The sequence below is a fragment of the Chryseobacterium culicis genome (assembly GCF_900108365.1).
In the GTDB taxonomy this organism is placed as follows: Bacteria; Bacteroidota; Bacteroidia; order Flavobacteriales; family Weeksellaceae; genus Chryseobacterium; species Chryseobacterium culicis.
Map to the genome: position 1 here is coordinate 173015 of NZ_FNWQ01000006.1, position 57671 is coordinate 230685.

55 protein-coding genes (2 of these 55 running past the window's edge) are annotated in these 57671 nt (G+C 37.8%); 31 read left to right on the forward strand and 24 right to left on the reverse strand.

Annotated features, from left to right (window positions below):
* Positions 1 to 1918 carry the 5' portion of a bifunctional aconitate hydratase 2/2-methylisocitrate dehydratase gene (locus tag BLW74_RS18975; protein WP_089695030.1) on the reverse strand. The gene continues 866 nt to the left of window position 1, outside the view, so 1918 of the gene's 2784 nt are visible here — the first part of the coding sequence; the start codon lies at positions 1916 to 1918; its stop codon lies beyond the left edge, outside the window.
* 287 nt (positions 1919 to 2205) lie between these two features.
* On the opposite strand from BLW74_RS18975, the gene BLW74_RS18980 reads away from it, so the two are divergent.
* From BLW74_RS18980 to BLW74_RS19015, 8 genes are all read left to right on the forward strand, one after another.
* Positions 2206 to 2976 (forward strand): WG repeat-containing protein, encoded by a 771-nt coding sequence (locus BLW74_RS18980; RefSeq protein WP_228424967.1) that lies wholly within the window; start codon positions 2206 to 2208, stop codon positions 2974 to 2976.
* A gap of 334 nt (positions 2977 to 3310) precedes the next feature.
* A complete protein-coding gene (locus BLW74_RS18985; RefSeq protein ID WP_089695268.1) occupies positions 3311 to 5428 on the forward strand; it encodes a TonB-dependent receptor in 2118 nt (705 codons plus the stop codon).
* A gap of 234 nt (positions 5429 to 5662) precedes the next feature.
* Positions 5663 to 6415, forward strand: coding sequence for a hypothetical protein (locus tag BLW74_RS18990; protein ID WP_089695036.1), 753 nt, complete (start codon positions 5663 to 5665; stop codon positions 6413 to 6415).
* Positions 6403 to 6945, forward strand: a complete 543-nt coding sequence (locus BLW74_RS18995) for an acyl-CoA thioesterase (protein ID WP_089695037.1) — start codon at positions 6403 to 6405, stop codon at positions 6943 to 6945. The genes BLW74_RS18990 and BLW74_RS18995 overlap by 13 nt, the downstream gene beginning before the upstream one ends.
* 152 nt (positions 6946 to 7097) lie before the next feature.
* Entirely contained in the window at positions 7098 to 8027 is a 930-nt protein-coding gene (locus BLW74_RS19000; protein WP_089695271.1) for a 2-hydroxyacid dehydrogenase, read from the forward strand.
* A gap of 201 nt (positions 8028 to 8228) precedes the next feature.
* Positions 8229 to 9491 carry a serine hydrolase domain-containing protein gene (locus BLW74_RS19005; RefSeq protein ID WP_089695039.1) on the forward strand — a complete coding sequence of 421 codons (1263 nt, stop codon included), beginning with the start codon at positions 8229 to 8231 and terminating at the stop codon, positions 9489 to 9491.
* A gap of 25 nt (positions 9492 to 9516) precedes the next feature.
* On the forward strand, positions 9517 to 11331 hold the full coding sequence (locus tag BLW74_RS19010; protein ID WP_089695041.1) for an Ig-like domain-containing domain: 1815 nt from the start codon (positions 9517 to 9519) through the stop codon (positions 11329 to 11331).
* Positions 11332 to 11335: 4 nt separating this feature from the next.
* Complete coding sequence (locus BLW74_RS19015; RefSeq protein ID WP_089695043.1) at positions 11336 to 11794, forward strand: heme-binding domain-containing protein; 459 nt, start codon at positions 11336 to 11338, stop codon at positions 11792 to 11794.
* 92 nt (positions 11795 to 11886) lie between these two features.
* Here the strand turns inward: BLW74_RS19015 and BLW74_RS19020 are convergent, their stop codons facing one another.
* The 5 genes from BLW74_RS19020 to BLW74_RS19040 all read right to left on the reverse strand — a co-directional run bounded on the left by BLW74_RS19020 (position 11887) and on the right by BLW74_RS19040 (position 16154).
* A complete protein-coding gene (locus BLW74_RS19020) occupies positions 11887 to 12399 on the reverse strand; it encodes an NUDIX hydrolase (protein ID WP_089695045.1) in 513 nt (170 codons plus the stop codon).
* Entirely contained in the window at positions 12396 to 13310 is a 915-nt protein-coding gene (gene xerD, locus BLW74_RS19025; protein ID WP_089695047.1) for a site-specific tyrosine recombinase XerD, read from the reverse strand. The genes BLW74_RS19020 and xerD overlap by 4 nt, the downstream gene beginning before the upstream one ends.
* Positions 13311 to 13316: 6 nt before the next feature.
* The gene (locus BLW74_RS19030) at positions 13317 to 13739 is read right to left on the reverse strand and encodes a deoxycytidylate deaminase (protein ID WP_053327481.1); all 423 of its coding nucleotides are present in this window, start codon (positions 13737 to 13739) and stop codon (positions 13317 to 13319) included.
* 54 nt (positions 13740 to 13793) lie between these two features.
* Positions 13794 to 14561 (reverse strand): enoyl-CoA hydratase/isomerase family protein, encoded by a 768-nt coding sequence (locus BLW74_RS19035; RefSeq protein WP_089695049.1) that lies wholly within the window; start codon positions 14559 to 14561, stop codon positions 13794 to 13796.
* A 105-nt stretch (positions 14562 to 14666) separates the two neighbouring features.
* On the reverse strand, positions 14667 to 16154 hold the full coding sequence (locus BLW74_RS19040; protein ID WP_089695273.1) for a catalase: 1488 nt from the start codon (positions 16152 to 16154) through the stop codon (positions 14667 to 14669).
* A gap of 134 nt (positions 16155 to 16288) precedes the next feature.
* Here BLW74_RS19040 and BLW74_RS19045 point away from each other — a divergent pair, with 134 nt between their 5' ends.
* The 9 genes from BLW74_RS19045 (at position 16289) to BLW74_RS19085 (ending at position 23980) form a co-directional block, all read left to right on the forward strand.
* Positions 16289 to 17239, forward strand: coding sequence for a LysR substrate-binding domain-containing protein (locus tag BLW74_RS19045; protein WP_089695050.1), 951 nt, complete (start codon positions 16289 to 16291; stop codon positions 17237 to 17239).
* A gap of 237 nt (positions 17240 to 17476) precedes the next feature.
* Positions 17477 to 18757 carry a methionine adenosyltransferase gene (gene metK, locus BLW74_RS19050; protein ID WP_089695052.1) on the forward strand — a complete coding sequence of 427 codons (1281 nt, stop codon included), beginning with the start codon at positions 17477 to 17479 and terminating at the stop codon, positions 18755 to 18757.
* An 85-nt stretch (positions 18758 to 18842) separates the two neighbouring features.
* Entirely contained in the window at positions 18843 to 19334 is a 492-nt protein-coding gene (locus BLW74_RS19055; protein WP_089695054.1) for a hypothetical protein, read from the forward strand.
* 192 nt (positions 19335 to 19526) lie between these two features.
* On the forward strand, positions 19527 to 20117 hold the full coding sequence (locus BLW74_RS19060) for an RNA polymerase sigma factor (RefSeq protein ID WP_089695056.1): 591 nt from the start codon (positions 19527 to 19529) through the stop codon (positions 20115 to 20117).
* Positions 20118 to 20319: 202 nt separating this feature from the next.
* Complete coding sequence (locus tag BLW74_RS19065; RefSeq protein ID WP_089695058.1) at positions 20320 to 21015, forward strand: YjjG family noncanonical pyrimidine nucleotidase; 696 nt, start codon at positions 20320 to 20322, stop codon at positions 21013 to 21015.
* A 223-nt stretch (positions 21016 to 21238) separates the two neighbouring features.
* A complete protein-coding gene (locus BLW74_RS19070; RefSeq protein WP_089695060.1) occupies positions 21239 to 21688 on the forward strand; it encodes a PepSY-like domain-containing protein in 450 nt (149 codons plus the stop codon).
* A gap of 35 nt (positions 21689 to 21723) precedes the next feature.
* Positions 21724 to 21930, forward strand: coding sequence for a PepSY-like domain-containing protein (locus BLW74_RS19075; RefSeq protein WP_089695062.1), 207 nt, complete (start codon positions 21724 to 21726; stop codon positions 21928 to 21930).
* A 92-nt stretch (positions 21931 to 22022) separates the two neighbouring features.
* Positions 22023 to 22694, forward strand: a complete 672-nt coding sequence (locus BLW74_RS19080) for a response regulator transcription factor (RefSeq protein WP_089695064.1) — start codon at positions 22023 to 22025, stop codon at positions 22692 to 22694.
* Complete coding sequence (locus tag BLW74_RS19085) at positions 22694 to 23980, forward strand: sensor histidine kinase (RefSeq protein WP_089695066.1); 1287 nt, start codon at positions 22694 to 22696, stop codon at positions 23978 to 23980. Before BLW74_RS19080 ends, BLW74_RS19085 begins: the two co-directional genes overlap by 1 nt.
* Positions 23981 to 24047: 67 nt before the next feature.
* Here the strand turns inward: BLW74_RS19085 and trpS are convergent, their stop codons facing one another.
* The 7 genes from trpS to ileS form a co-directional block, all read right to left on the reverse strand.
* On the reverse strand, positions 24048 to 25016 hold the full coding sequence (trpS, locus tag BLW74_RS19090) for a tryptophan--tRNA ligase (protein WP_089695067.1): 969 nt from the start codon (positions 25014 to 25016) through the stop codon (positions 24048 to 24050).
* 294 nt (positions 25017 to 25310) lie between these two features.
* Complete coding sequence (locus tag BLW74_RS19095) at positions 25311 to 25955, reverse strand: SanA/YdcF family protein (protein ID WP_089695069.1); 645 nt, start codon at positions 25953 to 25955, stop codon at positions 25311 to 25313.
* Positions 25956 to 25969: 14 nt separating this feature from the next.
* Positions 25970 to 26608: a lipoprotein signal peptidase gene (locus BLW74_RS19100; RefSeq protein WP_089695070.1), complete on the reverse strand. Its 639-nt coding sequence runs from the start codon at positions 26606 to 26608 to the stop codon at positions 25970 to 25972.
* Positions 26608 to 26802: a DUF2683 family protein gene (locus BLW74_RS19105; protein ID WP_089695072.1), complete on the reverse strand. Its 195-nt coding sequence runs from the start codon at positions 26800 to 26802 to the stop codon at positions 26608 to 26610. Before BLW74_RS19105 ends, BLW74_RS19100 begins: the two co-directional genes overlap by 1 nt.
* Positions 26803 to 26817: 15 nt before the next feature.
* Positions 26818 to 27063: a DUF6576 domain-containing protein gene (locus tag BLW74_RS19110; RefSeq protein ID WP_089695074.1), complete on the reverse strand. Its 246-nt coding sequence runs from the start codon at positions 27061 to 27063 to the stop codon at positions 26818 to 26820.
* A 78-nt stretch (positions 27064 to 27141) separates the two neighbouring features.
* Positions 27142 to 27522: a TraR/DksA family transcriptional regulator gene (locus BLW74_RS19115; protein WP_002983772.1), complete on the reverse strand. Its 381-nt coding sequence runs from the start codon at positions 27520 to 27522 to the stop codon at positions 27142 to 27144.
* Positions 27523 to 27580: 58 nt separating this feature from the next.
* Entirely contained in the window at positions 27581 to 30976 is a 3396-nt protein-coding gene (gene ileS, locus BLW74_RS19120; RefSeq protein WP_089695076.1) for an isoleucine--tRNA ligase, read from the reverse strand.
* Positions 30977 to 31421: 445 nt separating this feature from the next.
* Here ileS and BLW74_RS19125 point away from each other — a divergent pair, with 445 nt between their 5' ends.
* From BLW74_RS19125 to BLW74_RS19135, 3 genes are all read left to right on the forward strand, one after another.
* The gene (locus BLW74_RS19125) at positions 31422 to 33110 is read left to right on the forward strand and encodes a M23 family metallopeptidase (protein ID WP_089695078.1); all 1689 of its coding nucleotides are present in this window, start codon (positions 31422 to 31424) and stop codon (positions 33108 to 33110) included.
* 76 nt (positions 33111 to 33186) lie between these two features.
* On the forward strand, positions 33187 to 34479 hold the full coding sequence (locus BLW74_RS19130) for a flexirubin biosynthesis putative acyl-CoA ligase FlxY (protein WP_089695278.1): 1293 nt from the start codon (positions 33187 to 33189) through the stop codon (positions 34477 to 34479).
* Positions 34480 to 34547: 68 nt separating this feature from the next.
* Complete coding sequence (locus BLW74_RS19135; RefSeq protein WP_089695080.1) at positions 34548 to 35156, forward strand: hypothetical protein; 609 nt, start codon at positions 34548 to 34550, stop codon at positions 35154 to 35156.
* Between the two features lie 31 nt (positions 35157 to 35187).
* Here BLW74_RS19135 and BLW74_RS19140 read toward each other — a convergent pair whose 3' ends face one another.
* Positions 35188 to 36444 (reverse strand): NAD(P)/FAD-dependent oxidoreductase, encoded by a 1257-nt coding sequence (locus BLW74_RS19140; RefSeq protein WP_089695082.1) that lies wholly within the window; start codon positions 36442 to 36444, stop codon positions 35188 to 35190.
* A gap of 98 nt (positions 36445 to 36542) precedes the next feature.
* On the opposite strand from BLW74_RS19140, the gene BLW74_RS19145 reads away from it, so the two are divergent.
* From BLW74_RS19145 to BLW74_RS19190, 10 genes are all read left to right on the forward strand, one after another.
* On the forward strand, positions 36543 to 38063 hold the full coding sequence (locus tag BLW74_RS19145; protein ID WP_185116372.1) for a flexirubin biosynthesis tyrosine ammonia-lyase FlxA: 1521 nt from the start codon (positions 36543 to 36545) through the stop codon (positions 38061 to 38063).
* Between the two features lie 77 nt (positions 38064 to 38140).
* Positions 38141 to 38872, forward strand: a complete 732-nt coding sequence (fabG, locus tag BLW74_RS19150; RefSeq protein WP_089695086.1) for a flexirubin biosynthesis SDR family reductase FlxB — start codon at positions 38141 to 38143, stop codon at positions 38870 to 38872.
* A 1-nt stretch (position 38873) separates the two neighbouring features.
* On the forward strand, positions 38874 to 40094 hold the full coding sequence (locus tag BLW74_RS19155) for a beta-ketoacyl-[acyl-carrier-protein] synthase family protein (protein ID WP_089695089.1): 1221 nt from the start codon (positions 38874 to 38876) through the stop codon (positions 40092 to 40094).
* A 4-nt stretch (positions 40095 to 40098) separates the two neighbouring features.
* Positions 40099 to 40353, forward strand: coding sequence for an acyl carrier protein (locus tag BLW74_RS19160; RefSeq protein WP_034692469.1), 255 nt, complete (start codon positions 40099 to 40101; stop codon positions 40351 to 40353).
* Positions 40354 to 40474: 121 nt separating this feature from the next.
* Positions 40475 to 41359 (forward strand): LpxL/LpxP family acyltransferase, encoded by an 885-nt coding sequence (locus tag BLW74_RS19165; RefSeq protein WP_089695091.1) that lies wholly within the window; start codon positions 40475 to 40477, stop codon positions 41357 to 41359.
* Positions 41360 to 41517: 158 nt separating this feature from the next.
* Positions 41518 to 43059: a phytoene desaturase family protein gene (locus BLW74_RS19170; protein ID WP_089695093.1), complete on the forward strand. Its 1542-nt coding sequence runs from the start codon at positions 41518 to 41520 to the stop codon at positions 43057 to 43059.
* Between the two features lie 79 nt (positions 43060 to 43138).
* Positions 43139 to 44731: a C45 family autoproteolytic acyltransferase/hydrolase gene (locus tag BLW74_RS19175; RefSeq protein WP_228424969.1), complete on the forward strand. Its 1593-nt coding sequence runs from the start codon at positions 43139 to 43141 to the stop codon at positions 44729 to 44731.
* The gene (locus BLW74_RS19180) at positions 44728 to 45093 is read left to right on the forward strand and encodes a hypothetical protein (RefSeq protein ID WP_089695097.1); all 366 of its coding nucleotides are present in this window, start codon (positions 44728 to 44730) and stop codon (positions 45091 to 45093) included. The genes BLW74_RS19175 and BLW74_RS19180 overlap by 4 nt, the downstream gene beginning before the upstream one ends.
* 6 nt (positions 45094 to 45099) lie before the next feature.
* Positions 45100 to 46353: an alpha/beta hydrolase gene (locus BLW74_RS19185; RefSeq protein ID WP_228424971.1), complete on the forward strand. Its 1254-nt coding sequence runs from the start codon at positions 45100 to 45102 to the stop codon at positions 46351 to 46353.
* 137 nt (positions 46354 to 46490) lie between these two features.
* Positions 46491 to 49130, forward strand: a complete 2640-nt coding sequence (locus BLW74_RS19190; protein ID WP_089695103.1) for a T9SS-dependent M36 family metallopeptidase — start codon at positions 46491 to 46493, stop codon at positions 49128 to 49130.
* 50 nt (positions 49131 to 49180) lie between these two features.
* Here BLW74_RS19190 and BLW74_RS19195 read toward each other — a convergent pair whose 3' ends face one another.
* The 10 genes from BLW74_RS19195 to BLW74_RS19240 form a co-directional block, all read right to left on the reverse strand.
* Positions 49181 to 50353 carry a DUF2062 domain-containing protein gene (locus tag BLW74_RS19195; RefSeq protein ID WP_089695108.1) on the reverse strand — a complete coding sequence of 391 codons (1173 nt, stop codon included), beginning with the start codon at positions 50351 to 50353 and terminating at the stop codon, positions 49181 to 49183.
* A 4-nt stretch (positions 50354 to 50357) separates the two neighbouring features.
* Positions 50358 to 50834 carry a hypothetical protein gene (locus BLW74_RS19200; protein WP_089695111.1) on the reverse strand — a complete coding sequence of 159 codons (477 nt, stop codon included), beginning with the start codon at positions 50832 to 50834 and terminating at the stop codon, positions 50358 to 50360.
* Positions 50831 to 51211, reverse strand: a complete 381-nt coding sequence (locus BLW74_RS19205) for an ApeI family dehydratase (RefSeq protein ID WP_089695113.1) — start codon at positions 51209 to 51211, stop codon at positions 50831 to 50833. Before BLW74_RS19205 ends, BLW74_RS19200 begins: the two co-directional genes overlap by 4 nt.
* A gap of 79 nt (positions 51212 to 51290) precedes the next feature.
* The gene (locus tag BLW74_RS19210; protein WP_089695116.1) at positions 51291 to 51926 is read right to left on the reverse strand and encodes a flexirubin biosynthesis protein LolB2; all 636 of its coding nucleotides are present in this window, start codon (positions 51924 to 51926) and stop codon (positions 51291 to 51293) included.
* A complete protein-coding gene (locus BLW74_RS19215; protein ID WP_089695119.1) occupies positions 51892 to 52518 on the reverse strand; it encodes a flexirubin biosynthesis/transport protein LolA2 in 627 nt (208 codons plus the stop codon). The genes BLW74_RS19210 and BLW74_RS19215 overlap by 35 nt, the downstream gene beginning before the upstream one ends.
* Positions 52511 to 53266 (reverse strand): polysaccharide deacetylase family protein, encoded by a 756-nt coding sequence (locus BLW74_RS19220; RefSeq protein ID WP_089695121.1) that lies wholly within the window; start codon positions 53264 to 53266, stop codon positions 52511 to 52513. Before BLW74_RS19220 ends, BLW74_RS19215 begins: the two co-directional genes overlap by 8 nt.
* Positions 53267 to 53419: 153 nt before the next feature.
* Positions 53420 to 54481: a beta-ketoacyl synthase N-terminal-like domain-containing protein gene (locus tag BLW74_RS19225; RefSeq protein WP_089695124.1), complete on the reverse strand. Its 1062-nt coding sequence runs from the start codon at positions 54479 to 54481 to the stop codon at positions 53420 to 53422.
* Positions 54478 to 55677, reverse strand: a complete 1200-nt coding sequence (locus BLW74_RS19230; RefSeq protein ID WP_089695126.1) for a beta-ketoacyl-[acyl-carrier-protein] synthase family protein — start codon at positions 55675 to 55677, stop codon at positions 54478 to 54480. Before BLW74_RS19230 ends, BLW74_RS19225 begins: the two co-directional genes overlap by 4 nt.
* An 83-nt stretch (positions 55678 to 55760) precedes the next feature.
* On the reverse strand, positions 55761 to 56018 hold the full coding sequence (locus tag BLW74_RS19235) for a phosphopantetheine-binding protein (RefSeq protein ID WP_089695129.1): 258 nt from the start codon (positions 56016 to 56018) through the stop codon (positions 55761 to 55763).
* Positions 56019 to 56117: 99 nt separating this feature from the next.
* Complete coding sequence (locus BLW74_RS19240; RefSeq protein WP_089695132.1) at positions 56118 to 56657, reverse strand: 3-oxoacyl-ACP synthase; 540 nt, start codon at positions 56655 to 56657, stop codon at positions 56118 to 56120.
* A 164-nt stretch (positions 56658 to 56821) separates the two neighbouring features.
* Here BLW74_RS19240 and BLW74_RS19245 point away from each other — a divergent pair, with 164 nt between their 5' ends.
* On the forward strand, positions 56822 to 57671 hold the 5' portion of the coding sequence (locus BLW74_RS19245) for a hypothetical protein (RefSeq protein ID WP_089695135.1). 506 nt of this gene lie beyond the right edge of the window; the window shows 850 of its 1356 coding nt (coding positions 1–850); its start codon is at positions 56822 to 56824; its stop codon lies beyond the right edge, outside the window.

Below are 57671 nucleotides of genomic sequence, written 5' to 3' on the forward strand. Positions count from 1 at the left end.
AAATGTTGATAGAAGCTTTTGCCTTCATCTCAGCAGTCCAGTCTGTAAATGTGAATGCCTGGTCAGCAGGAAGTGTTCCGATGTGAACCTCAATGATTCTACCCTGGAATACGTTTTCTCCTCCGAACTGCTTCAGCATCTGAGCCTGCGTAGCATGAACCACATCACGGAAATCCATGTGTTCTTTCATGTTTCCTTTGAAAGTTACTTTCACAGATTCAGGAATTGGCATAGACGCTTCACCAGTAGCTAATGCAAGAGCAACAGTTCCTGAGTCAGCTCCGAAAGCTACTCCTTTAGACATTCTCGTGTGAGAGTCACCTCCAATGATGATCGCCCACTCGTCTACAGTAATATCGTTAAGAACTTTGTGGATAACGTCAGTCATCGCGTGGTATTCACCTTTCGGGTCACGGGCTGTAATCAGACCGAACTCGTTCATGAACTTCATCAGTTTCGGAATATTTGCCTGAGCTTTTTTATCCCAAACTGAAGCGGTATGACATCCTGACTGGTAAGCACCGTCTACAGTAGGGGAGATTACAGTTGCTGCCATAGATTCAAGCTCCTGGGCAGTCATAAGTCCTGTGGTATCCTGTGAACCTACAATGTTCACTTTTACACGAACGTCAGATCCCGCGTGTAAAATTTTTCCCGGAGTAGTTCCAACAGCATTTCTGTTGAATATTTTTTCTACAGCGGTAAGGCCCTGTCCTTCGTGAGAAATTTCTTTCGATGGAGCAAAAACAACAGGAGCTTCAACCCCTAAAAGCTGAGCTGCAAATGTCTGTAGTTTTTTACCAAATACGATAGCATAAGATCCGCCCGCTTTGATGAATTCCATATTTTGTGGAGTGAAAGACTTGGTAAGGTCGATCAGTTCTTGATCTCCGTTATATAATTTCTTTTCTTTTGTATTGATCGTTAAAACAGTTCCTGTAGCCACTGAATACGCTTCTTCAAGAACGATGTCTCCATTTTCGTTACGAACGGGGTTTCCGTTTTCGTCTACTTTCTTCACCCAGTTTTTAAGATCGATACCGATACCTCCGGTTACATCTACTGTGGTAAGGAAAATAGGAGAAATACCGTTGGTACCTCCCACAATCGGAGCAATATTTACGAATGGTACATATGGGCTGGCTTGTTTTCCCGTCCAAAGGGCAACATTGTTTACTCCGGACATTCTTGATGAACCTACCCCCATGGTTCCTTTTTCAGCAATAAGCATTACGCTGGCATCCGGATGCTTGGCCTGTAACGCTTTGATCTCTTCCTGAGCTTCAGGAGTGATCATGCATTTACCGTGAAGCTCACGGTCTGATCTTGAGTGGGCCTGGTTACCTGGAGAAAGTAAATCTGTAGAGATATCTCCTTCACCAGCAATATAGGTAACCACTTTTATTTCTTCAGCTACTTCCGGAAGTTTTGTGAAAAATTCAGCTTTTGCATAGCTTTCCAGAATTTCTTTTGCGATTGCATTTCCGCTTTCGAAAGCTTCTTTAAGACGGTTCGTGTCAGCTTCGTAAAGGAATACCTGTGTTTTAAGAACATTTGCCGCTTCATGAGCAATAGCAGGATCACTACCTAAAGCAAGATCAAGCAGTACTTCAATTGAAGGGCCTCCTTTCATATGAGATAACAATTCGAAGGCAAATGCCGGGGAAATTTCTTCTACTACGGATTCACCTAGAATAATTTCTTTTAAAAATTTTGCTTTTACTCCCGCCGCACTTGTTGTTCCGGGTAGTGTGTTGTAAATGAAAAACTTAAGAGAGTCTTGTCGGTCAGCATTATCTGAATCTTTAATCTGAGCAATAATCTCACTTAGTAATTCAGCCCCGTCAATAGGCTTTGGATGAAGCCCCTGGGTTTTTCTTTCTTCAATCTCTTTGATGTAATCCTTATAAATATTCATAATAGAAGGTCTTTCAACAATAAGGGCAGGTCTGCTTCGGCTTTAGCGGTCTGTATAAAACAGTTAATGACATTTTGAGTTTTCGCATTTTGACGCAACATTAACCGAATAAAGTCAGCATAATCTACACTTTTTTAAAAGTTTTTTTAAAATTATCTAATCATTCAAAATGTTCCCAAAATTACGAAATTTTACTATTTTGTAAGAATTAATTTATTTAGATTCTTTATAAATATGTATTTTATAATATCTATTTTTGGTCGTACTTTTGCAGGCATATGGTGAATATGAAAAATATACTGACTGTTTTATGCATTTTTACTTCGCTTTTCGCTTTTTCGCAGACAAAATCTGTGAAGAAAGTGACGGTGAAGAAAGTTGTGAAAAGCCCTACTAAAAAAGGAATTTCGGCTAATACATCTAATCCTGACCTGGTGGTAATCAATAAGGATATTCCGGTTTTGATTCCCAAAAAGAAAGGAGATGAGTTCGGCTATGTGAACCAGAACGGGAAATTTATTATTCAGCCGGAATACCATATTGCGGTATTTTTTTATGAAGACTGCAACCTTTTGAATTCTCCCAATGAAAAAATCCGAAAATTCGGTACAAAAGACTATGCTACGGTAGAAAAGAATATGATTTCTTACCGTATAGACCGTACCGGGAAGAGAGTGTATCAGTTCAAAGAATCAGATGTTGGAAAATGTAAATTTGAAGAATACAAACAGCAGTTATTTCAGGCGTATATCCTGAATGGTTTTTATGGCATCATAGAAAAGTCAAAATTTGTAAACGCTGCAGATTACAGACAGTTTCAGATCTATCCCCAATATCAGTATCTTTTTATTCTGGAAGGAGATGATGTGGCCAATCCCATGATTGTTGCTTCCAATAATGATAAATTCGGTATCATTGATGTTAACAATAAAATCATTGTGCCGTTCGAATATGCCAATATTAAAAGAAATTTCAGCTGGAAGCTGGGCAAAATGTTTGAAGTGACAAAAGACGGCTCGAATTACTACTACATTGATGCGAACAACAAAACCTACTAGAAATTATAAGTAATGAACTTACGCTGGTAATTTCTTTTTTTGTCTGAGTTTTCGGGTTTCGCATGCCAAATATCCCAATCTCATAGCAAACATATTCTGCATCCCGCAGCCCCAATTCAATTCATATATTTTTTGTAATTTTGCGGCTGAAATAAAGGGGTGCTTTAACAGGCTGAGATTATACCCAATGAACCTGGAACAGGTAATGCTGTTTAGGGAACCATTTAAATAGTTGACAGATGATTAGTGTTAAATGATCATCAGGCATCAGTGATCATTTGTCAATTACCTCATAATCGCCCCTTTTATTCAGTAAATGTCAAATATTTATAGAATGAAAGGATTATTTTTTTTAGGACTTAGCATAGGTGCGGCAGCTTTTATGCAGGCTCAGAATACGGATTCTCTGAAGATCAGAGAGATAGAAGCCGTCAACTTTACCAAAAGACTTCCGGTAGCTAAGGAAATCATCAATGTGCAGAAAGATTTGGACGGGAAAAATCTGGGCCAGGATCTTCCTATTCTTTTAAAAAATCAAACCTCTGTTATCTCCACCTCAGATGCGGGAAACGGGGTAGGATATACTGGTTTTAGAATTCGTGGAGTTTCCGGTTCTGCCATTAATGTGATGATGAACGGTGTTCCATACAATGATTCCGAAAGCCAAGGTACTTTTTTTGTCAATGTTCCGGATCTAACAAGTTCTGCTTCACAGATTGTGATTCAGAGGGGGGTGGGAACTTCCAACAATGGAGTTTCTGCTTTCGGGGCAAGCATCAATGTGCTTTCAAAAGACCCGGAAGAAAAGTTTTATTTTAAAACAGATGACAGCTATGGATCATTTAATACGTATAAATATTCAGCCGAAATAGGTTCCGGTAAGTTTTGGAAAAACCGTCTTTCTGTAATGGGTAGATATACGAATATTCATTCTGACGGATATATCGACAGGGCTTCCTCCAATTTACATTCTTATAATTTCACCGCTTTATTTGAAGAAGGAAATACGAAAATACGTCTGATGGCTTTCGGAGGAAAAGAAAAAACCTATCAGGCATGGAATGGGATTGACCGTAAAACCTGGGAAACTGATCCAAAATTTAATATTTCCGGAGCAATATACGATGCTAACTGGGAGAAAATCATAAGCTTCTATGACAATGAAACGGATAATTACAGACAAAACCATTATCAGTTACTGTGGGAGCAGAAATTCAGTGACCGCTGGAATCTGGAAACTACAGTTCATTATACAAAAGGAAGAGGGTATTACGAAAATTATAAGCAGGGAGATCCCTTTTCAAGATATAATCTGCCGGATATAACAGAAGGCGGACAGATTATAAAATCTTCAGACTTCATCAGGAAAAAATGGCTGAATAACGATTTCTATGGAGTAGTTTCTACATTGTACGGAAAGTTTGAAAACCTGGATCTGAATTTTGGGGCTGTAGCCAATCAGTATTACGGAAGACATTACGGAAATGTGACCGGGGTATTTTTTCCTCAGATTGATGAAAGTGAGTATTACAGAAACCGCTCAGTGAAGAATGAAGTATCCGGTTTTGCAAAAGCTTTACTAAGAGTGGATAATTTTGAATTTTTTGGAGATTTGCAGCTTAGAAAAATCAATTACAATACCAAAATCCTAATGGCAGGTGATGGTGAAGGAGCAGATTTAAGCAAAAACTGGCTGTTCTTTAATCCCAAAGCCGGTGTGAATTACAGAATTGAAGGCGGGAAAGTATTCTTATCATATGCACATGCGCACCGTGAGCCGAACAGAGATGATCTGATGGCCAATAATGAGGTGAAAGCTGAAAAACTTCATGACTTTGAAGCTGGCTTTGAAAAACAATTCGGGATCGTATCATTTACTGCCAATATGTACTATATGTATTACGTGAATCAGCTGGTCTTGAACGGAGAACTTAATAATGTGGGAGCGTTTATCAGAACCAACTCAGGAAAAAGCTACAGAAGAGGTGTGGAAGTTGGCGCTTTGGCAAAAATATCCAGACAGTGGGAGATTTCAGGGAATGTAACCTTAAGCCAGAACAGAAATCAGGACTTCAATATCCAAAACGGGGATGTTCCTCAGAGCCTTGGAAATACCCAGATTTCATTTTCTCCGAACGTTATTTCTAATGTAAGCGTGAAGTTCAGCCCTACCAGGAATTTCCAGTTTGTACTAATGAATCAGTATGTCGGAAAGCAATACCTGGACAATACGGAAGATGCCAATCTGCAGCTTAAGGACTATTTCCTGACGGATTTTAATGCTCAGTACCAGTTTAAAATTGCCAATAATGAAATTGCGTTAAAACTGCTGGTAAATAACCTTTTCAACAAAAAATATGTGAATAATGGTTCTGTTTATGAAGGGCAGCCGTATTATTTTTCGCAGGCCGGAACCAATTTAATGTTTGGAATCAGCTGGAAAATTCAGTAACCCGCAAGGGGTAAAGCCGTCGAAAATAGTTCTTATGAAAGGTAATTTATAAATTGACATTACGCATTTTTAGCAGTTTTACCCTCTTCAAACAATTCATAAGCCTAAAAAAAGAAAGTTTAAATAACAGTATTCCTGTTTTATTACATAATAATCAAAGGCTGCTCCGGCAGTCTTTTTTATATCCGTTAAATATTACAAAAAGTCACGAAAAAGTTATAAATTTGCTGCCAAATGAATATTTCAGCATACATTTTAGAATATTTAAAACAATTTGGAACTGCCACAGTTCCAGGCTTTGGAGTGTTTTCACTGAAAAATTCTAAGGCTATTATCAATTCCGAAAACGGGAGTATCCTGCCTCCGGCAAGTCAGATCGAATTTACGATAGACTACGAGGTGCGGGCAGAAGATCTTACGGTTTTTATTGCGCAACAGAAACAGATGTCTCTGGAAGCTTCAAGAAGTGATCTGAAGATCCAGACTGATTTTTGGAAGAAAAAACTTCAGGCTGAGCAGGTTCTTGAAATTCAAAACCTTGGAACAGTCTTCATAGAAGACGGGCATACCCATTTCAAGGGGAAAAGAATAGAATCCGGACGTCCGGACTTTTACGGATTGGAAGAAATCAGACTTTCAGATATCAACAATGGAGAAAAGGTGAATGCTACAGTAAACCGCGAAAAGGATTTTAAATTCAAAAAAACAATTCTCTGGGTTTTCCTTTTGATTATTCCGGTTCTGGGAATTTTATATCTCACGTTTACCCAGCAGGAACTGCTTTTTGGTAAGAAGTCTTTCAGTAAAGTTTCTGTACAAACTTCTACCCACAGAATCGCAAAAGATACCGTTAAAATGATGGTTCACACTCCTGAAACTGCAGTTTCGGATTCTTTGAAAAAAGATTCACTCGTAAAACCTGCCGGAAAAGCAACACAACCTGTCCCGGCTGCTCCAAACAATACTAAGACTAAATGGCAAAAATAAAAAAAGCGTCAGAATCTCTGACTATTATGACCAATATCGTTCTTCCGAACGAAACCAACTCATTAAGAAACCTTTTCGGTGGTGAACTTTTAGCAAAAATGGACCGTTGCGCGTCTATTTCAGCAGCTAGACACTGCGAAAGAAGAGTCGTAACCGCATCCGTAAACCACGTATCTTTCAATCACCCGATCCCGGAAGGCGGAGTAGTGGTACTGGAGTCCAAAGTTTCCAGAGCATTCTCTACTTCTATGGAAGTGTATGTAGATGTATGGTTGGATGATCCTATCAATCAGAAGAAAGTCCACACGAATGCAGGTATTTATACCTTCGTTGCTGTAGATGAGTTTAACCGTCCTATTCCTATTCCGGAAATGATTCCTGAAACAGATGAAGAAAAAGAAAGATTTGCTGCAGCCTTCCGTAGAAAAGAATTGTCATTAATTCTTTCCGGAAGAATGAAGCCTTTGGAGTCTGTAGAGCTTAAAAAGCTTTTCCAGGAACCGCAGGAGTCTAAGAAAGAAAAGAAATAGTATTTATACTTTAGTAATAACAAATGCTTTTAAACTTTGCTGAGTGCTAACGCCTTTGCGAGCTTAAAAGCATTTATTTTTTCGGAAATTTGCGGTAGAATAAAATTATAATCATTTAGGACTGTGTTCCTATCTCTAAAATTATGAATACAATGAAGATACTTCTTTTAGATAAAAATCATCCTCTTATCACTGAACAGCTTTTGGCTCAGAATTTTATTTTGGAAGAGGATTTTATATCGTCTTATGATGAGGTTTGCAATAAAATTGAGAATTACGACGGAATTATTATCAGAAGCCGGATTCCGTTAGACAAAAACTTTCTGGAAAAAGGTAAAAACCTGAAATTTATTGCAAGGGTAGGTGCAGGGATGGAAAATATTGACATTCCTGTTGCAGAAAAGCTGGGAATTCAGCTGATCAATTCTCCGGAAGGAAACAGAGATTCTGTGGCGGAGCATGTAGTCGGAATGCTGCTGGTGATCATGAACAGACTTTTTATTGCTTCTCAGGAAGTGAAAGACGGGATCTGGAAGCGTGAAGAAAACAGAGGAGATGAGCTCTTAGGAAAAACGGTAGGGCTTATCGGATATGGAAATATGGGAAAAGCTACTGCGAAAAGACTTTCAGGATTCGGCTGCAAGGTGATATTTCATGATATACTTCCGGATCTTTCAGATGAATATGCTACGCAGGTTTCCTTAGAAGAATTAAAACAATCAGCTGAAGTGCTGAGCCTGCACATTCCTTTAACGTCAGAAACTCATTATCTTATTGATGAAACATTCATTGCAGAAATGAAAAACGATTTTTATTTCGTGAATACGGCAAGAGGGAAAAATGTGAAAACTAAAAGTTTAGTGGAAGCCCTGCGGTCAGGAAAAGTGAAGGGTGCCTGCCTGGATGTATTGGAATATGAAAAATCCTCCTTCGAGAATATTGAATCCGAAAATGAAGATTTGAAATACCTTCTTGAATCTGAAAAAACGATTGTCACCCCCCATATTGCAGGATGGACCCATCAGAGTAAAGAAAAACTGGCTCAGTTTATTGTAGATAAAATTGCAGCATCTTATTGCTAAGTTGTAAAGAATAAGGGTAAAGCAGCCAATTGTAAAATGTACTTATTGGCTTCCTTGCCTTTTTCCGATGGTATATTTTACTGAGCTGCACTATTCAAAATTTTGCTTTTCCTCCTATTTGTGTTAAATAATTCATAATATCCGGTTCTTATTTATTATTTATTTTCGAGTTTTATTAAATTGCCGCTCATTTTGAATCTCATGACGACGCGTAATTTTGTACTTATCTTAACTGTTCTTTTATCCACATTTTCCTGTAAAAAAAAGGCTGAAACTAAAGAGGTTTCTGCTGAAAATACCACTCATCTTCCTAACTACGGAAGTGTAGACTTTGGAGATATCTTTACAAAAGGTGACGGACATCTTATAAACAGACAAACCACAGTAAGTTATATAGATCAGTATTATAAGAAAATTTGGGAAGGTGGTAATCTTAGCGGCGGAATTCTGGTCGCCAAAGGAGATGAAATCCTATATGAAAATTACAGGGGATTCGGAAGAGAAGGCAATCAGATGCCGATTGATAAGAATACACCGCTGCATGTAGCTTCAGTTTCAAAAACTTTAACGGCTATGGCAATGATGAAGCTGATTGAAGCCGGAAAGATAAAACTTACTGATCATCTTACTCAGTTTTTTCCCGGATTTCCTTATCCTAACGTTACCGTTCAGACTTTATTGGATCAGAGAAGCGGTCTCCCGAAATACGAATATTTTATCACCAAAATACAACCTGCACCGGCAGAACTTTCCAAGCAGTTTATCACCAATGAGGATGTGTTGAATATGCTTATCAAATACAAACCTGAGCTGGCAAGAGATACGGATACAGGATTTATGTATTGTAATACAAATTTTGCCCTGCTGGCTTTATTGATTGAAAAAGTAACAAAGACCCCTTTTCCTCAGGCAATGAAAGAAATGGTTTTCACGCCGCTGAAAATGAATAATACTTACATCTTCCAGGAAAAAGATATTCCTACAGCGTCACAGTCATTTTATTATGGAGGAAACAAGCTGTATCCTTTAGACAGGCTGGATCTTATTTACGGAGATAAAAATGTGTACACTACCCCAAGAGATTTGTACAATTTCTCAAAAGCAATGTTTTCTAAAAATTTCCTGAAACCCGAATTGATGCAGATGGTTTTCACTCCTTACAGCAATGAAAAGGCAGGAATGAATAATTATGGGCTGGGTTTTAGAATGAAAATATTTGATAACGGAGAAAAACTGACTTACCATAACGGATGGTGGCACGGTACAAACTCCGTATTTGCACACCTTTTAAAATCCAAGGTCACTATTGTTGCCATTGGAAACAAATATTCCAACAAAGTATATACAGCCCTTGCATTATCAGGATTATTCGAAGATTTTCCTTTACAGAAAGATAAGCTTCATACAGTAATGAATGATAATAAGGATAGTTTGAATTCCGGACAGGAAGTTTTTGGAGAATAATGTTTACTTTTGCTTAAACATTTTCATGAAAAGGTTTCTTATATTATGCGTCATCTGTTTTCTTGTACATTCTTGTGCGAGAGTAGGATCTCCTGTAGGAGGGCCTAAAGATACATTGGCCCCAAGGTTTTTAAGCTCAAACATTGATACTACAAGAATTAATGTTAAAAAAGATATTCACGAACTCCGCCTGGATTTTGATGAGTATGTTACACTGAAGGACATCAATAAAAATCTGATCATTTCACCTCCTATTAAGAATATCACAAGGATTCTACCTTCCAACATAGCCAATAAATTTATATTGATTCAATGGAAGGATACCCTGCAGGCGAATACCACCTATAATTTCAACTTCGGAAACTCTATTGTAGATAATAACGAGTCTAATATATTAAGGTATTTCAATTTTGCATTTTCTACAGGAGACAAACTGGATGATCTTTATATCAGTGGTGAAGTAAAAGATGCGCTGGATACTAAAAAGAAAGCCGCAACAACCACAGAAAATAAACTTGTAGTAGGATTGTACCAGGTAAAAGATACAATGGACTACAAGAAAAAACCTTATTATATTACCAAAGTAGATGAAGACGGATATTATGAATTAAACTATCTTACTCCAGGTAAATATAAAATCATTGCGTTTGATGATGAGAACGGGAACTCTATGTACGACCCTGGAAAAGAGAAGGTAGGCTTTCAAAAAGACCCCATCAATCTCGAAAAATCTATTTCAGGGCTGAATTTAAAGGTCTATCCTTCCAGAAAGGCAGTGAAGTATGTAGAGATGAAAGAAATTGCCGGTGGTATCTTGATGACATTTGAAGGGAATCCAGAAGAAGTGAAAGTTCAGTCTTTGAATGAAAAATTAAAAGATATTAAAATTACACACAATCCTAAGTCTGACTCTGTAAGAATCTGGTTTGATGCAGTGAAAGATGATATAGGGCAGACCGCTAATGAAAAGCTTGTGTTCACCCATGATAAAGGTCCAAAAAAAGACAGCGCTTATAGTGTCTCCTTATTCTATAAATACAATAAAAAGAATACGATGGATGTGTTCAGTGATAATGACGGAACTTCAATTGCTCCAAAGGCAGACCTAAAGCTTGCTTCCAATTATATTATTGATAAAATTGATCCTTCAAAATGGACGTTGAGGGCTAAAGGGGACAGCTTAACAACCTTACCGTTTACGGCTAAAATATCGGAAACGAATCCTTACCAGATCCATGTTCAGTCAGACTTTACAATGGGAAAAAGCTATGAGCTTACTGTTCCTAAAGAAACGGTGTCCTCATTCTATGCAAAAAATACGCAGTCGAAACGTTTTGATTTTGATGTAGCTAAAATAGACCAGTTTGGAAGCGTTGAATTCTCTATATCAAATGCTCCGGCTGCCAGCTACTGGATTCAAATGATCGATTCTTCGGATAAAATTGCGTATCAGAAATACCTTACCGGAGACAAAGTAAAGTTTGATATCCTAAAACCGGGCGAGTATATTGTGCGCATTCTGGTAGATAATAATGGAAACAAATATTGGGATGAAGCAGATTTCGCTAATGACGTATTTGCTGAAGATGCCTATATTTTCCACAAAAAAGTGATCGTAAGAGGATTATGGGAAACAAGAGAAGAATGGGATCTGAAAGATACCAGAACCCTTGATAGTCCTAAATCTACAACAGAAACTCCGGCCGCACCGGCTTCAACTTCTGCTCCATCTTCAGTACCTGAAACGCCGGCGTCTGCATCAACTACAACTACTACAGTACAGCCCAAGCTGAAAAAAGAATTTAAATCCGGTAACGCAGTTCTGACACCGGCAAAGTAGAAATATGAAGACGGCTAAAAAAGTGATATTCTGGATATTGGTGGGTTTTGTCCTGATTCAGTTCTTTCCTGTTGACAGAACCAATCAGCCTGTTGATGCTGCAAAGAATTTTGTCAGTGCCCGGAAAACACCCGAAAAGATTACAATACTGCTTAAAAACGCATGCTATGACTGTCATTCCAATGAAACAGTCTATCCCAAGTATGCCTTTATTGCACCTGTTTCCTGGTCTGTAAAAAGCCACGTGAATGAAGGCAGGGAACATATTAACTTTTCTGTCTGGGAAACCTATAATAAAGATCTGAAAGAGAACATGCTTTCAAAATCTATTCAGACCATCCAAAGTAAAACCATGCCAATGCCCGGTTATATTGTATATCACAAAGAAGCCAATCTTTCGGAAGCGGAAAGAGCATTGCTGATCCGGTATTTTGAAGAAATGCTAAAGACTAAAACGTATTAATTTACTCATAAAAAAACTCCCGCAGATTTTACAAACATAGCAGCCATTGCTGACACTGTCTGTAAAATCTGCGGGAGCATATGTTACAAAAATTATTTCTTTAAATAATTCTCGAAAAATCTCTTCTGAGAATCAAAAGCAATATCATCCAGATTTACCTCCTGCAAAGAAATCCAGACTGCCTCTGAAATCTCTGAGATCTCAAGATTTACCTCAAACTTTTCCGAAACACGGTATTCATAAAAAAGATCAATGGTATTATAATCAATCTCTTTGTACTGATAGATGTTCGGAAGGCTGCTAAGATATTTCAGGTTAGAAATATTGATATCAAGCTGAAGCTCTTCAAAAAGTTCTCTTTTACAGGTTTCTTCTGCACTTTCTTTGGGATCCACAAATCCTCCGGCAAGATCGAGCTTTCCTTTTTGGGGATCTCTGTTTCTTCGGGTAAGATAAATTTCGTCGCCGCATCTGATGACAACCGCTACAGCGCCTGCCACATTATTATACAGGGTAAAACCACATTCCGGACAGCTCCATTTTTTTTCGCCATCCCATTGTAAGGACTCTTTGCCGCAGCTTGGGCAATATTTCAATAGTTTCATTGAGTAATATTAATATTTCTCGGGTGATAACTCAAAATAACATCCCTTAATTCTTCAGTTTTCAGATGGGTATAGATTTCCGTTGTTGTAATGCTGGAATGTCCCAGCATTTCCTGAATATAACGCAAATCTGCTCCATTCTGTAACAAATGCGTAGCAAAAGAATGTCTGAAGGTGTGAGGAGATATTTTTTTGTTAACCCCTGCTTTATCTGTAAGTTCTTTAATAATAAGAAATACGATTACTCTGGACATCGAAGTTCCACGGCTGTTCAAAAACAGGGTATCTTCATATTTTTTATTGATTTTACCTTTAGAGCGCACCTCTTTGATATAACTTTCCAGCAAATCAGCAGTATAATCGGCCAAAGGAACAAAACGGGTTTTATTCCCTTTTCCGTGTACCTTAATGTATTGCTCTTTAAAGTTGATATTGGAGATCTTCAGATCAATCAGTTCAGAAACGCGGAGCCCGCATCCATAAAGTACCTCTATGATGCAGTGGTTTCTTTTTCCGAGATCTGTATTGACCTCAATAGCAGCAATAATTTTGTTGATATCAGGCAGGCTTAGGGTATCAGGAAGATATAATCCCAGTTTAGGGCCTTCAAGTAACGCCGCAGGATTGTCTTCACGATATTCATCCTCCATTAGAAATTTGAAAAAAGCTTTAATGGAAGATATCCACCTTGCCTGTGATCTCTCACTGAATTTCTGTTTGGAAAGATTGAAAATGTATTCCTGCAGGTTTTCGTAACCGATAGAATCTGGACCGACATTTGCCAGATCTTCTTCTGCGTAATCTTTTAATTTCTTAATGTCCCGAACATAGGCGTCGAGTGTGTTTTCTGAAAAATTTCGTTCGAAGCGAAGAAATATTTCAAAATCTTTGATCTTTTCATCCCAAGTCATTTGTGCTTATTTTTTTAGTTCACAGTCCGATATTTGTTCTATTTCAATGTTATGGTTTCTCAGGAACGATATTCCATCGTCATCCGAATACTCATTAATGTACACCAGTCTCGCAATTCCTGCCTGCAAAATCAGCTTGCTGCATTCTTTACAGGGAGACAGCGTTAAGTATAACGTTGCTCCTTTTGCAGATTGAGTGGAAGCGGCCAGCTTTAAGATAGCATTGGCTTCCGCATGCAATACGTACCAGTGTGTTTTTCCCTCTTCATCTTCACAGCAGTTTTCGAATCCCGAAGGAGTCCCGTTGTAACCATCTGAAATAATCATCCTATCTTTTACGATAAGAGCTCCCACCTGTTTTCTCTTACAGTAGGAGAGTTTTGCCCATTCCTGAGCCATTTTTAGATAAGCTTTATCAAACTTATTCATACCGCAGCATTGTTTTTTTTCGAAATAATTTGGATTAAAATCTTGTAGAAAGATCTAGAAGTTAGGCTTTCTCTTCTCTAGAAACGCAGTAACTCCTTCTTTCTTATCCTCCATGTCAAAAAGTTCACCGAAATATTTTATTTCAGTTTCAAAACCTTTCTCCGTGTCAGATAAATTCACAGCATTAATAGCCTTTGATATTGCCATTGGTGAGTTGTAGGCAATTGTATTTGCTAATTCTTTCGTTTTGGTTAATAATTCTTCTATAGGGTATACTTCATTTACCAGTCCGATCTCTTTTGCCTTTTGAGCAGGGATCATTTTAGCAGAGAAGATCATTTCGTTGGCAATACCTTTTCCTACAAGCTTAGGAAGCCTTTGAGTTCCTCCGTATCCCGGGATTAATCCAAGAGTAACTTCAGGAAGCCCCAATCTGGCGTTTTCCGATGCGTATCTGATGTGGCATGCCATAGCAAGCTCCAAACCTCCTCCCAGTGCAAAGCCGTTTACCGCTGCAATGACAGGTTTAGACATGTTTTCAATTTTATTGAACAATATATGGTGTCCGTTTCTTGCAAGCTCTTCAGCTTTTTCCTGTCCGAAATCACTGAATTCTTTTATGTCAGCTCCCGCTACGAAAGATTTTTCTCCACTTCCGGTAAGGATAATTACCCTGCATGTCCTGTCGTCATTAAGCTCATCCAGTGCGGTACTGATTTCCTGAATGGTTTTTGCGTTTAATGCATTTAAACTTTCAGGTCTATTTATGGTAATGATAGATAATTTATCTTCTTTTTTTAATAATATGTTCTCGTAACTCATTTTTCCACTTTAAAATATCATCCTTTGCAAATTATGAATTTTTTACAAAAAAAAGGAAAAAATATTATTTTTTTTTCCTTTTTTTTAATTTATCGTTCAATATGATTATTTGGAATGATTCATCATATTTGCATCAATATTGACATTTAGCTGAGAAGCCACTTTCATGCCAAGCTCAATATTGGCTCTGAAAAAATGACAAAGCTGACGGTTGATAATTTCGTCTCTTTTAGGTCCGTCAATCCCTTTCATGCTTCCGACAATATTTTTTACAAGATGATCCCTGTCTTCAGCATTCATTGCTTTTGAATAAAGCAGTCCCGGCTGTGTATAGTGATCGCTGTCATTATCATTTCTGTTGTAGCTTGCTACGTGGGCGCTGTCTAATTCATACTCAAAGCTTTTATAATCAGCATCTGCTTTAATATCATCAAAGCTGTTCGGATGATAATTAGGCTTATCCTGATAATAGCTTGAGTCAGCCATAAATCCGTCTCTCTGGTAGTTGTTCACTGCAAAAGGGCATCTGTTTACTTCCAGCTGATGAGCGTTAACACCCACTCTGTATCGATGGGCATCAGGATAAGAGAAAAGCCTTCCCTGCAGCATTTTGTCCGGCGAGAAGCTGATTCCGTTAATCAGGCTGCTTGGTGAGAAAGCAGACTGTTCCACATGGGCAAAATAGTTGACAGGTACTTCGTTCAGTTCCATTTCTCCTACTTCAATCAAAGGGAAGTCATCATGGAACCATACTTTAGTTACGTCAAAAGGATTCCATCTGAAATCTTTTGCCTGCTCCTCGGTCATTACCTGGATATATAAGGTCCATTTCGGGAAATCTCCTTTTTCAATTGCATTGCAAAGGTCTTCCTGTGCAAAATCCGGGTTTTCTCCGGCCATTTTTACGGCTTCCTCATCCGTGAAGTTTTTTACACCCTGTTTTGTCTTGAAGTGGAACTTTACCCAAACTCTTTCGTTTTTATCATTGATCATAGAGAACGTATGAGACCCGAAGCCATGCATGTGTCTGTAGCCGTATGGAGTTCCTCTGTCTGACATTAATATTAGCACCTGATGGAGCGATTCCGGATTTAAGCTCCAGAAATCCCACATCATGGTGGCACTCTTTAAATTGGTTTTAGGAACTCTTTTTTGAGTATGAATGAAATCCGGGAATTTTTTGGCATCTTTAATAAAGAAGACCGGAGTATTGTTACCTACAAGATCCCAGTTTCCGTCTTCTGTATAAAATTTTAAGGCAAAACCTCTTGGGTCTCTTGCCGTATCTGCACTTCCTTTTTCACCCCCGACTGTAGAAAATCTTGCAAACATTCTGCACGAGTTTCCAACTTTTGAAAACAGTTTCGCTTTCGTGTACTGGCTGATGTCATGCGTTACAGTAAAAGTTCCGTAAGCGCCGCTACCTTTGGCATGCACAATTCTTTCAGGAATTCTTTCCCTAACGAAATGAGCAAGGTTTTCCTGAAGAATAAAGTCCTGCAGCAATACCGGGCCTCTTGGTCCTACCGTCTGTGAATCCTGATGCTCATAATAAGGTGCGCCGTTACTTAACGTTAATTTTTTAGAATCCATATCTATTAATGATTTGTATAAATGTTTTTCTTTTTCTAAATCCAAGTGTAAAGGTAATGATTATCAAATTTACTTGAATTTTTAATTGCTAATAGCAAAAACGTTATATCTTTGTAATAGATAATATTAATCAAATGAACATTCAGCAACTGGAGTATCTTATCGCTGTTGATAAGTATAAACATTTTGGTAAGGCCGCTCAGGCGTGTTTTATTACCCAACCTACGTTAAGTGCCATGATACAGAAATTTGAGGATGAACTGGATGTGAAGGTGTTCGACAGAACTACCCATCCGATTCGTACCACGGATGTAGGTCTTCAGATTATTGATCAGGCTAAGGTGATTATAGAGTCTGTGAATGAGCTGAAAAACAAAGCGAATCTTTTGAATAACATTTTAGGAGGAACCATCAATCTCGGGATTATTCCTACAGTTTCTTCTTTCATCCTGCCCACGGAAATTTTCAAATTCCTTGAAGACAATCCGAAAATTCAGATGAATGTAAAAGAAATGACCACTGATAATATTATTAAAGCTTTAAAAGCTGGTGAACTGGATGCAGGAATTATCTCAACGCCTTATGATACTGCGGACGAGTTTTACCAGGATTTCCTTTTCAACGAAGAGCTGATGATTTACAGTTCCAATACAGAAGCCAACAAAAAGAATTCTTATATCATTCCGGAAGATCTGAATGTAGAAAAAGTATGGCTGCTTGAAGAAGGAAACTGTCTCAGAAATCAGTTTGAAAATATCTGCCATCTGAAAGAAAATACTTTGAAGCCTAAAAATTTAGACTTCCTGGCTTCCAATATCCAGACCTTGGTCCACATGGTGGATAAGGTGGGAGGAATCAGTATTCTGCCTGAATTGGCACTGAGCCAGCTTTCCGAAGAACAGAAGAAAAATGTTTTCAGATTCAAAAAACCGTTCCCTTATCGAGAAATCAGTATTATTTACTATAAACCAACATTCAAGCAAAAAATTATTGATGAATTGTCACATTCAATCAAAAATTCTTTGGAACTTAAATTGAATTATCACGAAAGTCCGAAGGAATTTGTAAGCATTAAGCCTCAATAATGAAAATGCTTTAAAGTGATAGAAATCATCAATTTAAATAAAATTATAATTAATAAACAAAATTTTTGAGTATTACGAAAATAGTACTTAAATTTGCTGACGTTTATCGCGAGGAAAAATTTGACCTGATTGCAACCTCTATAAAAAAATGCTAAAACAGTATTCTTTTTTCTGGGCAATTTCATTCATATTTTTCGCAAAAACTATTTTTTAAATCTTTAAAAACAAAAGAATTATATGTCTTATTTATTTACATCTGAATCAGTTTCAGAAGGACATCCGGATAAAATTGCCGACCAAATCTCCGATGCATTAATCGACCATTTTCTAGCATATGATAAAAACTCAAAAGTAGCATGTGAAACTCTTGTAACAACCGGACAGGTGGTGCTGGCAGGAGAAGTAAAATCTGATGCCTATCTTGATGTACAGACCATTGCCAGAGAAGTAATCAACGGAATTGGGTATACAAAGGGTGAATACATGTTCAATGGAGATTCTTGTGGAGTAATTTCTGCCATCCATGAGCAGTCACCGGATATTAACCAGGGAGTTGACAGAGCGGTAAATGATGAGTCTTTTGAAGCCAGAGCGAATGCACAGGGAGCGGGAGACCAGGGGATGATGTTCGGGTATGCTACCAATGAGACGGCTAATTACATGCCTCTTGCATTGGATCTTGCCCATACCATTCTTAAAGAACTTTCTGCCATCAGAAGAGAAAATAAAGAAATCACTTACCTGCGCCCGGATGCAAAAAGCCAGGTTACCATTGAATACTCTGATGATCACAAACCTATCAGAATTGATTCTATTGTAGTGTCTACCCAGCATGATGATTTCGGAAGTGAAGAAGAGATGCTGAACAAAATTCGTGAGGATATCAAAAATATTCTTGTGCCTAGAGTTGTTGCACTGCAAACTGAAGAAATCAAAGCTTTGTTTAATGATCAGATCAAATATCACATCAATCCTACAGGTAAATTCGTAATTGGAGGGCCTCACGGAGATACAGGTCTGACAGGGAGAAAAATTATTGTAGACACTTACGGTGGTAAAGGCGCTCACGGAGGAGGAGCTTTCTCCGGAAAAGATCCTTCTAAAGTAGACAGAAGTGCTGCCTATGCTACAAGACATATTGCTAAAAATTTAGTAGCTGCAGGAGTAGCTGACGAAGTTTTGGTACAGGTTTCTTATGCAATTGGGGTAGCTGAGCCTTGTGGTTTATATATCAACACCTACGGAACGGCAAAAGTAGATCTTCATGACGGAGAAATTGCGAAAAAAGTGTCTGCGATTTTCGATTTAAGACCTTATGCTATTGAGCAGAACTTACAATTGAGAAATCCTATTTATCAGGAAACAGCTTCTTACGGACATATGGGGAAAGAACACTATGTAGCAGATAAGACATTCAACAAAGGACATAAAAATGAGCTTACATTAAAAGACCTTGAATTCTTTACATGGGAAAAACTGGACAAAGTAGACGAAATTAAAACCGCTTTTGGAATTTAATTTCTCTTTATAGCATAATAAGTGAACTGCTTTATCTCTGGATAAGGCAGTTTTTTTTAATTTTACACCTTAATAATATAGAAAGATGATGAATTTTCGAACTGCAGCTGCTGTCCTGTCTCTGTTTTTGCTAAGTACACTGGCAAAAGCTCAATATACTATGCATAAAATGATCAGCGTAGGGTACACGTACCAGAATCAAAGTTTTGGAGAAATAGGAGGTAAATTGCTTTTCCTAAAAAATGACGATGTGATTTACAGATTGGGAGGATCTGCCTTAATGGGGGTTGCTGATTCCAAATTTGCAATCATGCCGAAGCTGCAGGCAGATGTTCTTCTTAATTTTGAAAAAAATGTAGATTTCTATCACTCCTACTATTTCCTGGCTGGAGTGGAAGGTACTACAAAATATATTGCCCCGAAGATTGGAGTTACTCTATTTGGAATGCTGGATCTCACAGGCGGCTATGCTTTTCCTATCGGAGACACCCGATTAAATGGGAAAGAGATGAAGGGATTGAATATTAATTTTACACTAAATATCCCTACCGTATTCATTCATGATATGTTTAAGTGATTTTTTTTAGATTTTTCTCTATAAAATTTAATAATAGGTTAACAGTTATTAAAAAATTATTATATTTACATCATAATAATTGTACCTGCCTATAGAAGAGACTCTACTCTAGAACTGTTTTGTTTATACAGCAAAGGCCAGAAGAAATATCTGGAGGAATGCCTGTCTGCAAATATTTATATTGAGAGAGTTATGAAATCAAAATCGGATAGTTTACTAATTTCCCTTTATCAGAAAGGAGACGAGGGTGCATTGTCGACCCTCATTCACCGACATCAGAGAGAACTGTTTACATTCATTTTTTACAAAATTAATGATGAAGATTTGGCCAACGATATTTTTCAGGATACCTTCATGAAGATTATTGTGATGCTGAAAGAAGGACGCTATAACGAAGAAGGTAAATTTATTCTTTGGGCAAAAAGAATTTCTCACAATTTAATCATCGATCATTTCAGATCAAAAGCTAAGAATATCAAAGTGTCTGAAACTACTTTTGAAACTGATGAATATTCTATTTTTGATTTGATCCGGGAGCCTTCGGAAAACATTGAAGATCAGCTGGTGACCAATCAGATTCAGGAAGATCTTATGAAGATGCTGCAATTCTTACCACTCAACCAGCAGGAGGTCATTAAACTGAGGTTTTTTGACGGCTTGAGTTTCAAAGAAATCGCAGATCATACAGAAATGAGTATTAATACAACATTAGGAAGAGTACGCTATGCGCTCATCAACCTGAGAAAAATCATGGATGAAAATAATATAATATTAACCAGATAAATAATATTTTGTAAAATTTCACGTTTTAAGGAAAACATACTTCGCTTATGAAAAAAAATGACTCCTTAAAAGTGAAAACTTTGAAACCTAAGAAACAAACAATTGATTTTTTGCTGAATTTTTCCAAAAGCCTTGAAATTGTGAAAAGCAAGAGCAAAAATTATCCTATTACAAAAAATTAAAATTATTAACTTTGTGCTGTATGAAAATGCAGCATGTTTTTTTTGACCTGGATAATACACTCTGGGATCACCGCAAAAATGCCTATCTTACCATCAAAGACCTTTTTGAAAAACAGGAAATCACTTCAAAGTATCATATAGACTTTGAAACGTTTTATTCTGTATATCATGATATCAACGAAGAGTTGTGGGAAAAGATCAGAGACGGAATTATTGGCAAAGAGTATTTGAGAGAACACCGTTTTTATGATTCATTTAAACATTTTGGAGTGGATAATAAAGAGCTTGCTCTTTATTTTGAAGAACACTTCCTTGATAATATTGTGAGTCATAACGAACTGGTAGAAGGAGCTAAGGATGTTTTGGAATATCTGAAAGCTAAGAATTATACATTACACATTATTTCTAACGGATTTCAGGAAGTAACGGAAAGAAAATGTACCCTGTCCGGGATAGCTCCATATTTTACGACCATTACCAGCGCAGATGCGGTAGGAGTGAGAAAACCCAATCCAAGGATCTTTGAATACTCATTAGGGCTTTCGGAGGCCAGAAAGGAAGAAAGTATTCTTATTGGAGATGATTGGATTGCAGATGCGATGGGAGCTACAGATTTCGGAATGGATGCTATTTTCTTTGATGTTTATAAAGAAGAAAAGCATAAGAATGGTGTAAAGGCCATCACCCATCTTCATCAGATTAAGGAATACCTGTAAGATATAAGGTCCAGATATAATCAATAAGCCGCTAAGTTCATCTTAGCGGCTTATTGATTTTGATACTTTCATTAACCTATGCAGACATCTGTCATCATCTGCGCCAATCTGTGGTGAAATTAAATTGCATCCCTGATTTTTTCCACCAAAATCATTTTTCCCAATTCTTTCCCAAATTGATGATGAACTTTGCTTCATAATAATAACAGAAAAATGTAATAGTATGAAAAATGTAAAGAAAATCACAGGAGTATTAATAATCATGTTTTTCTTGATGGGAGGATTCTTTTCGGCTCAGGATAGAGCAATTCATCCGAATCAGTTACCGAAAACAGCTAAGAACTTTCTTTCTGCCCATTTTAAAGGGATCCCCGTAAATTCAGCAATAGAAGACAGAGAGATCTATGGAGTAGACGAGTACAAAGTATATCTGACCAATGGAATGAAAATGGAGTTCGACAGCAGTGGAAACTGGAAGGAAGTAGACGGGAAACATCAGAAAATTCCTTATGGTTTCATCCCAGCATCCGTCAGAAATTACAGCAGTAAAAATTTTCCCAATACTTATATCATCAAGATCGAAAAGAAGAGATGGTCTTACAAAGCAGAGCTTTCCAACGGATTGGAGCTTGAATTCGACAGAAATGGGAATTTCACAAAAATTGATGATTAAAGCTTAACGGAATACAAACACTTAATATTAATACTATGGTCAACTGGAGTTTAATAAACAGTGGCGGAAGAAAAATTTCTTCTGCACAGATTAGAAAGAATATGGTGTCATTTATGACAAGAAATTATCCCGGCAGCGTCATTGATTCTATTGAGAGAAAGTACAATGCTTATAAAATTCAACTGATAAGCGGCTTATGTCTTGTTTTTGATGCAGACGGGCGCCATGTGAAAACAGCCTGATTGTAAAGTAAAGGGGGCAGAAAGCACATTTTCTGCTTTCTTACGTTCATTTTATAATTCCCTATATTTGATAAGAGTTATAATCCGGAAATATGAAGATTTTAATAGTAGAAGATGAACCCGAGCTGAAAGATACGGTACAGAAATTTCTGGAAGCAGAACATTTCATTGTAGAGTATGCAGAAAACTACAGCAGCGGACTGGATAAAATTATTTCTTATGAGTATGACTGTATTCTGCTGGATATTATGCTTCCCGACGGCAACGGGATAGACCTGCTGAAAGAAATAAAAAAAATGCATAAGAAAGATCCGGTGATCATCCTTTCTGCCAAAGATTCTGTAGATGATAAGGTAACAGGGCTGGAAATAGGAGCTGATGATTATCTGGCTAAGCCTTTCCACCTCGCTGAGCTGATGGCGAGAATTAAATCTGTGATCAGAAGAAAAAATCAGGATGGGGAAAATAGCATCTGCTACAAGAATATAAGCATCAATCCAGAAAGCAGAACGGTAAAAGTAGGAGAGCAAGAACTTGTGCTTAACCGTAAGGAGTACGATCTTTTGTATTATTTTGTTATCCATCCGGAAAAAACCTTGCAAAAAACGACACTTGCAGAAGCCATCTGGGGAGATTACATAGATCAGGCAGACAGTCTGGACTTCATTTATTCCCAAATCAAAAACCTTCGGAAAAAATTAAAGGCACTCAATGCAGAAGCCGATTTCCAGGCAGTATACGGAATAGGATATAAATTCATCTGATGAAAGTTTCACTAAAATACTATACCATAAAATACCTGATCATGATCCTGCTGCTGATTATCGCAGTCTGGGCAGGTCTGTTTTATGCCTATATTCTGGATGAAGTACATGATAATGTAGATGACGGATTGAGAAACCGGAAAATACAGATCATCAAGGCCGTTTATCTTAATCCTGAGCTTTTGAATAATAACGATTTTGGATTTAATGAATTTAAGATCAACCCGATCAAAGCTGGAGAATATCAAAATAAAAGCAGGCTTTATAATAAGATGTACTACATGGAATATGATGATAAGGATCAGCCTTACAGAGTTCTTGAGGCAGACTTTATTGATCAGTTCAAAAAACAGCAGCGACTGGTGATCAGAACTTCTACTGTAGAAGAAGATGAATTGATATATGACCTTACAACTGCTTTGATGGTGCTGTATCTCCTTCTGGTCATCAGTATTGTAGTGGTTAACGGATATCTCCTGAATAAAGCGATGAGACCTTTTTACCGTATTCTGGATAAACTGAAGAAATACCAGTTCGGAATTCCTTTCTCGCAGGAAAAGCAAACTTATAAGATCTCTGAATTTGAAGAGCTGAATATCGAAATCAATGAAATGATTGAACGTAATGAGCTCGTTTTTTATCAGCAGAAACAGTTTATTGAAAATGCCTCTCATGAGCTTCAGACCCCTTTGGCGATTGTGATTAATAAAATTGATCTCATGATTCTGAATGATGATCTTGATAAAAAGAATCTGACTTTTCTTACGGACGTGAAGAACGATCTGAGAAGAATGGTGGGGCTGAATAAATCATTACTTATGCTGTCTAAAATTGAGAACAGCCAGTTTAATAAAACATCAGATGTTGATTTTAACGGAATGATTGCTCAATTGGTTCAGAGCTATGAAGATTTCATTGCTTTTAAAAAAATAGAAGTCAATATCATTGAGAAAGGCCGGTTTACAGCAGATTTTAATCAGGATCTCGCAGATATTCTGCTGTCTAACCTTCTTAAAAATGCTGTGAAATATAACCATGAAGAAGGAATCTTACAGATTATCGTTGAAAATAACAGGATTACCTTCCAAAACAGCGGAATAGCTGTCCCGTTAGATAAATCAAGAATTTTTAACCGTTTTTATAAACAGGCGGCCGACCATACTTCCACCGGTTTGGGACTTTCCATTATTAAAACCATTATAAAGCAATATCCCGGCTGGGAGATCAGGTATGCGTTTGAAGGTACAATGCATTACTTCATCTTGACGAAGAACAATGTTCATTAAAGAAATAACTTTACAAAATAGAAAAAGCCTTTCAAATGAAAGGCTTTCTTATATTTAAAACTCCGAATTAAAATCCTAAGCTTGTTCTTACTCTTTTAAGAGTTTCCAGTGCAATTGGTCTTGTTTTCTCGGCTCCCTGCTGAAGTTTTGCTTCCAGCTCATCAAGGTTGTTCATATAATAATTGAACGTTTCTCTTTCTTTCTCAAAGCGTACAAGAATAAGATCCAGCAATTCTTTTTTGGCGTGTCCGTACCCGAAATTTCCGGCAAGATATTTTGCTCTTAACTCTTCAGTCTGTTCAGGTGTAGCAATAAGCTGATAAATCTGGAAAGTTTTATCCGTTTCAGGATCCTTAGGCTCTTCTAAAGATTTTGAATCCGATTCAATACTCATTACCTGTTTTTTCAGTTCCTTTTCAGGTAAGAAAATATTGATGATGTTTCCTCTGGATTTTGACATTTTCTGACCGTCTGTTCCCGGGACATATTTCGTGTCTTCCTGAAGCTCAGATTGTGGAAGAACAAGAATTTCACCCATCTGATTGTTGAACCTTGAAGCTACATCTCTTGCAAATTCGAGGTGCTGAAGCTGATCCTTACCTACAGGAACAATTTCCGCATCATACAGTAAAATATCTGCAGCCATCAAAATAGGGTAAGTAAACAAACCTGCGTTTACATCCTGAAGTCTGTCAGCCTTATCTTTGAATGAATGAGCCAGTGTTAATCTCTGATACGGAAAAAAACATGATAAATGCCAAGAAAGTTCACAGGTTTCAGCGATATCACTTTGTCTGTAAAAATATGTTTTTTCAGTATCTAGTCCACAAGCAAGCCAAGCCGCAGCAATCTCGTAGGTATTTTGTCTTAATGTCTGCGCATCTTTAATCTGGGTAAGTGTGTGAAGATTCGCAATAAATAAAAATGATTCATTTCCTTCCTGCTTGGATAATTCAATAGCAGGAATAATGGCCCCTAATAAGTTTCCAAGATGGGGTGTTCCGGTGGCTTGAATGCCGGTAAGAATTCTTGACATTTGTTTACAATTTATATTTAAAAGTTAATGAATAGCAAATTTACGAGGTTTGCCGGGAATAACGAAAGATAAGAGATAAAAGATTAAAAGAACCAAGAATCAATAGCCAAGATTTAAGAGCTGTTTTTGAAAAATTCAATAGGGGTCGGCTATAATTCTGAGCGGAGCCGAAGAAAGCCCGGCCAGCTTACCATTAAATATCCATTGGCTTTAGCCCAAACCTCTCAACATAAAATAATCAATCAATATCTCCTCAATCATCTGTGAAAATCTGTGCAATCTGTGGTTAAAAAATTAAGGAATCACAATCCTCTCACCTCCAAATTTTGGTTCCACTCCGAAAAGAAGATCCCAATACGCTTTGGCTTTTGCCAGATACTCTCTCAGATTCGTTTTTAGCCCTGCATATTTATTTACATCAGCTGCGTTGTAGCCAAAGGCTTCCATTCCATTTTTTCTGGCCAGAAAAACCGCTCTTTCATTGTGAAATTTCTGTGAGATAATCACCAGTTTTGTCTGGCTGAAGATATCTTTTGCTCTTACCACGGAATCCAGCGTTCTGAATCCGGCATGATCCAGAATAATTTTGTTCTGCGGAACTCCGCTCTCAATCAATGCCTGCTGCATATCTTCAGGCTCATTATAGTCTTTGGTACTGTTATCACCGCTTACGATGATGTATTGTATTTTGCCGCTTTTAAACAAATCTGCTGCAGCTTTAATTCTGTTATAGAAATAAGCATTGGGAGTTCCGTTACTCAATGTTTTTCCGGTTCCAAGTAACAGGCCTGTCTTTGCTTCCGGTACATCATTAATGGTATAGGAAACGAATGGTTCGCTGTCCTTTTTGATGCTGTAATTTGCCCAGGCAATAAAAATAATTCCTGCCACAAGAAGAAGCAGGAAAATTTTAAAAATATTTTTGATTATTTTTTTCATCCGAAATATATCTTTTAAAACTCCAGACCGTTCGGGAAAGCTTTTTTTCTGAATATTAACAAGAATGCGGCGCCTACGGTAATGGCAGAATCGGCAACATTAAAAATATATTTGAAAAATTCAATGTGCTTTCCGCCAATTAAAGGCCAGCTTTCAGGAACATACCAGTCTACAAGCGGAAAGTGAAGCATATCTACCACACATCCTTTCATAAAGGTAGAATATCCGTGTCCGAAAGGAGCAAACTTAGAAATGCCGCCATAGCCAATCCATCTGTCGATACTTGGATCATATACTGTTCCGCTGTCGAAGATCATTCCATAGAACATCCCGTCAATAAGGTTTCCGATAGCACCTGCGAAAATAACAGCCATGGGAATCAGGAGATAGTTGGAAGCTCCTTCTTTCAGCCATTTTCTGAACATGTAGATCATTCCTCCTATCAGGAAAATTCTCAGGATTACCAGAAAATATTTTCCGATAATTCCTCCGAAGTGAAATCCATAGGCCATCCCCGGGTTTTCTACAAAGGTTAGCTTAAACCCTGGTAACACTGTTACACTGTCGTCCAGATTAAAATGGGTTTTGATATAAATTTTTGAAGCCTGGTCAATTAATAACACCAAAAATGTTATCGCTAAGATCTTTTTCATTATTGCCCTTTAGGTTTTGAAGGCTTTGCAGCCGGCTTTACATTTTTATTGTCGCTTGCTTTCTTAACTATTTTCTGCCCGTTATACGAACTTTTAACATGGGCTTTTTCAAATTTAATGCCCATTTCTTTCAGCACACTTTTCAGTGCATTCAGCTCCATAGAATTTTTTGGATGTACTATAATAGATTCCATTTCTTATATTTAATTTTACATTTTGGACAGTTCGTCTAGTCTTTTTCTGTCTTTTTCAGACAGGTCATTCACTCCGTTTTTGCCCATTTTGCTTAAAAGTCTGTCGATCTCTTTCTCCCGGTCACGTTTATCAGAATTAAACTGGTCATCAATTGTGTAATTCTTATGCTGGTCCGGGAAGAATCTGTTTTTGATCCGTTCCCTGTTAAAAAACAGCAGTACAATTGCGATAATAAATCCTAAAACTAATAACTCGCTCATGGGTATACATTACAAATTAGGTTTATAAAGTATCCTTGAATACAATATAAACCCAATATTATTTTTCAAACCTTACGGTTATTTTTGCATATTTTTCGCTTCGATGCTCAGTGTAGCATGAGGAACGGCTAAAAGTCTTTCCTTAGGAATCAGTTTTCCAGTGACTCTGCACACCCCGTATGTTTTATTTTCGATTCTGATCAAAGCATTTTTAAGATCACGCACGAACTTTTCCTGTCTTCCTGCCAAAATAGAGTTCTGCTCCTTGCTCAGCGTTTCAGCTCCTTCCTCAAAAGCTTTGAAAGTAGGAGAAGTATCATCCGTACCATTATTCTGGTCATTGATAAAACTTTCTCTGATAAGCTGAAGATCTTTTTCTGCTTTTTCTATTTTTTCTTTAATAATCGCTTTAAATTCCTGTAAATCAGCATCGCTGTATCTAACTCTTTCGTCTGACATATTCGTTCTCTTTTTTAATAAAATTATGAAATGGAATTTGAAATATAATAACTACATGTTAATTTTTTTCAACATTTATCTTAAAATTAACCTCATCTATTTCGATTTCGTTAAAATTTGAAAGTGAAGATACAATTTCTATTTTATTTGACAAGACTTCAGAAGAAATATATTCTTCATTTTTCTTAATATCATTCAAGAAAGGAGAGCTTTCTTCTAATGTGATTGAAATTCTGTCTGTCAGTTCAAAGTCTTTGTCTTTTCGCAGGTTTTGAATTCTGTTGATGAACTCTCTTGCGATCCCTTCAGATTTTAACTCATCGGTTAACGTCAAATCTAATGCCACAGTTGTTTTTCCATCGGAAGTAACTGTCCATCCCGGGATATCTTTTGTAGAAATTTCCACATCATCAAGGGTAATTTCATATCCCTGAACATCCAGTTTTCCTTCTTTTTCAAGAGTGGAAATCTGTTCTGCAGCGAGATTGCCAATCCCGGCACCTACTACCTTCATGTCTTTTCCTAATTTAGGACCAAGGGCTTTGAAGTTCGGTTTTATCTGTTTTACAATTAAATGTGAAGCTTCTTCAGCATTAATCAGCTGTAATTCTTTCACGTTTACTTCCTGCTTGATAAGATCTGCAACAGCAAGAATCTGTTCTTCTGCTTTAGCATCCAATACAGGAACCAAAACTTTTTGCAGCGGCTGGCGAACTTTTACATTTTCTTTCTTTCTTAAAGAGAAAACCATACTGGTAATGTTCTGAGCCAAATGCGTTTTTTCAACCAAATCCTGATCAATTAAACTTTCATCAGCTACAGGGAAATCTGTAAGGTGTACAGATTCACAGTTTTCTTTACCGGTTACTTTATTTAAGTCCTGATACAACTGATCCATAAAGAATGGAGCAATAGGAGCGGATAGTTTTGCAACTGTCTCAAGACAGGTGTATAGCGTCTGGTAAGCAGAGATCTTGTCGTCAGAATAATCTCCTTTCCAGAAACGTCTTCTGCATAATCTTACATACCAGTTGCTTAAGTTATCATTTACGAAGTTGCTGATTGCTCTGGCTACTCTTGTCGGCTCATAGTCTTCATAGAAAGCTTTCACTTCCTTGATCAGAAGGTTCAGTTCGGAAAGGATCCATCTGTCGATTTCCGGGCGGTTTTCCACTTCTTTTTCAGAATAGTTGAAGCCATCTACATTCGCATATAAAGCAAAGAATGAATAGGTATTATAAAGAGTTCCGAAGAACTTTCTTCTTACTTCGTCGATTCCTTCAATGTCAAACTTCAGATTTTCCCATGGGTTGGCATTGGAGATCATGTACCAGCGGGTAGCATCCGGTCCGTATACAGCAAGGGTTTCGAACGGATCTACAGCATTTCCTAAACGTTTTGACATCTTCTGGCCGTTCTTATCCAGAACAAGACCGTTACTCATTACGTTTTTATAAGCAACTGAATCAAATACGGCAGTTCCGATAGCATGAAGCGTATAGAACCATCCACGCGTCTGGTCTACACCTTCTGCGATGAAATCAGCCGGGAATGCTTTATTGTTGTCTATTAATTCTTTGTTTTCGAAAGGATAATGCAACTGCGCATACGGCATGGAACCAGAATCGAACCAAACGTCGATCAAATCGCTCTCACGTCTCATTGCTTTTCCTGACTCAGAAACCAGTACTACTTTGTCTACTACGTTTTTGTGAAGATCCACAAGCTCATAGTTAGACTCAGACATATTTCCGATGATGAAACCTTTGAACGGGTTTTCAGCCATCAGTCCGGCTGCAATTGATTTTTCGATTTCGTTGTATAATTCTTCTACAGAACCGATGATTTTTTCTTCTTTCAGATCATCTGTTCTCCAGATTGGCAACGGAATACCCCAGTATCTTGAACGGGAAAGATTCCAGTCGTTCACATTTTCCAGCCAGTTGGCAAAACGTCCTTCTCCAGTGGCTTTAGGCTTCCAGTTGATTTCTTTGTTCAGATTAACCAGTCTGTCTTTTACAGCGGTCATCTTCACAAACCATGAATCAAGCGGGTAGTACAATACCGGCTTATCTGTTCTCCAGCAGTGTGGATAAGAGTGGACATATTTTTCTACTTTGAAGGCCTTGTTTTCTGTTTTCAACAGGATCGCAAGTTCTACATCCCAAGACTTCTCAGGAGCTGTTCCTTCATCGTAGTATTCGTTTTTGATATAAGTTCCGGAGAATACCTCAGGCACATTGTCTCCTTTGATGAATCTCCCTTGTAAATCTACCAATGGTACAAGATTGTCATTTTCGTCTTTTACCAACATTGGCGGGATCTCAGGCTGAGCCATTTTAGCAACTCTCGCATCATCCGCACCAAAAGTAGGTGCCGTGTGAACGATACCTGTACCGTCTTCAGTGGTTACGAAATCTCCTAAGATTACTCTGAATGCATTTTCAGGGTTGTCATTAGGCGTAAACCAGGGAACTAATTGCTCATATCTTGTATCAACAAGTTTTTCTCCTGTAAATTCTTTTAGTATTCTGAAAGGAATTACTTTCGTTTCCGGAGTATAGTTGGCAAAATCTTCATCTGTACCTTCTGCGTATTTTTTACCGAAAACTTTAGGTAAAAGAACACTTGATAAGACTACTGTTACAGGTTCAAAGGTATACTGATTGAAGGTTTTCACTACAACATATTCAATATCTCTGCCTACGGTAAGAGCGGTATTGGATGGAAGCGTCCATGGAGTCGTCGTCCATGCAAGGATATGTACATCTCCGTCAACATCATTGAACAATGCTGAAGAGTCCTTCTTTACTTTAAACTGAGCCACCACCGTTGTGTCTGAGACATCACGGTAAGTCCCGGGCTGATTCAGCTCGTGAGAAGAAAGTCCTGTTCCTGCTTTCGGTGAGTAAGGCTGGATGGTGTAACCTTTGTACAACAAGTCTTTGCTATACAATTGTTTCAATAACCACCAAACGGTTTCCATATATTTTGACTTGTACGTGATATACGGATCATCAAGGTCTACCCAATATCCGATTTTCTCTGTAAGATTATTCCATACATCGGTATAACGCATTACTGCTTCACGACACGCTTTGTTATAGTCTTCAATAGAGATTTTTTTGCCAATATCTTCTTTCGTGATTCCTAATTCTTTTTCCACACCCAGTTCCACAGGAAGACCATGCGTATCCCAGCCTGCTTTACGGAAAACCTGCTTTCCGTTTTGTGTCTGGTAACGGCAGAAAATATCTTTCAATGCTCTTGCCATTACGTGGTGAATTCCGGGCATACCGTTTGCTGAAGGCGGACCTTCATAAAAAACAAACTCAGGATTTCCCTGACGAATCTCAACACTCTTATTGAAGGTTTTATTTTGTTTCCAAAATTCCGCTACATTCTCTGCTACGTCAATAAGGTTGAGGTTTTTGTATTCTTTAAATTGGCTCATTGTAAATATCTCAATATCGTTGATTAATTAAGTCTGCAAATTTACTAAAATTTGTCGGTTTATAATATATGTTTTATTTAGGTAATTTCTATTAAAAAGTTCAATTTCAGAAATATAAATGGAGAAAGTGAGAAAAAGTGAATGGTGAATAGTCAATAAGTGAATTTTTCAGAGTGTTTTTTATATAAATTTTAATGCAATTTATTCAATAGGAGCGGGCTTTAGCCCGCTTAATAATAAAAACATATCCAATGGCTTTATCCAAAACCTAATAGTCACGCAAAGCTCACAAAGAACTTATGAATGCGTTAAAATTGTTCGCAAAGGCATTTCACTCAGCAAAGGAAATCTGTGGTTAAGAAAACAAAGGTGATTCAATATCCTAACAAGCGCTCATTGGCCGGAATTTTGTACCTTTAAATAGACGTATAAACCCAAATGCTGTATGAAAATCTTTTATTACCTGATGCTTTTTGTTTGTTTGATCAACACGGGCATTGTAGAAGCTCAAAATAATTATCCCCAGAATTATTTCAGAAATCCTCTCAATATTCCCATGCAGCTGGCAGCCAATTTTGGAGCTGTCCGGACGAATCACTTTCATATGGGATTGGATCTGAGAACCAATAGCCAGGAGAATTTACCGGTTCTTGCAGCAGCAGACGGCTATGTAAGCAGGATAAAAGTGGAACGATACGGATTTGGAAATGCATTGTACATCACGCATCCCAATGGTTACACTACCGTATATGCCCACCTGAACAAATATTTTAATCAACTGGATGAATATGTAAAGGAAAAACAATATAAAGACGAAAAATGGGAACAGGACATTACTTTTCAACCCGGACAGTTTCCTGTACAGAAAGGACAGCAGATTGCTTTGAGTGGAAATACTGGAGGGTCCGCAGGTCCACACCTTCATTTCGAAATAAGAGATACTAAAACAGAAGAATGTCTTAACCCGTTACTTTTTGGTTTTGCCATTCCTGATAATATAGCGCCCATTATCAGCGGTCTCTACTGGTATGATAGACGTTTCAGTACCTATGAACCTGGTGCCAACGGAATTGCAGTAAAAAAAGCCGGAAACGTTTATACTTCTAACCTCGTTCAGGTGAATTCTCAGGAGATAAGTTTTGCCATTAAAGCCGTTGATAAAGCCAATCAAGGGTTTAATCTTGGAATTTATAATGCAGAATTATTGATGGATGGCAAGCTGATTTATAATTTTGAAATTGATAAAATCCACTATGACGACACCCGATATATCAACGGCTGTATAGATTATACCAAATTCATCAGAGATAAAATGGGAATTCAGCACTTAGCAGATTTACCGGGAATGAAACTTCAGAATTACAGTACCCCAAACCTCACAGGGATTATCAGGCTTCAGGATGAAAATATTCATACCATTGAAATTGTCCTGAAAGATGTAAAAGGAAATACAAGCCGTTTAACAACAAAGCTTCAGTTAAACAAAACCTCGGACAAAATATCTTCTGCAGCAAAAACAATAATGCCTAACGAAGCGAAAACCATTACCACAGAAAATGCGGAAATTAATTTCAGCAAAAATGCAGTTTATGATGCTCTCAACTTCAATGCCTTTGAAAAACCTGATGCTGACCCGGATGCTGTTTCAAATACCATTGTTTTACATAGCCCATATATTCCCGTTCAGGATGAATATACTTTAAAGATAAAACCCAATCGAAAATTATCCAATGCTGAAAAAGATAAAGCTGTTATTGTCCTTGATTATGGCAGTGACAATGATGTTGTCAAGGTAAGGTGGAACGCTGACCGGGCAGAAGCGAAATTCAATAGGCTGGGGAAAGCAAAGTTGTTGATAGATAATAGCCTGCCGTCTGTTTCACCGGGCTGGGCAGAAGGAGCAATGGTGACTAACAGTTCTTTAGTCTTAAAAGGAAGCACAACAATTGGAGATATTGTTTCATTCCGGGCTGAGCTGGATAGCAAATGGCTTAGATTTGCCCGTGTGAAAAATAATTTTGTCTATCTTTTTGATGAAAAATGCCCGAAAGGATCAGGTTCTCATACCTTGAAAGTAACCACAGTCAATACAGCAGGGAATACCAACACGCAAACTTTTACATTCCGGAGATAAATAATCTTTAATGTCTCAATCTTTTTAATCTTTTAATTTTAATTAGATAAATTTGCCTTTTAAAAAAATAAAATCATTGGAATTTCATCCGTTAATCGAGAAAGCAGGGATTCAGGAAATCAAAACATTTCAGGAAGAAAAACTTCATGAGCTTTTGAGCTATCTTGATAGTCATTCGCCTTTTTATCAGAAATTGTTCAAAGAAAATAATACCAATATTGCTGATATTCGTACGTTGGAAGATCTTCAAAAGATTCCTACCACCACAAAGAATGATCTTCAGCAGTACAATCATGATTTTTTCTGCATCCCGCCGGATAAAATTGTTGATTACAGCACCACTTCCGGAACATTGGGAGACCCGGTGACCTTTGGATTGTCCGATAGTGATCTTGAAAGACTTGCTTATAACGAAGCCATATCATTTGCCTGTGCAGGGATTCAGAAAGGAGACGTTGTTCAGATGATAACTACCATAGACAAACGTTTTATGGCAGGTCTTGCTTATTTTTTAGGCTTAAGAAAAATGGGGGCAAGCGTGGTGAGAATGGGACCGGGAATTCCTGAACTGCAATGGGATTCTATTTTCAGATACAAACCCAAATATCTGATTACTGTGCCGTCTTTTCTGCTTAAAATGATTGATTATGCCGAAAAACACGGATTGGATTATAAAAATTCAAGCGTTTATGGCGCAGTGTGTATCGGGGAAAGCATCAAAAATCAGGATTTTACAGATAATATTCTTTCCCAGAAAATCAAGGAAAAGTGGGATATAAAACTCTTTTCAACGTATGCTTCTACCGAAATGAGTACCGCTTTTACAGAATGTGAGTTCCAAATTGGAGGCCATCATCACCCGGAACTTATCATTACAGAAATTTTAGATGATGAAGGAAATCCGGTAAAAGAAGGCGAAAGCGGTGAACTGACTATTACGACCTTGGGAGTAGAAGCTATTCCTTTGTTGAGGTTTAAAACAGGAGACCTTGTAAAAGCCCATTATGAAGCATGCCAATGCGGAAGAAATACGATGCGGTTAGGACCTGTAGTAGGAAGAAAACAGCAAATGATCAAATATAAGGGCACAACATTATATCCTCCTGCCATGAATGATATTTTGAATGATTTTAACAACATTTTATGTTATCAAATCGTTATTCAGGCTAATGAAATCGGTCTGGACGAAATTATCATTAAACTAAGTACTGAAGCAGAACGCGAAGGGTTTGTCAATGAAGTAAGAGACCACTTCCGTGCAAAATTGAGAGTAAGTCCCAAAATCGAAATAGTTGACTTTGATATTCTGTCCAAAACCGTTTTTAATCCAAACAGCAGAAAACCCATTACATTTATTGATTTGAGATAAAATTAAATCTGAAGCAAGAAGGATGGCCGCCTTTTTATATATCTTTGGTGACTTAAATATAAATATACATGATGAAAAAATTATTATTGTTGCTTTCTATATCTATTGCAACTACAACTTTTGCCCAAAATAAAATTAATTTTGAGCAAGGAAATTTTGACTTTTTAAAAGATCAAACTGAGGTAAATGTTCGGCTGGTTTTTGATAATGCAGTTTATCAGGAGAAAAATTTTACAGAAGCTCAGTATCTTGAAAATAGAAAAACAGATATTACAGCTAAAAAAAACGAAGCTGTTTGGAAGAACTGGATTTATCAGTGGGGAAGATTTAAAAGCTCTGAATATTTAGATTATTTCCTTAAAGGAATCAATGGGAAATCAAAAAAAGTAACTTTTAAAAAAGATGCACAGACAAAATATACTTTAATTGTTGATGCTAAATGGATCTATGCAGGCTGGTATGGTGGAATGATTGGCTCTCAGGAAGGGAAGCTGACTGCAGATCTTAAGTTTGTAGAAACTGATAACCCTGCGAAAATCGTAATGAAACTGCAGGCAGATAAAATAGGAGGTAAACAAATGAATAAACAGTTTGCATGGGAATACGGCAGAATAGCTGCGGCTTACGAAGTTACAGGTAAAAAATTAGGAAGTGAAATAAAAAAATCTTTAAAATAACAAAAACGGTCTGAATTTTCAGACCGTTTTTTTATGCTTGGTTTTGCTGTTCCTGTTTTTCTAACTTGATCAGGTTGGCAAGATTTTTAACCACCGTATCATGCTTTTTCACAAAAGGATTGTCTTTATTCCAGACATAGCCTGCTAAAACCGCACAGATCTTTTTCTTTACATCCGGGTTTTCCGGTTGGTGGAAGAACAGTTCCTGAAGATTTCCGGTATACCATTCTTTTACATAGGTCGTGAAAACATCTACTCCATACAAGATATAATCAGAATATTCGGTCTGCCAGTCGATTTTTTCACCGTTTAATTGTCTTAAAGCCAGTTTTGCGGCCAGCATTCCGGATTCTGTGGCAAAAGCCATACCCGAAGAAAATACAGGATCAAGGAATTCTGAGGCATTCCCCGTTAAAGCAAATCCGTCCCCGAATAAACTTTTCACCGAACATGAATAGTCTTTCAGATGCTTAGGTTCGAAAAGGAAATCCACCTCCCCAAAGCGTTTTACATAATAATCTGAAAGAGAAATTGCCTTTCTCAAAGCTTCGGCAGCATCTCCGTTTTCAGATAATTTGTCAATATATTCAGTAGGGCCTACAATTCCTACACTGGTATTTCCGTTGGAAAAAGGAATTACCCAAAGCCATACCTCTGTTTCAATAATGTCAAAAGAAATCAAAGTTCCTTCTTCCCCTGGTTCCCTGTTCATATCATGAACGTGAGAGAAGATCGCAGAGTGAGGAGCTAATTTTGAAGGTTTTTCAAGATCAAGAAGGCGCGGAAGCACTCTTCCGTAACCGCTTGAATCAATAACAAACTTCGCATGGATCTCTTTCGTTTCCCCATCCTTATTTCTTACCGTAGTCACAGAATTGGTTCCATCAAACCTGATGTCAATCACTTCGGTTTCAAATTCAAGATCAATTCCCTTATTCATAACTTCCTGAGCAAGCGTATGATCAAAATCAGCTCTCGGAACCTGCCAGGTCCAGTCCCAGCCTTCTCCGAATTTATTGCTGAAATCAAAAATGCAGACTTCGTCACCGCGAAGGAAACGTGCTCCCAGCTTCTTTTCAAAGCCCATTTTATCTAATGCGGGGAAAAGTCCGGCTTCCTCAAAGTGGTCCATGACCCTTGGAATTAAGCTTTCTCCGACAACCAGTCTTGGAAACTTTGTCTTTTCGACTACTTTTACGCTGACGTTATTGTTCTTCAGGTACGAAGAAGACACGCATCCGGAGGGTCCGGCTCCGATTACAAGAACGTCAACAGATTCTTTGCTCATCTTTGATTTTTTATTTTAATAATAACTTTTATCTTTGCCGCAAAATTAGTGACAAATAATTAATATTTTACAAAATTATCAACTATTACTTTTAATTGATGAAAATAAATAACTTTTTAGAACTGAAAGACTTTCAAAAAATTATCATTGAGAATGAAAAAATAGAACTGGATGAATCACTTTTGTCAAGAGTGGATAAAAGTTTTCAGTTTTTAAAAGAGTTTTCAAAAAATAAAGTAATATATGGTGTGAACACCGGTTTTGGGCCCATGGCTCAGTTCAAAATCAGTGACGAAGATACCCACCAGCTTCAATATAACCTTATCAGAAGCCATTCTTCAGGAATCGGAAATCCTTTACCGGCAGAAGAGGTTAAAGCATGTATGCTGGCAAGACTGAATACCCTGTCACTAGGAAATTCAGGAGTGCACCAATCTGTTGTTTATCTTCTTCAGGAGCTGATCAACAGAGATATTATTCCATTGATCTTTGAACATGGAGGAGTGGGAGCAAGCGGAGATCTTGTTCAGCTGGCCCACCTGGCTTTGGTACTGATTGGAAAAGGAGAGGTATTTTATAAAGGAGAAAGAAAATCTACCAAAGAAGTTTTCGAAACAGAAGGATTAGAACCGATCAAAGTAGAGATCCGCGAAGGTCTTGCGCTGATGAACGGAACTTCAGTGATGTCCGGAATTGGTATTGTGAATGCGTACAAAGCGAATCAGCTTACAGATATCTCCCTCAGACTTTCTTGTGCTATCAATGAGATCGTACAGGCTTACGATGATCATTTGTCAGAAGCGCTGAACGGAACGAAAAAGCATTATGGGCAGCAGAAAGTGGCAGAAAGAATGCGCGCTCATCTGGCAGACAGTAAACTGATCAGAAAAAGAGAAGATCACCTGTATACCCATTTCGAAGAGCAGGAAAAAGTATTCAAGGAAAAAGTTCAGGAATATTATTCATTAAGATGTGTTCCCCAGATTTTGGGTCCGGTATTGGATACTCTTGAATATACAGAGAAGGTTCTTGAAAATGAGATTAATTCAGCGAATGATAATCCAATTATCAATGTTGAAGATCAGCATGTTTATCATGGAGGAAATTTCCATGGCGATTATATTTCCCTGGAAATGGACAAGCTTAAAATTGTGGTAACGAAACTGACGATGCTTGCAGAAAGACAGCTCAACTACCTTCTGAATGCCAAAATTAATGAAATTTTGCCTCCTTTTGTGAATCTGGGCAAACTGGGTTTCAATTTCGGGATGCAGGGGGTGCAGTTTACGGCAACTTCTACTACGGCAGAAAGCCAGATGCTGTCAAATCCTATGTATGTTCACAGTATCCCGAATAATAATGATAACCAGGATATCGTTAGTATGGGAACCAATGCTGCGGTGATCTGCAGAAAAGTAATTGAAAATGCGTTTGAAGTATTGGCCATTGAAGCCATTACAATTATTCAGGCTGTAGAATATCTTGAATTTCAGGATAGAGTTTCATCCTCTACAAAAGAACTGTATGATGCTGTAAGGAGAATTATTCCTGCTTTTTCAGACGATATGGTCATGTATCCGTATCTGGAAGAAGTAAAGAATTACCTGAAAGGAATGTAACTATTGGCTGCTCTGAATTGTCTTAATAAAGACCCGCAAATCAACTTAAAAACTAAAAACGATATAAACACTAACGCATGAAATGTGCAATTGTAACAGGAGGCTCCAGAGGAATCGGGAGAGCAATCTGTATAAAACTGGCTGAAGAGAAAAACTATCACCTTCTGATCAACTACGCTTCAAACGAAACGGCAGCCAAAGAAACATTGGCTAAAGTGGAAGAACTTGGAGCTACGGGAGAAATTCTTAAATTTGATGTAGGAAATACCGAAGAAACACAGACCATTTTAACGGAATGGCAGGAGAAAAATCCTGATGCTGTGGTAGAAGTGATCGTCAATAATGCCGGTATCACAAGAGATGGTCTTTTTATGTGGATGCAGAAAGAAGACTGGAACACCGTGATCAATACAAGTCTGGACGGATTTTTCAATGTAACCAATTTCTTTATCCAAAAACTGCTTCGTAACAAGTACGGACGAATTATCAACATGGTTTCTGTATCCGGAGTAAAAGGAACTGCAGGCCAGACTAATTATTCTGCTGCAAAAGGAGCCTTGGTAGGCGCCACAAAAGCCCTTGCCCAGGAAGTTGCCAAAAGAAACGTTACCGTAAATGCTGTAGCTCCCGGCTTTATCAAAACAGACATGACCCAGGATTTTAATGAGGAAGAACTGAAAGCAATGATTCCAGCCAACAGATTCGGAGAAGCAGAGGAAGTGGCAGACCTTGTGGCATTTTTAGCATCTAGAAAATCTTCTTACATTACAGGAGAAGTGATTAATATTAACGGAGGAATTTATTCATAACATGGAAAATAGGGTAGTAATTACCGGAATGGGAATTTATTCCTGCATCGGGACATCTTTAGAAGAGGTCAGGGAATCCCTATATCAAGGAAAATCCGGTATTGTTTTAGATCCGGACAGAAAAGAATTCGGCTTCAGATCAGGCCTTACAGGAGTTGTTCCTAAACCGGATCTTAAAAACCTTTTAAACAGACGCCAGCGTATCAGTATGGGAGAAGAAAGCGAATATGCTTATCTGGCAACTATTGATGCTTTAAAACAGGCCAATCTGGACGAAGAATTCTTAGATTCTCATGAAGTGGGAATTTTATACGGAAACGACAGTGTTTCCCAGGCAGTAGTAGAATCTATTGACATTGCAAGAGAAAAGAAAGATACAACATTGATGGGATCGGGAGCGATCTTTAAATCAATGAACTCAACGGTAACGATGAACCTTTCAACCATTTTTAAGCTGAAAGGAATCAATCTTACCATCAGTGCAGCATGTGCAAGCGGATCCCATTCTTTGGGGCTGGCTTATATGATGATTAAAAACGGGTTTCAGGATATGATTATCTGCGGGGGTGCTCAGGAAACCAACAAATATTCCATGGCAAGCTTTGACGGACTGGGTGTTTTCTCAGCCAGAGAAGATGAACCTGCAAAAGCATCCAGACCTTTCGATGCCGATAGAGACGGCTTGATTCCGAGTGGCGGCGCTGCAAGTCTGATTGTTGAAAGCTTAGAATCTGCGCAGAGACGGGGAGCTCCGGTCATCGCAGAAATTATCGGGTATGGCTTTTCTTCAAACGGAGGCCATATTTCAACGCCCAATGTGGACGGACCCGCGTTGGCAATGGACAGGGCCTTAAAGCAGTCAGGACTCAAAGCTTCAGACATAGATTATATCAATGCTCATGCAACTTCCACCCCAATTGGTGATGCCAATGAAGCGAAAGCCATTTATGAGATTTTCGGAGGTGATGTTCCGGTAAGCTCTACCAAATCTATGACGGGGCACGAGTGCTGGATGGCTGGTGCAAGTGAAGTAATCTACTCAATTCTAATGATGCAGAACGATTTTGTAGCACCCAATATTAACCTGGAAAACCCTGATAATGAAGCACAAAAGATAAATTTAGTCGCAAAAACAAAAAATCAAAAAATTGATGTATTTTTGTCGAATTCTTTTGGGTTTGGGGGAACCAATTCTGCACTAATAGTTAAAAAATTTGATTAAAAACATGGAAAGGGAAAAAATTGTTGCTATCGTTAATGATTTTCTGGTCAACGAATTCGAGGTTGATGGAGATGAAATCAGTAATGATGCCAACCTTAAAAATACACTGGGCCTTGACAGCTTAGATTATATCGACATGGTAGTCGTGATCGAATCCAATTTCGGAGTGAAATTAGGAGAAGCAGATTTCAAAAAAATGGTAACATTCGATGATTTCTATACAACGATTGAACATAAGATTGCAGAAAAAAACGCGTAGTTATTGAGTAAATCTTTATTCTATAAAATGTGCCAATGTAATACTATCACAGTGATCCGGTAAGGGGCACTATTAAAAAAGATAGGATTACATTGGTTCTCTGTTATAATAAATTCTATATATGAACAAGTGGAAAGGTAAATCTAAAGGAACAGTACTCGGATACAGAATATTTGTCTGGTGTATTAGAAATATCGGAATCAGAAGTTCATATGGAGTGTTGTACTTTGTGGCGGCCTATTACTCGCTGTTTCAGAAGAAAAGCAACCAGTACATCTTTTATTATTTTCAGCAAAGACTCACTTACGGATACTGGAAATCCAAAGCCTCTATCTTTAAAAGCTATTTTACCTTCGGAAAAGTTCTGATTGATAAAACTGCTATTTCTGCCGGGCTCAGAGAAAAATATACCTACGAATTTGACGGAATTGAAAACCTCAGAAATCTTCTTGCTGCTAAAAAAGGAGGAGTACTGATCAGTGCTCATATCGGAAATTTTGAAATTGCCGAACATTTCTTTGCGGACATTGATTTTGACTGTCAGATCAATCTGGTAACCACAGATCAGGAAGTAACCGTCATCAAAGAATATCTGGAAAGCGTTGCCGTAAAAAAGAGCAATATTAAATTCATCTACGTGAAAGAAGACATGTCTCATATCTTTGAGATCAATAAAGCATTGTCTGATAATGAATTAATTTGTTTTACAGGCGACCGTTATTTCGAAGGATCCAAATATCTGGAAGCAGAACTGCTGGGGAAAAAAGCAAAATTCCCGGCTGGTCCGTTTTTGATCGCCTCAAGATTAGGAGTGCCCGTAGTGTACGTCTATGTGATGAAAGAAAATAACCTTCATTACCATCTGTATGCAAGGGTTGCCCGGAATATTAAAAATCGTGATTCACAAGGACTTTTACAGTCTTATGTTGATAATCTTGAGACTATGGTAAAAAAATACCCTCTTCAGTGGTTTAATTATTTTGATTTTTGGGATGATGTTGATTAATTTTTCTATTTTTATCCCATAAAACGAATAAAAAACTAAAAACCATTAAGATTTGACGAGATTTGAGATAAACCGTAAAATTTCTACGCTTACTTAACCAAAGTAATTTTTAAATATCTTAAATTCCCTGTTTCTTAATTATAAAAGCACATTCTCTTTTGAAGAAAGAATACGACATACTTGTAATCGGAAGCGGATTGGGAGGTCTTGTTTCAGCTCTTATTCTGGCGAAAGAAGGCCGGAAAGTATGTGTTCTGGAGAAAAATAACCAATATGGGGGAAATCTGCAGACTTTTTCACGGGACAAACTGATCTTTGATACAGGAGTGCATTATCTGGGCGGCTTAAGCAAGGGACAGAATCTTAACCAGTTCTTTTCCTATCTGGAAATCATGGATGATCTTGAGCTGCATCCCATGGATGAAGACGGCTATGACAGAATCAGCTTTGGAGATGATGAAATTGAATATCCACATGCACAGGGATATCATAATTTTGTGGAGCAGCTTTCCAGATACTTCCCTGAGGAGAAGGAAAACCTTGAAAACTATTGTGAAGAAATTCAGTATGTATGCAGCCAGTTTCCCAGATATAATGTGATCGGAAAAGAAAGCTACAATGAGGAAATACTGCATCTTAATACCAAGAGATTCATCGAATCCGTTACGCATAACAAAAAACTTCAGGCGGTTTTACTGGGGTCTAACTTCTTATATGCCGGAGATTCGGAGAACGTACCCTTTTATGTGCATGCCTTAACAGTAAATTCTTATATACAAAGTGCTTACAAATGTGTAAAAGGAGGGAGCCAGATCTCTAAGCTTCTCATCAGAAAACTTCGGGAGTATGGTGCAGAAGTGCATAAGCATTCAGAAGTGTCTGAATTTGTTTTCAGTGAAAATAATACACTGGCTTCTGTAAAAACAAAAACAGGAAAAGAATACAGCGCAAAACAATTTATATCAAACATAGAAATCCGTTCCACCATTAGGCTGATAGGAGAAGAAAGGCTGAAAAAATCCTTTTTGAACAGGGTTTTAAGCTGGAAACCGGTTTCCTCATGTTTTAGTATTTATCTGGTCCTGCACCCAAACAGCGTTCCAAATTTCAATTGTAACAGATATCATTATGCATCAGAAGAGCGGGTCTGGAAGGCATTTGGATATACGAAGGAATCATGGCCGGAAACCTATATGCTTTCTTCTACACCTTCCAGGCGTCATCCGGAATTTGCAGAAAGTCTTACCGCTATTTCTTATATGGATTTTGAAGAGGTGAAAGAGTGGGAAGATACCTTCAATACCGTAGCGGATGAACATGAAAGAGGAGCGGCTTATGAAAGATTTAAGCTGGGAAAAACTGAAAAACTGCTTGATGCCTTAGAAAAGAAGATTCCCAATCTGAGGCATGCTATTAAAATCATATATACTTCTTCTCCTTTATCTTACCGGGACTATATCGGGAACTTTGAAGGCAATATGTACGGTTACATGAAAAGTTCTGAGAATCCCCTCAGAACAATGGTTTCTCCCCGTACGAAAATTGACAACCTTTTTCTTACCGGGCAATCCGTTAATATGCACGGTATTTTAGGTGTTACCATTGGTGCCTTTAATACCTGCGCAGAAATTATAGGAAAAGAAACAATTGACAGAAGGCTGACACAAATGATTAATAAAAACCCGAGTGAAAAAAACTGATCTCTTTCCATCTTATAAAAAAGTGCTCTTTTATCTTACTTTTTGTTTTTTCCTCACCTCGTGCGGAATATCTAAGTCTGTGAAGCATATTCCTGATGTAAAACACTATTCGCTGGAGATACCTGATGTAAGCAGAATTAATGACAGCACTTTCAGCTATAAGCAGAATTATCTTACCAAAAACAGGCAGCAGCTCTGGGAACTTTATATCAAAGGAAATCCTTTGCAGCTGGGATATAATAACGGAGCATTAACGCAAAACCTAATGCAGAAACAGGAAGATATTTTCTTCTCAAAAGTGGAAGGATTTGTACCCTCAAAATTCAGACAAAGGCTGCTAAGAGGCTTTTTAAAATGGTACAACAGAAAAATGTACCTCAATGTAAGAGAAGACTATCAGGCAGAACTGTACGGATTATCACAATATTCATCTGATCAGTACGACTTTATTGCACCAAAATATTTAAGGAGTCTTTACCTGCACGGTGCTCATGATATTGGGCATGCTATGCAGGATCTGGCGATGGTAGGGTGCAGTTCTCTTGCCGTATGGAACGAAAATACCGAAGATGGAGATCTGTTGATTGGAAGAAATTTTGATTTTTACGTAGGTGATGATTTTGCCAAAAATAAACTGGTGGAATTTGTTCAGCCGGAAGAAGGAATTCCCTACATGTCCGTAAGCTGGCCGGGAATGCTCGGTGTTGTTTCAGGGATGAATAAAGAAGGAATTACCGTGACAATTAACGCCGGAAAATCAAAAATTCCCTGGATGGCAAAAACACCTATTTCACTTGTTACAAGAGAAATTCTTCAATTTGCCGGAAATATTGAAGAAGCTATTGCTATTGCTAAAAAAAGAAAGGTTTTCGTTTCAGAATCTATCCTGGTAGGAAGTGCTCATGACAAAAATGCGGTAATTATTGAAGTTTCACCTAAAAACTTCGGTGTGTACAAAGTACACAATACCAGCAGAGTTCTTTGTACCAACCACTTCCAGTCGGATGCCTATAAAGATGACAGGAGAAATCAGAAGCACATTAAAGAAAGCCATTCCGAATACCGTTATGAAAAGCTTCAGGAACTTGTGCAGGAAGAAAAAAAGATCACTCCGGAAAAAATGGCTTCCATTTTAAGAAATACATCCGGCTTGCACAATAAAAGTATAGGTTATGGTAATGAAAAAGCACTCAATCAGCTTCTGGCTCATCATGCCGTTATATTTTCGCCTCAGAAAAAATTAGTTTGGGTTTCCTCCAATCCTTATCAGCTGGGAGAATTTGTGTGCTATGACCTGAATGAAGTTTTTTCTGGTAAACCTTTATCACAAAGTCTGCAGGCAAAAACAGGATTGAATATTGCAAGAGATCCTTTTGCGGATTCAGAAGAATTCGGGTATTATGAACAGTCTAAAATGCTGGGCAGGGAAATCAGTGAGGCCTCAGAAAATAAAGATATACTGCTGTCGGATGATCTTATTCCCTATTATCAATCTATGAACCCTGATTTTTGGCTGGTCTATTATCAATCCGGGAAATATTATTATCACAAAAAAGAATATCCGAAGGCAAAAATTGCATTTGACAAAGCTTTGACGAAAGAAATTACAACCGTTCCGGACCGGGAAAATGTAGAAAAATACCTTAGAAAAACTTTAAAGAAACTGAAATGATTCCCAAATATATAAAACTGCTGTTCTGCGTTCCTTTTGTCATTATCATCTGTTATTCCATGTATCTATGTTCTGTTTACAGTTCAATACCGGATACAATCACGATTCATGGCTACGGAACGATGAAAGACAATTACGGGAGCAAAATATTTCTTGTATTTCCTGTGCTTATGAATCTGGTTATTCTTTTATTTATCTGGCTGATTATCAGAAGACCGGATAAAATAAAGTTCACCTTCGAAATCCATGAAGACGAAAGAGAAAAAACAGAGCATATTACACAGCTTGCTTTAGTAATTATTGCGATATTTGTTACCATCATGATGACCCCACTATCATTTTCTGATGTGGTTTTTAAATAACTGATTATGAAAAAACTTTTAACCTTACTATTGATCATTTATTCTGTGTTGTTCTTTTCCCAGGATAGAAAAGAGATTGGAAACACTTTCATTAAAGCTTTGCTGATAGATAAAAACACAGAGAAAGCACATTCTTATTTTGATCCTTCGGTAGCCGGACAAATTCCGGCAGACCAGCTTAAATCTATCACTGAGCAGCTTCAGGGACAGCTTGGAGGATTAAAAAATATTCTTGAAGTGAATAATGAAGGAAACACATACTATTACTATTCCGAATTTGAAAAAACAAAACTGGATGTTCAGCTTACCTTTAGCGAGAACAATAAGTTGCTGGGTTTCTTTTTGGTTCCTCATAAAACATTTGAAAAGCATGATGAAAAGACCACGCTTACAATAAAAAGTGATGGTATTGAACTGAACGGAACATTATTAGTTCCCCCTTCCGACAATAAAAAAAGATTGGTTATTTTCGTTCATGGCTCCGGAGCTCATGACAGGGATGAAACCATTGGAGAAAACAAACCGTTTAAAGACATTGCAGAATATCTCTTAGCCAACGGAATTGCTTCTTACCGGTATGATAAAAGAACTTATACCTATCCTGAGGCATTCACTGAAAAGTCTACGGTAGAAGAAGAAACCATTAATGATGCAGTAAATGCTGCCAATTATTTTAAAAATAGTGCCGATTTTAAGGGATATCAGATCATCATTCTCGGACACAGCCAGGGAGCGTATCTGATGCCTGAAATTGCAAAAAAAGCTCAGGCTTCAAAGTATGTTTTTATGGCCGGAAATGCAAGGCCGCTTCAGGACCTGTTAGTGGAGCAATACGAGTATCTTCATTCAATTGATCCGGCGAAAGTTCCTTCCGAAGCCGTTCAGGAAATAAAAAAGCAGGTTGCATTTTTAAACTCATCCCAATTTAATCTGAATTCACCATCATCTGAGCTACCTTTGGGACAATCTGCCGCATACTGGCAGTATTTGAAGAATTATAACCAGCTTAATGAAGTGAAGAAAATTAAAGTTCCAATGTTTTTTGCGCAGGGTGGGAGAGATTATCAGGTTACTGAAAAAGATTTTAATCTATGGAAGACTGCGCTGAAAAATAACAAAGCAGCAGTATTTAGATTGTATCCTTCCTTAAGTCATTTATTCATAACAGGTTCGGGAAAACCCTCCCCAAAAGATTACGAAACAAAAGGAAAGGTGGATGAGCCGTTTTTAAAAGATCTGTCGCAGTTTATACTGCAGTAATGTATTGCAGAATGCAAATTTTCGCCCGAAAGGATTAATATTTTTTAATGAATATTAGATATATGTGTAACATTAGATATTATTTTTCTACTAACTGTTACATCTAATCTATTAATATTTGTTAAAAAGTAATCTAAATGAAAAAAATTCGACTTAGTGTTAAGCTGTTGTTGTTTTATTCTATTTTTAGCGTAAGTGCATTATCTGCGCAAAAATATGAGCAGACCATTAAGGACTATGTTAATTCTGCAGAGGGATCGTTTCAAAGAATAAATCCCGAACTGAAAACATTCAAAATCATTAATGTAGATCCTTCAAAGAGCTTAAATGGAGATGTTGTCGGTATACAGCAGACAATTAATGGAATTCCTGTTTTTGGAAGTTCTGCCAATGTTTTGATAAGAGACGGGAAAGTTTTAAATTTTGCAGATACCTTTATCAAGAGTTATCCTTCTGCCATTAAAGGAAAAGAAAATGGTAGAAAAAGCGCGTTAGTAGCAAGCACGATTGAAAAACTAAACGGATTATCTTCCGTAAAGAATATTGATGGTAAAGAAAGCCCGATAGTGGCTAATGCGGTCTATTTTGCAAAAGGTGGTGAGCTTATCCTTGGCTACCAGTTTTTTGTTGAAGAAAAGGGAACCAGTAATGTCTGGAATACAATCGTCAGTACAGAAGATGGAAGCATCCTGTATCAGGAAAACACCACATTATCTTGTAGTTTCCATGATGAAGCCTATGATCATCACTCTGAATCATTTGCAGAGAACATCCCGGTATCTTTGCCGGCAAATTCAGCTGCAGAAAACCTGCAGAATCCAGCAAACTTTGTTTTAGCCCCTGATAATGCTACTTACAATGTGTTTGCATTCCCTACAGAAGCTCCTACCTTTGGAGCAAGAACCCTGCTTACCAATCCATGGGATCTTACTGCATCACCGGAAGGCTGGCACTCTGATGGTACCAACCATTATACCATAACAAGAGGTAATAATGCATTTGCATACACTGATGAGAATAATACCAATACACCACAGTTTTCTCCCGACGGAGGTGCAAACAGAGCATTTGATTTTCCTTTGGATGTAACGGCAGCCCATACCACCTATACTTCTGCAGCAGTAACCAATTTATTTTACAATTCGAATAAGATGCATGATGTATTTTATAAATTTGGATTTACTGAATCTGCAAGAAACTATCAGGTAAACAATTTTGGAAATGGTGGTACAGGTAACGACCCTGTTCTTGCTGAATCAAGAGATGGAAGCGGCCTTAATAATGCCAACTTTAATCCGGGCGTGGACGGAACCAGCGGAAGAATGCAGATGTTTCTTTTTTCACCAAGCGGAAATGTAAGATATCTTTATTATAATTCACCATCCAATTATACTTCCAGAGCGCCAATCGCTACTACAGCTAATTTTGGACCTCAAATTATGGGTAATCCGCCTGTAACAGGAGATCTTGCGCTTTCAACACCAGCTAATGCATGTACTACGGTTACTGCCGGAAGTTTGGTAGGAAAGATCGCTGTAGTAACTGCTGCAGGATGTAATTTTTCTGTTAAAACAAAGAATTTACAGGATGCAGGAGCAGTGGGTGTAATACAGTATCACCCGTCAAGTGATACTCCTGTAGGATTAGGAGGTACAGATGCTACGATCACAATCCCAACCATTATGGTAGGTTTGTCAGAAGGCCAGTTTTTAGTTAACGAACTTACTAATGGTATTGTAGGAAATGCAACATTAAAAACTACCGCCGTTTACAAGGATGCAAGTTTAGATAACGGAGTAATCAGCCACGAATATGGTCATGGTATTTCGAACCGTCTTACCGGAACAGGAAGCTCTTGTCTGTCTTATATTTCTTCTAATGAGCAAATGGGTGAAGGATGGTCCGATTTCTTTGCTTTGATGATGACAACCAGACCGGGAGATACTTCTGCGATGGCCAGAGGAGTAGGAAGCTTTGTTTCCGGACAGGCTACCACTGGTGGAGGAATTAGACCTGCTAAATACTCGCCGGATTTTGGGCTCAACGATTATACTTACGGACGTACAAACGGAATGAAAGTAAGCACAAGTATCCAAGGAATTCCTGTTACAGTGCCGGATGTTCACAGCATCGGATTTATTTGGGCAAGTATGCTTTGGGACCTTAACTGGAAATATGTAGATAAATACGGATACAACAGTAATGTTCTTGCTGATCCTAACAGCGGAAGTGCAAAAGTTTTACAGCTGGTAATGGATGCTCTTAAGCTACAGCCATGTAATCCTACATTTGTACAGGGAAGAGATGCTATTCTTGCTGCTGACCAGGCATCTACAGGGGGACAAAATAAATGTATGATCTGGACTACATTTGCTAAAAGAGGTTTAGGGGTAAATGCCTCTGCAGGTGCTCTTAATGGCCTTGCATTTGGTGCTAACCAGCCTATGCCGGAATTGAGCGATCAGGTAGAAGATTTCACTGTTCCTGCGGAATGTCTGGCATTAGCGGTCAAAGAAACCAGTAATTCAAAAGGAATATCAATTTATCCAAATCCTGTAAGAAATGAATTTACGATAAAAACTCCGTCTGATCTCAAGTTATCAGGAATTACAACAGTTTCTGTCTTTGATTTTACCGGAAAGCTGATCACTAAAGAAAGCATCAACCTTAACAAACAGAATACAATCAGCGCAGAAAAGCTAATCAATGGTGCTTACATTGTAAAAGTAAGCAATGACTCCATAGATTATTCTCAAAAGATTATTGTTTCTAAATAGAAATTTATAATAACTAATTGTGATGAGCCTGGAACTTTGTTCCGGGCTTTTTAATTGTTTTCCGGGCTTACTTTATTCAGGAATAAAAAAGAAGTAATGCCCGCAAGAGCAGAAAGTGAAGTGCTTAAGATAAAACTGCCGATAATGTATTGAAGCAGATTGTTTTTAATCAGTTCAAAATTTAAATCCTGATGTAAAATATCACTGTTGCCGCTTACAAACGGTGCTCCCAGAAACAGAGAAGCCGCAATAATAAAAGGAATGAAAGGAGGAAGGCTCACATTGGAGGCAACAAAGGCAAGTACTTTATTAAGCTTAAAAAGTACAGATAAGCTAATGACCAGCAGCGTATGAAATCCCCAAAAGGGTGAAAGCCCTATAAAAACTCCTAATGCTATGGAAAATGCTTTTGTACGGTTGCTTCCGTCACTCTCTAAGACATCTTCTTGGATGAACTTTTTAAAGCTTTTTTTTTTGAAATTATTCAGAAAGTTTCTCGGAATAATATAGAGTAAAGTGATCGTCACCAAAATCGTATTCAGAATACTGATTCGGGTAAAATCCTTGAAAGGTCTGAAATGTGAAACCCGCTCTGCCGGATCATACAAAACCTTGATCGGAACATTTTTTACCGGAACATGCCTCCATGCAGTTCTTACGATAATCTCGATCTCAAACTCAAATTTAGGCGTGAAATATTTCTTTGGAATTTTATGCAAAGGATAAAGTCTGTACCCGGATTGTGTGTCTTCCAGCTTGATGCCGGTTTCAAACCAGAACCAGAAATTGGAAAACCGGTTTCCGAAACTGCTTTTTTTAGGAATGCCATCCTGAGACATATTTCTGTTCCCAATCAGAAGAATATCTTCTTGTTCCTGAAGAAGCGCTTCTACAAACACCGGAATGTCATCCGGATAATGCTGCCCATCCGAATCAATCGTGATGGCATAATCATATCCTGATTTTTTTGCCTTTCTAAACCCGGTTTTAAGACCATTACCTTTTCCTTTGTTCTCCGGCAGGGAAATAATGGTGATCTGAGGATATTGGGCAAGAATCTGCGGCGTAGAATCTGTGGAACCATCATTAACCACGATGATATTTTCAGTGTAATCAAGAACACCGTCAATTACCCTCTTAAGGGTTTTTTCATTGTTGTAGGTAGGTATTAAAATGCAGATCTTTTTTTCAGAAATTGCATTTTGTACTTCAGCAAGGGACATTTCTTTATTTTAATGTGGCTCTTTCTGCCTCTGTAATGGTTTTAGACTGCATTGCAAACCTTTTGATATAGCCTTTTAGCGCTGTATTCTGTTTGCTGTAATTATTCAGCAGGAACGCTTTGTCATCCTTCAGGCTTCCGCGGTACCCTACAATTTTCGGGATATTTTCCTGTACACTCAGTCTGATCAGGCGAAGTTCTGCATTGTTAGGATTATTTTTTATAACTGCTTCAAGGCTTGTAGCTCCTGTTTTCACCAGAGATTTTCTGTTGCTTTTGGCAATTTTGGCTTCCATAATCTTCGCTGCAGCTTTATATCCTACGGTTACAGCATCAGATCCGGACTGCTTTTCTGCTGTATCAATAAAATTTTGCGTATTGCTGTTGGATTCGTTGGCTTTAGCATAGCTGTTTCTCAGCGTTTCAAGATCAGACTGAAAGAAAAAAACAAATGCCGCTATGAATGATAGGATTAGTTTCATGATGGTAATTTTTTATAGCTTACAGACAGTTTTAATGCAATAGTCTCGCCAAAAGAAGTTGTATTTTTTACTTTTACATCCTCACCATTTTCATCTATGTCCAGCTGAAGGTGTAAGTCAGGTGTCTCAAAAGGATTGATAATCGCCATAAACTTTACGTTTGAAGCGGTTTTGAGGAATAATTTTGAACCTGTAAATTCCTCAGTCAGTTCTTTAATGATCTGCATCATACAAACTCCTGGAGTTACAGGATTTCCGGGAAAATGCCCCTTAAAAATAGCATGGTCTTTATTCAGGTGAATATGAGCTGCGAATTTTCCTTCCTCTGTCTTATCGTATGATGTTAAAGTATAAAAGTCTGTAAGAATGGTTTGCATGATCTTATTTTTAAGATTAAAAGTATAATCAATTTCTTTTCAAAGCTGTATTGTGTATGCATACATTACAGCTTTGAAGTTATTCTGTTTCGGTTATCTGAAATAGTTTTATATTGATCTTAAAGTCTTTGTGCTGTAGATGTAAGCTATCCGCGAAGATAGGTTTTTTTGCATCAAAATTGAAATCAATTTTCTCCCTGTTATTTTTCGTGTAAACAATCTCTTTCAGCAGATTATTTTCTTTGTTGAAGAACAGATAATAGCTCTTGTTCTCCATTTTTGAAAGATAGATCTTGGCATTACTGTTCTCAAAACTTTCGCTTACCGGATATTTTCTTTTCAGAAGCTGTCGGAAATCGTTTTTCAGGAAATTGATCACTATTTTTTTATCCAGGTCAGGAAGTACATAGTTCAGCTTGAAATCACTCTCAGAAACCTCAAAATCAATGAGTTTGTTCCCGAAGTCTGAAGTTAAAGCGACACGGTGCGTTGTTTCATTAAGTTTTTTGATAATCAGAATGCCGCTCACATGGTTGTTATAGATATCCATCTGGCATTTGTATACATAATCTTCACCGGAAGAGAAGTATAAGTTTTCAACAATTTTTTCAGAGGCAGAAACAGCCTTTACATCTGTTAATTGGTAGGTTTTACAGGAAACAGCTACCAGCAGAATAAGGCTATAGAGAAAACTCTGACGCAGGAATGGAAGCATTAATCTTTGTATTTTTGAAAACAATATTCGTGGTATCTCCGGAAGCTTCGGTCATATTTACCTGGGAAACCGTAGACTGATTCTTTGGGAAGTACAGCTCAATCTGCTTGATGTATTTTAACAGCTGCGATGTTTTAGGAATAAACTTCGCCACATTGTAATTCCCGTTTTTGAAATACGTTACCGTAAACTCAGGATCATTGAACATGGTTCCGTTTGAGCTTCCTACAATCAGTTTGTTTATTTTTTCAAAAGTTTTGCTTTTGGCATCTACAGAAGATTTCTTCCCCTGATCATTGATGAAGATTTTATTGCTTTTGAAAACAATGCTGTACTGATAAGGTTTGGTATATTTCCAGCTTAGCATATTGGGAGTCTGCAGAGACATTTTCCCATAAGTAACGATATTTTTATCCAGAAAATCCATTTTTTTGGTCTGGGTAAAATCACTCTGTAACGTTTTAATCTCTTTTGTATCCGAAGAAACCTTCGACACAAATGCTTTGGCTTCAGCTCCTGACATGGCCGTGTTTTGGGCAAAAAAGAAACCGGAAACCAGTAAGAATGCTCCGAAAGCAATATTTTTAATCATTTTTATTTGAATTTATCATTGTATCAACAGTAAAGGTTGAATATTTTTTGTCCTTCAAAAATACTAATAAATTGGCCAGCACACGACAGGTCTTTTCGGAAGTGTCGTGAAGCAGGATAATACTGCCTTTTTTCAGGCCTCTGGTCACCCTCTTGTAGATTTTCTTTTCATTATCAATGATGGTGTCTAATGACCGCACATTCCAGCCTATGCTTATTTTATCTGTATTTTTTATCGCTTTGGCAATATTGGGATTTGTCACTCCAAATGGAGGCCTGTAGAGATGGGTCTTAATGTTCCCTGCATTTTTCATGACTTCATCACATTTTTCAATTTCCTCAATCATTTTAGCGGCAGATAAAAAACCTGTGGAGCTCGAATGTGATAACGTGTGATTTCCAATTGTATGCCCTTCAGCAATGATTCTCTGAAAGATTTCCGGATATTTTTCGATCTGCTTTCCGATACAGAAAAAAGTTGCCTTAATATCATGTTCTTTAAGCAAGTCTAAAAATTGAGGGGTAAATTCAGTAGGGCCGTCATCAAATGTAAGAGCCACTTCTTTTAGTCTGGTGCGTTTATGAGTAATACTGTTTACAAAATATCCCAGTTCAATATCAAATGAACCCCAGACGACCACGGCACAAAAAGTAAAAAAACAAAAAAGATATACCCAAAAGCCGCCATGGAACGCATAAATAAAAACGTTACAGAAAAGATAGAACAGGATAAATGGATAATGTTTCATTGCTGATTGCTTTATTACAAGTTTAGAGTCGTAATATTTATTGTAGACCATTGTCACTCCGTAAGGGTCCAGACTAATTTTTAATTTAGATTCTCCACTTCACTGCGTTTCGCTCTGAATGACAAATAGGTTGTGTAATGTTAATTTCAACAACTATGCCTTTTCTAATAATACGAGGCTGTGATCATGACCCGCCAGATGATTGTAAAGAAGCACATTCTTCACCCTTTCTTTTTTCTGGGAATTGATCATCATGATTTCCGGGATCTGCTGCTCCTTAAGAATGTGAGAGGCCATAAATATTGAAAAACCACTAGCCGTGTTAAATTCTCCACTCAGATGTTTATAGTACAGCTGTGATGAACCTGGAAACAGATCCATTGCTTTTGTATAATAAACATCAGATGCCGCATCCCCGCTGAATCCCAAAATAACTGCATCAATATCTTGGTTCGAAAGATTATTCTGAACTAAGAACTTTTGGATAAAATCCTGCACTTCATTCAATCCAACGGTATTGCTGATCTGGATATTTTTAAGCTTTGCGTAAGAATTTTCGGTTTTATCTTTTCCTACTACAAAAAAGCTGGCACCTTCTCCCCAGATCACGCCATTGGTATTAGAATTCAAATGATCAGCCGGAAGATCGGTTTCTTTTTTGATGGTATGGTTTAAGCGGTAAAGTTCCATGGTTCTTTCGGTCTGTTCATCAGTAGAACCTACCAGAACATTATCTGCTTCTCCGTCACAGATCTGCAGCTGAGCGTCCAGTAATGAAAACTCAAGGGAAGAGGAAGTGTTTACATACGTGAAGTTATAAGCATGGCACTGCAGTCCCAGCGCAATTTGCCCTGCTACCGTGTTGTGGGTAGACTGGATGAAAAAAGTAGGCGTAAGGAACTCTTCATGATTATCAATTACGTTTTTCAGAAACTTTTCAGAATCCTGTGAGCAGCCCATTCCGGTTCCTACGATGATGGCATCCGGCTTTTCAATTCCTGCTTCCTTAAGAGCATAATGCGATGCTGCGGAGCTCATTTTTACTGTTTTAGACATTCTTCTGATCATCGCAGGCGGAATGAACTCTTTGTAATTGGGTTCTATCGCTTTAAGGATGCTTGAAGTGTTTTCAGAAGTAAGATTCTGAAGAATATTGTTATTTAATGTGTCCTGAGCAGAGATACAGGATGCACTGTTGATGTATACTGCACTCATGATTTTGAGAAAATTAAGGTTGAACAGTTTCCTCCAAAACCAAATGAATTCGAAAGAACATGATTCATGTTTTTTTCTTTCAGTTCTGTAACAGGCGTAAGATCAAACTCTTCCATTTTTGTTTTGAAATTCAGGTTCGGGAAGATAAGACTGTTTTGAATGGATAAAATAGAAAATACCGCTTCAATTCCGGCTGCAGCAGCCAGAGTATGCCCTGTAAATGCTTTCGTAGAACTGAATTCCGGGACCTGGTTTTCTCCGAAAATTCTTATCATAGCAATTCCTTCCGATAAATCATTGTTGGGAGTTGCTGTTCCGTGAACGTTGATATAATCTATATTTTCTTTTGTCAATCCGGAAATTTTCAGAGCTTGCTGCATTGCTAAAAATGCGCCCTGACCGTTTTCTGAAGAAGCAGTCTGGTGGTGGGCATCATTGGCATTTCCGTATCCGGAAAGATAAGCCAGAACTTTTTTATTTTCTTTTTTGACTATTTCTTCAGATTCAAGAACCAGAAAAGCGGCGGCTTCTCCAAGATTCAATCCTTTTCTGTTGTTGTCAAAAGGGGTATTGTAGGAATCGGTAAGAATCATCAGGGTGTTGAATCCATTTAATGTAAATTTCGAAAGAGAATCTGCTCCTCCGACAATCACACGGTCCAACACTCCGTTTTTAATCAGTTTAGCCCCCATCATAATGGCATTTGCGGCTGATGAACAGGCTGTGCTGATGGTAGAAACCATACCTTTTAATCCCAGATAGCCGGCAATAGCCAAAGAAGAATTTCCGGCATCATGTGCATCAATATATTTTTGCTTGTCAGGAAAGTCTTCATACGTGTAGAAATACTTTTCAGTAACATCCATGCCTCCTACACTGGTAGAAGAGATAAGCCCTGTTCTGCAGCTGTTAATATCTGATATTCCGGCACTTTCTACAGCTTCTTTTGCTGCAGTCATTCCCAACAGAGACGTTCTTGTGATATTGTTGTCTTCATCAAGATGAAGTAGCTTTACAAGCGCTTCATTGGATAATTTTATTTCGCCTGTTTTAATCTGGCCGGCATGGCGGGTTTCAAACATTTCAATATCTGAAATCCCGTGTTTTCCGGATTGTAATGAAATAAAATTTTCCTCCACATTGTTTCCGATGGAGGAAATGATGCCCATTCCTGTTATGGCAATTTTTTGACTCATGGTATTCAATAATCTGACAATGTATCCTTCTTACAATTTACCAATAATTGCTGCACTGCTACCTTGTCAGATTGTGATGTTATTTATTTTGTTCTGTTGTTCTCAATGAATTGAGCCATCGTATCGATAGATTGGAAAATCTCTTTTCCTTTTTTAGGGTCAGCTAATTTGATTCCGTAATCTTTATCAAGAAGAACGATCAATTCCAAAGCATCAATAGAATCTAATCCTAAACCTCCGCCAAATAACGGATCAGTATCTTTGATCTCCTCTACAGATACATCTTCAAGGTTAAGGACTTCAATAATTTTGTGCTTCAATTCTGTTTTTAAGTTTTCCATAAATAGTATTTTAATGTAACAATATATCAATGTACCAGTTGACCAATGGTTGTTATTGCCTTTAGCATTGGTACATTATCAGATTGGTACATTGTTAAATTATAATGTGAGCAAATATACAAAAGCTTTGTAATTTTCCTGATACAATTCTACCCAGCCGCACAATACTTTGTCAGCCTTGCCGGACAGCAGGATCTGTTCGGAATAATCATGTAAAAATTTTTCATCAAACTCATCCAGTACAAAAAAAGCATTTTCTGTCTGCATTTTGTGCTTAATGCTGATTTCTCCAACGCAGATATTGGGTAAAGTATAGACAAAAACTGCCGGACTCGGATAGAAGTTATCCGGATCGTTAATGCTTTCCTGGTATTTGAAGTCTGTATCCAGGCTGGATGATCTGTTGGCAAAAACGATGGCTGTTCTGCTGTGATCTTCGTCCTTCAAAATGGTTTCTGCGGAAAGAAAAGCCAGTTTACTCAGGTGATCCATTTTATGAAATTTAGGATAGCTGAGATCCAAACTTTTATAAGCTTCTTTAGCAAATTCCTGAAAGGTTTCGCTTTGGCTTTCAAAAATAACATGTCCGTCAACGGTTATTTTTGAATGCTCTATGGTACAGGTGTTTGTTTTCTTCATTAATAATAGATCGGCTGTTTAAGAAGATTTTCTATTTTCAAGCAAATGTAAAAAAAAGAAAAAGAATTCAATCATGGACAATGTTCTAAAATTGGAGATCATTTAGAAATAATACATTGATTTAAAAATATTTTTTATATTTAGCGCCATAAAAACAAATTTCTATGATGAGAAAAACTATTTCACGGCTTATACCGTTGATTGTTTTATCTTTATCCTTGCAATCATGCAGGACTAACGATGAAGCAATATCTTCGAAAGACGAAGCTTATTATTCCAACAAATTCCAGGTCTTTAGTCAGCCTGTTGATGGGAAAATAGATTATCCCAATGGCTTTGCTTTTCTTTTAAAAGAATATGACCGGATTCACAGTTCCAATTTCACAGGCCTCAGAATTTCTAAAAATAACTTTTCGCTTCAAAAAGGTGATATTGCTGAGAAACATGTTGATTTCCGGATATCTTCTCAACCTATCAAATTATACAATGGAGAAACCTGGGTGTTTTTTCCGGTGGTAGAAAGCGGAGCGGTAACGGGTATCATAGTAGGTGTTCTTCGCAATGAAGAAACTTTTGTAGAATTCGGAACCCTTAACCCCAACGAAGAATATAATCAAATGGTTTTGGAGAAGTTTCGTTCTGCTTATCTTAGCAAAAAGACTTTGTCCTCCCGCAAAGGAGGAGATGATGAAACCGCACCTTGTATAGGAAGTGAAGGAGACCCTTGTGGTATTGAGGAAATTAGTATACCACCACCAAGCGGTCCCTATTTACCCACTATTGATGTAGGTGTATATCCCGGACAGGGAGGTGGAAGTGGTGGAGGTACACCTCCCCCAAGCGGAGACTGCAGCATCTATAATAACTGTGGAACACCTGAGCCTAAAGATCCTTGCGAGAAAACCAAAGCCATGCTGGAAAGCCAGAAGAATAAAGCAATAACTGATGATTTGAAAAATCATATAGCTAATGGCACGGGAGAAAAAGGATGGCGGGACAATAAAACAGGAGATC

Coding starts and splice junctions, on each gene's coding strand:
- BLW74_RS18980 (WP_228424967.1), top strand. CDS start 2,206: ATGAAAAATATACTGACTGTTTTATGCATTTTTACTTCGCTTTTCGCT.
- BLW74_RS18985 (WP_089695268.1), top strand. CDS start 3,311: ATGAAAGGATTATTTTTTTTAGGACTTAGCATAGGTGCGGCAGCTTTT.
- BLW74_RS18990 (WP_089695036.1), top strand. CDS start 5,663: ATGAATATTTCAGCATACATTTTAGAATATTTAAAACAATTTGGAACT.
- BLW74_RS18995 (WP_089695037.1), top strand. CDS start 6,403: ATGGCAAAAATAAAAAAAGCGTCAGAATCTCTGACTATTATGACCAAT.
- BLW74_RS19000 (WP_089695271.1), top strand. CDS start 7,098: ATGAAGATACTTCTTTTAGATAAAAATCATCCTCTTATCACTGAACAG.
- BLW74_RS19005 (WP_089695039.1), top strand. CDS start 8,229: ATGACGACGCGTAATTTTGTACTTATCTTAACTGTTCTTTTATCCACA.
- BLW74_RS19010 (WP_089695041.1), top strand. CDS start 9,517: ATGAAAAGGTTTCTTATATTATGCGTCATCTGTTTTCTTGTACATTCT.
- BLW74_RS19015 (WP_089695043.1), top strand. CDS start 11,336: ATGAAGACGGCTAAAAAAGTGATATTCTGGATATTGGTGGGTTTTGTC.
- BLW74_RS19020 (WP_089695045.1), bottom strand. CDS start 12,399: ATGAAACTATTGAAATATTGCCCAAGCTGCGGCAAAGAGTCCTTACAA.
- xerD (WP_089695047.1), bottom strand. CDS start 13,310: ATGACTTGGGATGAAAAGATCAAAGATTTTGAAATATTTCTTCGCTTC.
- BLW74_RS19030 (WP_053327481.1), bottom strand. CDS start 13,739: ATGAATAAGTTTGATAAAGCTTATCTAAAAATGGCTCAGGAATGGGCA.
- BLW74_RS19035 (WP_089695049.1), bottom strand. CDS start 14,561: ATGAGTTACGAGAACATATTATTAAAAAAAGAAGATAAATTATCTATC.
- BLW74_RS19040 (WP_089695273.1), bottom strand. CDS start 16,154: ATGGATTCTAAAAAATTAACGTTAAGTAACGGCGCACCTTATTATGAG.
- BLW74_RS19045 (WP_089695050.1), top strand. CDS start 16,289: ATGAACATTCAGCAACTGGAGTATCTTATCGCTGTTGATAAGTATAAA.
- metK (WP_089695052.1), top strand. CDS start 17,477: ATGTCTTATTTATTTACATCTGAATCAGTTTCAGAAGGACATCCGGAT.
- BLW74_RS19055 (WP_089695054.1), top strand. CDS start 18,843: ATGATGAATTTTCGAACTGCAGCTGCTGTCCTGTCTCTGTTTTTGCTA.
- BLW74_RS19060 (WP_089695056.1), top strand. CDS start 19,527: ATGAAATCAAAATCGGATAGTTTACTAATTTCCCTTTATCAGAAAGGA.
- BLW74_RS19065 (WP_089695058.1), top strand. CDS start 20,320: ATGAAAATGCAGCATGTTTTTTTTGACCTGGATAATACACTCTGGGAT.
- BLW74_RS19070 (WP_089695060.1), top strand. CDS start 21,239: ATGAAAAATGTAAAGAAAATCACAGGAGTATTAATAATCATGTTTTTC.
- BLW74_RS19075 (WP_089695062.1), top strand. CDS start 21,724: ATGGTCAACTGGAGTTTAATAAACAGTGGCGGAAGAAAAATTTCTTCT.
- BLW74_RS19080 (WP_089695064.1), top strand. CDS start 22,023: ATGAAGATTTTAATAGTAGAAGATGAACCCGAGCTGAAAGATACGGTA.
- BLW74_RS19085 (WP_089695066.1), top strand. CDS start 22,694: ATGAAAGTTTCACTAAAATACTATACCATAAAATACCTGATCATGATC.
- trpS (WP_089695067.1), bottom strand. CDS start 25,016: ATGTCAAGAATTCTTACCGGCATTCAAGCCACCGGAACACCCCATCTT.
- BLW74_RS19095 (WP_089695069.1), bottom strand. CDS start 25,955: ATGAAAAAAATAATCAAAAATATTTTTAAAATTTTCCTGCTTCTTCTT.
- BLW74_RS19100 (WP_089695070.1), bottom strand. CDS start 26,608: ATGAAAAAGATCTTAGCGATAACATTTTTGGTGTTATTAATTGACCAG.
- BLW74_RS19105 (WP_089695072.1), bottom strand. CDS start 26,802: ATGGAATCTATTATAGTACATCCAAAAAATTCTATGGAGCTGAATGCA.
- BLW74_RS19110 (WP_089695074.1), bottom strand. CDS start 27,063: ATGAGCGAGTTATTAGTTTTAGGATTTATTATCGCAATTGTACTGCTG.
- BLW74_RS19115 (WP_002983772.1), bottom strand. CDS start 27,522: ATGTCAGACGAAAGAGTTAGATACAGCGATGCTGATTTACAGGAATTT.
- ileS (WP_089695076.1), bottom strand. CDS start 30,976: ATGAGCCAATTTAAAGAATACAAAAACCTCAACCTTATTGACGTAGCA.
- BLW74_RS19125 (WP_089695078.1), top strand. CDS start 31,422: ATGAAAATCTTTTATTACCTGATGCTTTTTGTTTGTTTGATCAACACG.
- BLW74_RS19135 (WP_089695080.1), top strand. CDS start 34,548: ATGATGAAAAAATTATTATTGTTGCTTTCTATATCTATTGCAACTACA.
- BLW74_RS19140 (WP_089695082.1), bottom strand. CDS start 36,444: ATGAGCAAAGAATCTGTTGACGTTCTTGTAATCGGAGCCGGACCCTCC.
- BLW74_RS19145 (WP_185116372.1), top strand. CDS start 36,543: ATGAAAATAAATAACTTTTTAGAACTGAAAGACTTTCAAAAAATTATC.
- fabG (WP_089695086.1), top strand. CDS start 38,141: ATGAAATGTGCAATTGTAACAGGAGGCTCCAGAGGAATCGGGAGAGCA.
- BLW74_RS19155 (WP_089695089.1), top strand. CDS start 38,874: ATGGAAAATAGGGTAGTAATTACCGGAATGGGAATTTATTCCTGCATC.
- BLW74_RS19160 (WP_034692469.1), top strand. CDS start 40,099: ATGGAAAGGGAAAAAATTGTTGCTATCGTTAATGATTTTCTGGTCAAC.
- BLW74_RS19165 (WP_089695091.1), top strand. CDS start 40,475: ATGAACAAGTGGAAAGGTAAATCTAAAGGAACAGTACTCGGATACAGA.
- BLW74_RS19180 (WP_089695097.1), top strand. CDS start 44,728: ATGATTCCCAAATATATAAAACTGCTGTTCTGCGTTCCTTTTGTCATT.
- BLW74_RS19185 (WP_228424971.1), top strand. CDS start 45,100: ATGAAAAAACTTTTAACCTTACTATTGATCATTTATTCTGTGTTGTTC.
- BLW74_RS19190 (WP_089695103.1), top strand. CDS start 46,491: ATGAAAAAAATTCGACTTAGTGTTAAGCTGTTGTTGTTTTATTCTATT.
- BLW74_RS19195 (WP_089695108.1), bottom strand. CDS start 50,353: ATGTCCCTTGCTGAAGTACAAAATGCAATTTCTGAAAAAAAGATCTGC.
- BLW74_RS19200 (WP_089695111.1), bottom strand. CDS start 50,834: ATGAAACTAATCCTATCATTCATAGCGGCATTTGTTTTTTTCTTTCAG.
- BLW74_RS19205 (WP_089695113.1), bottom strand. CDS start 51,211: ATGCAAACCATTCTTACAGACTTTTATACTTTAACATCATACGATAAG.
- BLW74_RS19210 (WP_089695116.1), bottom strand. CDS start 51,926: ATGCTTCCATTCCTGCGTCAGAGTTTTCTCTATAGCCTTATTCTGCTG.
- BLW74_RS19215 (WP_089695119.1), bottom strand. CDS start 52,518: ATGATTAAAAATATTGCTTTCGGAGCATTCTTACTGGTTTCCGGTTTC.
- BLW74_RS19220 (WP_089695121.1), bottom strand. CDS start 53,266: ATGAAACATTATCCATTTATCCTGTTCTATCTTTTCTGTAACGTTTTT.
- BLW74_RS19225 (WP_089695124.1), bottom strand. CDS start 54,481: ATGAGTGCAGTATACATCAACAGTGCATCCTGTATCTCTGCTCAGGAC.
- BLW74_RS19230 (WP_089695126.1), bottom strand. CDS start 55,677: ATGAGTCAAAAAATTGCCATAACAGGAATGGGCATCATTTCCTCCATC.
- BLW74_RS19235 (WP_089695129.1), bottom strand. CDS start 56,018: ATGGAAAACTTAAAAACAGAATTGAAGCACAAAATTATTGAAGTCCTT.
- BLW74_RS19240 (WP_089695132.1), bottom strand. CDS start 56,657: ATGAAGAAAACAAACACCTGTACCATAGAGCATTCAAAAATAACCGTT.